Source organism: Pseudomonas sp. NFIX28 (assembly GCF_900107395.1).
Lineage (GTDB): Bacteria > Pseudomonadota > Gammaproteobacteria > Pseudomonadales > Pseudomonadaceae > Aquipseudomonas.
This window is the reverse complement of sequence record NZ_FNPW01000003.1, coordinates 217,282-272,446: the sequence shown is the minus strand read 5'-3', so window position 1 is coordinate 272,446 and position 55,165 is coordinate 217,282. Positions and strand designations below refer to the sequence as shown.

Genomic DNA, 55,165 nt, shown 5'->3' with positions numbered 1-55,165 from the left:
TACTCGATTGCCAGCCCGAACTGGGAAGAGCATCTCGAGTTCTTCAGCATCAAGGTGCCTGATGGCCCGTTGACTTCCCAGCTCCAGCATCTGAAGGAAGGCGACGAGATCATCATCAGCAAGAAGCCTACCGGTACCCTGGTACTGGACGACCTGAAGCCTGGCAAGCATCTGTATCTGCTCAGCACCGGCACCGGCCTGGCGCCGTTCATGAGCGTCATCCAGGATCCGGAAACCTACGAGCGTTTCGAGAAAGTGATCCTGTGCCACGGCGTGCGCTACGTCAACGAAGTTGCCTACCGTGAGTTCATCACCGAGCACCTGCCACAGAACGAGTTCTTCGGCGAGGCGCTGCGTGAAAAACTGATTTATTACCCAACCGTGACTCGCGAGCCGTTCGAGAACGAAGGCCGCCTGACCGACCTGATGCGCAGCGGCAAGCTGTTCAGCGATATCGGCCTGCCGCCGATCAACCCGCAGGACGACCGCGCCATGCTGTGCGGCAGCCCAAGCATGCTCGACGAGACCAGCGAAGTGCTCAACAGCTTCGGCCTGACCGTTTCGCCACGCATGCGCGAGCCGGGCGACTACCTGATCGAGCGCGCTTTCGTCGAGAAGTAAGCGACGTAGGGGCGAGCAAGCTCGCTGCTGAAGGCCCAAGAAAGCCCGCGTTGCCTGAGAAGGCAGCGCGGGCTTTTTCGTTTCCGGTTGCCGGTCAGCGCGCCGGAACCACTTCCAGCACGAGGATCTGGCCCGGCTGCGGGTAGTGCCAGCGCACATCCAGGTCCCAGAACTGCGCGCCGTATTCGCGCTCCGGCGTGGGCGTCTGGTAGGCCGGGCGCGGGTCCTGGGCCAGGCATTGTTCGATCAGCTCCACCAGCGGCTCTTGCAGGCGCTGAGCCTGTGTATGGGCCTGTTGCAGGGCGTTATCGTTCCAGCGCACCGGGATCAGCTCCGGCGCTGCGCTGGCGATGCTGTTGCTGGCGCTGTCGATGATGTCGGCGTAGGGCACGTAGGGCTTGATATCGAGAACCGGGGTGCCGTCCAGCAGGTCGATGCCGGAAATCCACAGGCGATTGGCCTCTACCTTGTCCAGCTTGACCACCGACTGGCCGATGCCGTTGGGCCTGTGGGTGGCGCGGGTCGCGAATACGCCCATGGACTTGTTGCCGCCCAGGCGCGGCGGGCGGACCTTGAGCCGTGGCTTGTCTTCCAGCGCCTGGTGAAACAGGAACAGCAGCCAGACGTGACTCACCTGTTCCAGGCCCTGCACCGCGTCGCCCTGATCGAAGGGCGCCACCAACTCCAGCACGCCACGGGCCGCCGGGGCCAGCTGCGGCTGGCGCGGGATGGCGAACTTTTCCTTGAAGCAGGAGCGCACGAAGCCGATGGGGGAAACGCTGTAGGTCATGGTCTGGAGTCGAGACGGGGTAGGGGCCGCCATGATAACCCGGGCGGACCTGCAGCCGCTGCCGCAGGCTGCGGGTTCAGAGGCTGAACCCGCCGTCCAGCGCAATGATGTTCCCGGTCATATAGGCGCCGGCGGTGCTTGCCAGGCTGATGGCCAGGGCGGCCATTTCCTCCTCGCGGCCCCAGCGTTTCATTGGGATCAGCGCCGTGTCCTCGGCCAGGGCCTGTTCATCGTTACCGATATGCTGGGTCATCTTGCTTGGAAAGCGCCCAGGGGCGATCACGTTGACGTTGATGTGCTGGCTGACCAGTTCGCGGGCGAGGATTCGCGACAGTTGGTGCAGCGCGGCCTTGCTCGGGCCGTAGGCATAGGCCTGTTCGCCGAAGGAAGAAATCCCGGCCACCGAGCCGATATTGATGATGCGCGCCGGGTTGGCCGCGGAGCCAGCCTTGCGCAGCAGCGGCAGCATTTGCTGGATGCAGCTGAACACCGAGGTCACGTTCAATTGCAGGACTTTTTCCCAGCCTTTCACCGGGTAGCTTTCCAGCGGCGCGCCCCAGGTGGTACCGGCGTTGTTCACCAGGATGTCCAATTGGCCGATCCGGGCTTGAAGGTGCGCGGCGAGCTGCTGGATGCCGTCTTCGCTTGCCAGGTTGGCGGCCAGGGCATGGCAGTGCCCGAGTGCCCCGAGCTCCGTGGCGGTTTGTTGGCAGGCCTCGGCATCGCGAGCGCAGATATAGACCGTGGCGCCGGCCTCGACAAAAGCCTTGGCGATCATCTTGCCGATGCCACGGGTGCCACCGGTCACCAGGGCAGTGCGGCCTTGCAGGGAAAAGTAGGGATGCATGGCGAATCCTGAGGGCTGAGGGTCAGTGCATACCCTAGTCGTCAGTCGCCGGGAGCGGAGCCATTATTGCGCGGGGGAATGAGTGGTCATGCATGGCGGTGGCCGAGAGTGGCCACCGCGGATCGGCCGGGTATCAGCCGCGAATGCGCAGGGTCAGGCCCTTGAGGAAGTTGCGCAGCAACTGGTCGCCGCACGGGCGATAGTTGGTGTGGCCGAACTTGCGGAACAGCGCGCTCAGCTCGGGCTTGGACACCGGGAAGTCGGCGGCCTTGAGGATGGCGTGCATGTCGTCTTCCTTGAGCTCAAAGGCAACCCGCAGCTTCTTCAGGATGATGTTGTTGGTCACCGGCAATTCGATCGGCAGCGGCGGACGGCTTTCGTCCTTGCCACGCTTGTAGATCACCAGGCCATCGAGGAAGTGCGCCATGACCTCGTCCGGGCAATGCACGAAACCTTCTTCCTCGTCCTTTTTCAGGTAGCTGACGACGTCGCTCAGGCTCACGTCGAAGCCGGTCAGTTTGATGATCTCGACGACTTTCTTGTCGCTGATGTCGAGCATGTAGCGCACGCTGCGCAGTACATCGTTATGAATCATGTCTACAGTCCTGGTCTGTTCATGTTGAGCGCCGCGGGCAAGCGCGGCGTCTGAATGGGTGTCGGCCTAGAATTTCTCTTTGGCGGACAGGTAGCGCCATTGCCCGACCGGCACCTTGCCGATGGAAACTCCACCGATACGGATGCGGCGAATGGCCACGACCTTCAGGCCTACTGCTTCGCAGAGCTGGGCGATCACGCCCGGTTGCGGGTTCTTCATGGCGAAGCGCAGGCGGTTTTCGTTTTGCCAGCTGGCCTTGACCGGCGGCAGTTCCCGCCCCTTGTAAGTCAGGCCGTGGTTCAGGCGGTTGAGGCCGTGGGCGACCATCTCGCCTTCCACCTCGACGACGTATTCCTGCTCGATCTTGGCCGCGTCGGCGGTCAGCTTGCGCAGGATCTTCCAATCCTGGGTGAACACCAGCAGGCCGCTGGCGTTGGCTTGCAGGTCGGCGCTGGCGGTCAGGCGCAGGAAGTGGCCCTTGAGTGGCCGTTTGCCGAAGCGGTGTTCCTCGGACAGGCTGGCGGCGCTCAGCGACTGCATGGCGCTGTCGACGTCCTGGCCGGCCGGCACGTTCAGCAGCAGGGTCACCGGCTCGGGCGCGGTGGCCTTGGCCTGCGGGTCGAGCTCGACTTTCTGGGTGTCGACCTTGAACTGCGGCTCGTCGATGACCTCGCCGTCCACGGTGACCCAGCCGCCCTCGATGAACAGCTCAGCCTCCCGGCGGGAGCAGCCGACGAGTTCGATGAGGCGTTTGGAGAGACGAATCGGGTCAGTCATGACAGGGGCCGTAACAAAAGGGGGCAGGCATTGTACCTGCCCGGCGCCGGTTAATCGCGGGTCCATTTGCCCGCTGTGGCTTTTAGCCGCGCAGCGCCTGCTGCCGGGGCTGTTTCAGGCGCATGTGCAGCAGCGGATAAGGCTGGCCCATGCCGTCGTGCTCGGAACGGCCGATGATCTCGAAGCCCTGCTTGAAGTAGAAACCCAGGGCTTGCGGGTTCTGCTCGTTGACGTCGAGTTCGTCGGCGTGCAGGTGTTCGATGGCGTACCTGAGCAATTGCTTGCCCAGGCCCTGGCCGCGATGGGCGGGATCGATGAACAGCATTTCGATCTTGCCGGCGGCAATCCCGGCAAAGCCGGTGATGTTCTGGCGCTGGTCCCGGGTGCAGATCAGCATCACCGCATCCAGGTAGCGGTTGAGCACCAGGTTCTTCAGCAGTTCGATGTAGCTGTCCGGCAGGAAGTCGTGGGTCGCGCGTACCGAGGCTTCCCAGACCCGGGTCAGCTCCGGGTAGTCGCTGTGTTTCGGGGTATGAATGACCGAATGATGGCGCATGCCAACTGCTCCTTTGCTGTGACGCATCGGGTCCTGAGCAAACGATAGACGTAAAAAAGCCCCGCATCTCGCGAAGAGAGCGGGGCTGTGCGGTTTTTTACGCCTTACAGGGTTTCAGCCCACAGGTCGTATTCGTCGGCGTCGGTCACCCGGCACCAGACCTTGTCGCCTGGCTTCAGGTCGCCGGCACCGTCGATGAACACGTTGCCGTCGATTTCCGGGGCGTCGAAGAAGCAGCGGCCCACGGCGCCCTGTTCGTCGACTTCATCGATCAGCACTTCGATTTCCTTGCCGATGCGCTGTTGCAGGCGCGCCGAACTGATTGCCTGCTGGTGCGCCATGAAGCGCTCCCAACGGTCCTGCTTGACCTCGTCCGGCACCACTTCCAGGTCCAGGTCGTTGGCTGGCGCACCTTCTACCGGCGAGTACTGGAAGCAACCGACGCGGTCGAGCTGGGCTTCGGTCAGCCAGTCGAGCAGGTACTGGAAGTCTTCTTCGGTTTCGCCGGGGAAGCCGACGATAAAGGTCGAGCGGATGATCAGCTCGGGGCAGATCTGGCGCCAGTTCTTGATCCGGGCCAGGGTCTTGTCTTCGAAGGCCGGGCGTTTCATGGCCTTGAGCACTTTCGGGCTGGCGTGCTGGAACGGGATGTCCAGGTACGGCAGGATCTTGCCGGCGGCCATCAGCGGGATCAGCTCGTCGACGTGCGGGTACGGGTAGACGTAGTGCAGGCGGACCCAGACGCCCAGGGTGCTGAGGGCTTCGCACAGCTCGGTCATGCGGGTTTTCACCGGCGCGCCGTTCCAGAAGCCGGTGCGGTACTTGACGTCGACGCCGTAGGCGCTGGTGTCCTGGGAGATCACCAGTAGTTCCTTGACCCCGGACTTGACCAGGCGCTGGGCCTCGTCCAGCACGTCGCCGACCGGGCGGCTGACCAGCTTGCCGCGCATCGACGGGATGATGCAGAAGCTGCAGCTGTGGTTGCAGCCTTCGGAAATCTTCAGGTACGCGTAGTGCCGAGGCGTCAGCTTGATGCCTTGTGGCGGCACCAGGTCGATCAGCGGGTTGTGGTCCTGTTTCGGCGGAACCACTTCGTGCACCGCGCTGACCACTTGCTCGTACTGCTGCGGGCCGGTCACGGCCAGCACGCTCGGGTGCACGTCGCGGATGTTGCCTTCTTCCACGCCCATGCAGCCGGTGACGATGACCTTGCCGTTTTCCTTGATGGCTTCGCCGATCACTTCCAGGGATTCGGCCTTGGCCGAGTCGATGAAGCCGCAGGTGTTGACCACCACGACGTCGGCGTCCTGGTAGGTGGACACCACGTCATAACCTTCCATACGCAATTGCGTGAGGATGCGCTCGGAATCGACCAGCGCTTTCGGGCAGCCCAGGGAAACGAAGCCGACCTTGGGGTTGGCTGGCGCGGTAGGGGTGGACATGTCTAACCTCGGCATAGGTGTCGGGTCGCTCGGCGGTCTGGGTAAAACCGCTGGCGACGGACGGGCGCTTGGCGCGCCTCTGATCAAAAAGTGCGCAATTCTAGCGATGGGCGACGCACTTGACCAGCTTTATGCAGGGAAATACGACGAGTGCTGCGCTATGCTTCGCGCCGTTGCGCCCATGCGAATTCTTATAGTCAAGAGAACGTCTGTAACTGTAAGTAAAAGGGCGCATGCTGCATTGGCATTCACGAGAGTCTTGCAAGCTTGGCGTTGTCTTGAATGTCATGCCTTTTATAAGAAGCCCCGGTCTGGGTAGTAGGAGTGGTGGATGGATCAGGCAAGTAGTCAGGCGGTGGGCGTCGAGCATTCCGGGGCCAGGCCCCTGGGGATGCTGGTGGCGGCGGTCGGGGTGGTTTATGGCGATATCGGCACCAGCCCGCTGTATACCTTGAAGGAGGTATTCGCGGGGCATTACGGGGTTCCGGTCAACCACGACGGTGTATTCGGCATTCTTGCATTGATCTTCTGGTCGCTGATCTGGGTGGTCTCGATCAAATACGTGTTGTTTATCCTGCGGGCCGACAACCAGGGCGAGGGCGGCATCATGGCCTTGACCGCCCTGGCCCGGCGGGCGTCGACGCCCTATCCGAAGCTGCGGACGGTGCTGGTCATCCTGGGCCTGATCGGCGCGGCCTTGTTCTATGGCGACAGCATGATCACCCCGGCGATTTCCGTGTTGTCGGCGGTAGAAGGCCTGGAGATCGCCTTCGACGGGCTCGAGCATTGGGTCGTGCCGCTGGCGCTGATCGTGCTGGTGGCGCTGTTCCTGATCCAGAAACACGGCACCGATCGCATCGGCAAGTTGTTCGGGCCGGTGATGGTCTTGTGGTTCGTCACCCTGGGCGGCCTGGGGATCTACGGCATCGCCCAGCACCCGGAAGTGCTGCAGGCGCTGAACCCGGTCTGGGGCGTGCGCTTTTTCATCGTGCACCCGGGCATGGGCGTGGCCATTCTCGGCGCCGTGGTCCTGGCGTTGACCGGCGCCGAAGCGCTGTACGCCGACATGGGCCACTTCGGGCGCAAGCCGATCGCCCGCGCCTGGTTCGCCCTGGTGCTGCCAGCGCTGGTGCTCAACTATTTCGGCCAGGGCGCCTTGCTCCTGGAGAACCCGGAAGCGGCGCGCAACCCGTTCTATCTGCTGGCGCCGAGCTGGGCGCTGATCCCGCTGGTGGTGCTGGCGACCCTGGCCACCGTGATCGCCTCGCAGGCGGTGATCTCCGGCGCGTTCTCCCTGACCCGCCAGGCGATCCAGCTGGGCTATATCCCGCGCATGCACATCCAGCACACCTCCAGCGCGGAGCAGGGGCAGATCTACATTGGCGCGGTGAACTGGGCGCTGATGGTCGGGGTGATTCTCCTGGTACTGGGCTTCGAGTCTTCCGGCGCGCTGGCTTCGGCCTACGGCGTGGCGGTGACCGGCACCATGCTGATCACCAGCATCCTGGTGTCGGCGGTCATGCTGTTGCTGTGGAAGTGGTCGCCGGTGCTGACGGTGCCGATCCTGCTGGGCTTTTTGCTGGTGGACGGCCTGTTCTTCGCCGCCAACGTGCCGAAGATCTTCCAGGGCGGCGCGTTCCCGGTATTGGCGGGGATTGCGCTGTTCGTGCTGATGACCACCTGGAAGCGCGGCAAGGAGCTGTTGGTGGAGCGCATCGACGAGGGCGCGCTGCCGCTGCCGATCTTCATCAGCAGCATCCGCCTGCAACCGCCGCATCGGGTCCAGGGCACGGCGATATTCCTCACCGCGCGCCCCGATGCCGTGCCTCACGCTTTGTTGCATAACCTGCTGCATAACCAGGTGCTGCACGAGCAAGTGGTGTTGCTCACCGTGGTCTATGAAGATATTCCACGGGTGCCGACCCAGCGCCGCTTCGAGGTGGACTCCTATGGCGAAGGCTTCTTCCGGGTGATCCTGCACTTCGGTTTCACCGACGAGCCGGACGTGCCCGAAGCGCTGAAACTCTGCCATCTGGACGAGCTGGACTTCAGCCCGATGCGCACCACCTACTTCCTCAGCCGCGAGACGGTCATCACCTCCAAACTCGTCGGCATGGCGCGTTGGCGCGAGGCGCTGTTCGCCTTCATGCTCAAGAACGCCAACGGCAACCTGCGCTTCTTCAAGCTGCCGGTGAACCGGGTGATCGAGCTGGGTACCCAGATCGAGATGTAGGCCCGATCAAAAGCGAAAAGCCCCCGTTGCCTTGTGGTAGCGGGGGCTTTTTCGTTTCAGGGCTTTTAGTGCTTTTCAGCCTGAGGGGGCAGCACCTGCACCACATCATCAATCACCGCCTTGCCCATGGCCGTCAGAAAATACGCGGCCCAGGCATGGCGGTCGGTGTCTTTGCTGTAGGCGGCGTCCTCGGCAAAGGCCTTGGCCAGGGACAACAGGTCGGAGGCTTGGGCCAAGGCCTCGCCAATCGGCACGTCGGCGCTGACCTGGAACAGCGGCTGGTCTGCGCGGTAGAGGAAAGGGGTGACGCCTACGGTTTTCAGGTTTGAAAGTTGAGGCGGGTCTGCATTGTTCATGGTCCAACTCCTGAATTTGAGGAGCTACCACGTTCGTTTCCAAGCGAATGGGTGGCAGCTGTACGCAGGTTGGAAAACCGGGAATCCAGGAAACCGGCAGACCCGAAGGTCTCCCACGCACAGCCGCCATAACTGATGGATTGCAGGCGCTAAATTCGCCTGCAATCACTATGGGGTGCTAGTTGCCCAGACTCTTCGGGTTTCCAAGCCCGGTCACTGATTGGTCAGCGACGTCTGGAGCCTATCCCGCCGAAGTGAAGGCCAACAAGGCGGCAACGCGCTCTAGCGCATCCCCTTACGCAATATTCGGAGTTTGCCTACCCCCTCAGCGGGAGTCATCCGATGTCACGACTTTTTTCGCCTACGCGAAAACAAAGGTTCCCGTTACTTCACCAGTGACGGGGGCTTTTCTGTTGGAGATTCCCCTACAAAACGGCCTGCCATAAAAAGCCCCCGGTGCCGATGGGCAGCGGGGGCCTTGTCTGGGCCGCTCAGATCACTCTTCGGCGACCTTGGCCTTGCCCTGGTGTTTCTCGATGATGTTGACCAGGCGCTGGGCCAGGGCCGGGTAGTTTTCGTCGAAGTGGTGGCCGCCCGGCAGTTTCATGGCTTCGCCCACGGCGGTCTTGTCGGTGCAACCGCTTTCGTCGACTTCTTCCTCGCCGTAGATGCACACCACCTTGGCGGCGGGCAGCTTGGCCATTTCCGGGCCGGTGGCGGCTTCCTTGCCGGCGTTGCCCAGCCAGCCTTCGACTTCGATCTCGAAGCTGCCGGTGCGGGCGAAGGCCAGCAGGATAATCGCGTCGACCCGCTGCTGCTCGGCTTCCGGCAGGCGGTTGTAGATGGCTGGCAACACGTCGGCGCCGAATGAGTAGCCGGTCAGCACGAAGCGCTTGGTGCCCCATTTCTGCCGGTAGTGCTGCATCAGTTCGCTCAGGTCGGTGGCGCTCTGTTCCGGGGTCTTGTGCTGCCAGTAGTAGCGCAGGGTGTCGATGCCGACCACCGGATAGCCGATCTTCGCCATCTCGCCGGCCACGTCGCGGTCCAGGTCGCGCCAGCCGCCGTCGCCGGAGAGGAACAGGGTCACGGTGTCCTTGGCCTGGCCGGCCGGTACTTCGACCACCGGGATGTTCAGGCCGCCATTGTCCGAACCCACCAGCAGCTTGCGCAGTTCGTTGTTCAGCACCTGCGGCAGGTGAATGTCGTAGTCGCTGATGCTGGTGGTGGCGTTGGGCGTGTCACGCACGAAACCGGCGCTCTCGTCATCCGGGTTGTCGTTCCAGGCTACCAGCCAGTGGCCATGGGCCAGGGTCTTGGGCAATGGATCGGTGCAGCCCGGGGCCGGGTTGATGGTAAAGCCCACCGACACGGCCTGGGCCTGGTCGTCGTTCTGCGTGGCGATCCAGCGCCAGGCCAGGGCGGCGCCAGGGCCGATGCCGCTGACCAGGGTCGCCGCGCCCTTGAGTTGGCCCAATGCGTTCTGCAGGACTTGCTCCTGCAGCTTGCAGTCATCCTTGGGCAGGATTACCTGGACGATCTGCGCCGCGCCGCCACGGCTCAGGGCCAGGAGTTGGCTGTCGGTCAGGGCTTCGTCGGCGAGCACGGCGACGGCCACCCGGGCCTTGGCCTGGGTGGCCGGGGTAACACGGGTCAGGGTCGAGCCGTCGGCCTGGGCCAAGTGTTCCAGGGTCGGTTGCGGCGCCGGACGGTTCCAGAACCAGTAGCCGCCTCCCGCTATCAGGGCAAACACCACCAAGGTGGCTAAAACATACCGCCAGGAGCGTTGAATCATCAGCGTTTCACCAATCCAGTCAGGCCGCCCGCAATCAGGGCGGCGGTATCGGCCAGTGCCACCAGCGGATCGAGTCCGGCGGGCACGGCCATGTAACGAGGTTCCCAGTCAGGCTGGAATTTGTCTTTGAAACGGCGCAACCCTTGGAAGTTGTACAGCTGCTCACCCCGACGGAAAACCATCGATCCAAGGCGCTGGGTAAGTGGCGCGCCGCGCCGGGGCTGCAAGCCCGACAACGGCACCATGCCCAGGCTGAAGCGGGCATACCCATGGTTTTTATAATGCTGGATCAGGCCGACCATCATGAATTCCATGGTCAGCTTGGGAGCCTCCGGGTGGGCGCGCATCAGGTCGAGGCTGGCCAGGTCGTGGCTGTAGGTCTCGAGCAGGTTGGCGAAGGCCACCGGACGTCCTTCAAAACGGATGATCGCGATGCGGAAATGCTTGAGGTAATCCTCGCTGAAGCGGCCGAGGGAGAAGCCTTTCTCACGGACATTCTTGCCGGTCAGCCAAGCGTCCGAGATGACTTTCAGCTCATCCATCGGCGCTTGCCCGGCCTCGTGGATTTCCAGCGACAGGCCATCCCGGGTGCCACGGTTCCAGGTGTAGCGCAGGTCCTTCATCTCCTTGCCCTTGGCTTCGAGGTCGAAGCGGTTCAGGTCGACGCGGGCCTCTTCGCCGAGCTTGATCGCGGTCAGGCCGATGTCCATGTAGTACGGCAGGTTTTCCGCGCGCACCTGGTAGAACACCGGGCGGGCGTGGTGGAGATCGCACAGGTCGCGGAATTGCCAGATCATCTCGGCCCGTTGCTGGGTGGGGCCGATCGGGTCGTACAGGGCCACCAGGCTGCGCCCGCGCCGGGCATACATGAGGAAGGCGTCGTCGTTGGGGTGGAACAGCAATGCCTTGTCGCCGGTCAGGGCCAGGCCGCCGTCGGGCTGGGAAGAGGCCATGAGGATCTTCGCCGCGCGGTCCAGCTCCTCGCTGTTGGGCAGGTGGATCACTGGGCGCGCGGTGCGTAGCAGCCAGGTCAGGGACACCACCACCAGCAGCACCGCGGCCCCCAGCAACGAGCGCAGGCCCCGCGGGGCGTCGGCATCGAGGGTGAACTGCCACCACAGCTGATGGCTGTAGGGCACGTCCTGATAGGCGAACAGCAGTAGCCAGATCGAGGCGCCCAGCACGCAGACGCTGGCCACCAGGTACAGCGGCGAGAACGGCAATTCGGTGAGGCGGCTCGGCCGGTAGAAGGAGCGCCGGAAGATCGCCAGCAGGCTGGCGGTCAGGGTCATCAGGCAGGCTTCTTCCCAGTCGAAACCCTTGAGCAGCGAAAGTACGGCGCCAACCAGCAGCAGGATGGTGGTGAGGATCCAGGCCGCCGAAAGACGCCGGCGCAGGCCCTGGGCCAGCAGCAGGCAGAGTACGCCGACCAGGCTGGCGCCGAAGTGCGAGGCATCCACCAGGCGGTGTGGAATCAGAAAACCGATGTGTTGCAGGCGGGTGTCGATTTCCGGGGTGACGCCGGAAAACAGCAGCACCACGCCAGAGGCGAATACCAGCACCGCGAGGATCGGTGCCGCCAGGCCCGAGGCCACCCGCAGCGATTGACGGGTCTGGAACAGGCGCTGGGCTTCATTGATCAGCAGCAGCACGCAGGCCACCAGCATCGGCAGGATCACGTAGATCAGCCGGTACAGCAGCAGGGCGGCCGCCAGTGGCGCCGCACCGAGCTTGTCGGCGAAGGCGGCCAGTAAGATGGCTTCGAACACCCCGACGCCACCCGGCACGTGGCTGAGCACACCGGCGGCCAGGGCCAGCAGGTAGACCAGCAGGAAGGCGCCGAAGGGCGGAGCTTCGGGCAGCAGCAAATAAAGCACGGTGGCTGCGGTGGCGACGTCGAGGGCGGTGATCAGCAGTTGCAGGAGCGTCAGGCGACGCCCGGGCAGGCGCAGGGTGCGGCGCCCGGCCTTGACCAGCAGGTTGTCCGGCAGTGGCTGCTCGGGCAGGCGACGACGGTAGATGCCGACAACCAGGATCGCGCAGAGCAGCAGTACGGCACCGGCAATGCCGGCCAGCAGGCCTTCGGACAGACGCAGCGCGGCGGAGGCGGCAGGCAAGTTGCTCAGGGTCGCCAAGGCCGCGAGCGGTGGCAGGGCACAGCCAAGGGACAGGCTGGCGAACAGGGTCATATGGGCGACGTCGCCGGCTCCCACGCCATGCCGGGCGTAGAGTCGGTAACGCACCGAGCCGCCGGAAAGCAGCGACAAACCGATGGCATTACCAATGGCAAAAGCGCTGAAGCCCCCCAGGGCCAAGGTGCGTGGCGGCAGGCTCACCCCAGCGTAACGACTGGCGGACCATTCATAGCCGAGCAGGATGACGAAGCCGACCACGGTCGCGGCCAGGGCGCCGAGCAGGGCCGGCCTGGGCACGTCGAGGATCGAGTCGTGCAGGGCATACAGGTCCAGCTCGCTGAGCAAATGGCGACAAGCAATCAGGGCAATGCCGAATAACAGCAGGGTGACGGCCAGGCCAATGGGTTGGCGGTATTTGCTCAACAGTTCCAGCCAGCGCAAGCGGGTGGCTGCAACCGGTTGGTTCGCTGTAACGGTATCGGTGTCTTGTGAGTCAGACGAGTTGGCGCGCATCAATCACCTCGTGGATTGTGCGCGACAGGATGGGGGTATCCAGCCAAGTTACCAATCCCTGCAAAAAAAAATAGTTACAAATATTAACGCGTCTCACCATGGCCCTGCGAGCCCGGACGGCCAGCGTTTGCAAGCGGCGGTCAGGCAATGAGCACAGTGGGTTGGAAAGAATGGGGAGGTGACTGACGCTCGTGAAAGATTGCCAGGTCATTGTTGCGAAAAGATTTTTTCGACGGATACAAAAAAGGCCACTCTTTCGAGTAGCCTTTTTTGATGTTTGGTTGCGGGAGCCGGATTTGAACCGACGACCTTCGGGTTATGAGCCCGACGAGCTACCAGACTGCTCCATCCCGCGTCTGTGTGGCGGCATTCTACAGGCGAACGCCAGAGTGTCAACCGTTAATGGTTCATTGAGTCAAATAAATGGTGAATGACGCGCAAGGCGGGTTAAGTCTCGGTGGCGCAAGGGTTTTGTTTTTGGCCCGACGTCGAGCAGGGCAGGGCGATAAAACCGACGCGCACAAAAAAGGCCACTCTTTCGAGTAGCCTTTTTTGATGTTTGGTTGCGGGAGCCGGATTTGAACCGACGACCTTCGGGTTATGAGCCCGACGAGCTACCAGACTGCTCCATCCCGCGTCTGTGTGGCGGCATTCTACAGAGGAACGCTGGGCTGTCAACTGGTTTGGCTGGAAAAACTGTTCTCCTTCAATCGCTTAGCGAGCAGGAGTGCCCTTTGGATCGGCCTTGAGGGCATGCTGCACAAGGCTCTCAGCTCTATTGGCGGGCTTTGACCGATTGAAGAAATAAATTCATTTTGCGATTTTTCCAATGGCTCGCAGGAGAAATCAAACTACTGGTGCTATATACAGTTCTCGGTGAGATACTGTCGCCCCTGTTTGGTGATCGACCTTTTGCCGCCATGAACCCTGCCTTTATATGACGCAGCGCAAAATCATTCATATCGACTGCGATTGCTTCTACGCCGCCATCGAAATGCGCGACGACCCGCAATTGGCCGGCAGGCCGATGGCGGTGGGCGGTTCGGCGGAGCGACGCGGGGTGATCGCCACCTGCAACTACGAAGCCCGCGCTTTTGGGGTGCGTTCGGCCATGTCTTCGCGGCATGCGCTGGCGCTGTGCCCCGACCTGCTGATCGTCAAGCCGCGGATGGAGGCCTATCGGGAAGCCTCGAAGGAGATCCATACGATCTTTCGCGACTACACCGACCTGATCGAGCCTTTATCCCTGGATGAGGCTTACCTGGACGTATCCGACAGCGCCAATTTTGCCGGCAGCGCTACGCGCATTGCCCAGGATATTCGGCGCCGGGTCTCCAATCAGCTGCATATCACGGTGTCGGCCGGGGTTGCACCAAACAAGTTCCTGGCCAAGATCGCCAGCGACTGGAAAAAGCCCAACGGCCTGTTCGTCATCACTCCAGACCAGGTCGAGGACTTCGTTTCGGCCTTGCCGGTCAACAAGCTGCATGGGGTGGGCAAGGTCACGGCCGACAAGCTGGGGCGCCTGGGCATCGTCAACTGCGAGGCGTTGCGCGAATGGGGCAGGCTGGCGCTGGTGCGCGAGTTCGGCAGTTTTGGCGAGCGCCTGTGGAACCTGGCCCGGGGCATCGATGAGCGGCCGGTGCAGAACGACAGCCGCCGGCAGTCCATCAGCGTGGAAAACACCTACGACGTCGACCTGCCCGACTTGCAGAGCTGCCTGGACAAACTCCCGGAGCTGATGCAGACCCTGGCCGGCCGGATCGAGCGAATCGACAGCAGTTATCGCCCGGGCAAGCCCTTCGTCAAAGTGAAGTTTCACGACTTTACCCAGACCACCCTCGAGCAGGCGGGGGCAGGGCGGGATCTGGAGAGTTATCGGCAGCTTTTGACCCAGGCGTTCAAGCGCGGGGACAGGCCGGTGCGGCTATTGGGGATTGGCGTGCGCCTGCAGGACTTGCGTGGCGGGCATGAACAGCTGGAGCTGTTCAACCGCTCCTGAAGTGCGTTGCGACACCCATATCCTGTAGCCGCCGCCTGACAAGCTCGGCAGCGGTTACAGAGAGGGCAGGCCAAATCGCGCTAAATCAATGGGCGCCAGGGTCGGCGACCAGGCGGCCGGCGTTCTTGGTCAGCGACTTGAGAAACTCGCTTTGCAGTTCCGGATCGTTGCGGGTCAGTTCGATCAGGCTCTGTTCCAGTTCGCTGGCTTCTTCTTCCAGGCCCAGTTCGGAGAGACGCTTGACCCGGTGCACCCACTGGCTCACTTCGTCATCTTCGAGGTCGTCGTAGATCAGGTTGTGTGCTTCCAGCAGCTTGCCGCGCAGGGTGTTGCTGATGGCCAGCGAGGAATCTGAATGCACGTCGTCATGGGCATCCGCGACGCTGATCTGCAGCTTGCCGATGTGGTTCAGGTCCTGTTCGGAAAACGGGCTGTCCAACAGGTTCAGGCGCAGTACGCCGTTGCGGTCGGTGCTCAGCTCGTGGGTTTCCTTGCCGGCCTTGACCTGCACCGGGCGTTCGCTCCAGGGCAGGCTCGAATACTCCACGCGCTTGTCGCGCTGGACTTCATCGATGCCCGCCAGGTTCTGCTGCGCCCGGCCGTGGGACTGCACGTTCATGAACGGGTTGAGCCCGGCCACGCCGTAGCTGAGCCAGTCCTTGGTGACGCTGTCCGGCAGGTTGCCCAGGGCGAATACATTGACCACGTTGGCGCCAACGCCGGCGACCACGGCTACCGCGCCCAGCGGGATCTCGTAGATCTCCCGCCAGGGTTGGTAGGGCGTGTAGCGATCATAGCGGCGCGTGACTTCGAATTCGGTGACTTCGAAGGTCTTCTGCTCGTGGATGCGCACCCGGCGTTGCGGCAGCTCGAGCACCTTAGGCTCACCGACATCGATCTGCAGGCTGTGATCGAGCAATTTACGCTCGACACGTTCCTCGTGCTCGCTGCGTTGCGACATCTGGTTGGCACAGCCGCTGAGCAACAGGGCGCCGCACAAGGCGGCGCCACCGAGGCTTAAGGTGTTTCGCTCGAACATGACTTCTCTATCTGGTTTCAGCGACGGATACGGGCTTGGAGGAAGGACAGCACGTCAGCCACTGGCAGCGCTTGCGCCTGGGCTTCGGTACGGCTCTTGTATTCCAGGTTGCCTTCGGCGAGGCCGCGGTCGCTGACCACGATCCGGTGCGGAATGCCGATCAGCTCCATGTCCGCGAACTTGATGCCCGGGCTGGTCTTCTTGTCGCGGTCGTCCAGCAGCACTTCGAAGCCGGCGGCGGTCAGTTCCGCGTATAGCTTGTCGGTGGCTTCGCGAACCTGCTCGGTTTCATAGCGCAGCGGTACCAGGGCGATCTGGAATGGCGCCAGGGTGTCGCTCCAGATGATGCCGTTCTCGTCGTTGTTCTGCTCGATGGCCGCAGCCACCACGCGGGACACGCCGATGCCGTAGCAACCCATTTCCAGGGTGACCGGCTTGCCGTTCTCGCCCAGCACTTCGCACTTCATCGCCTTGCTGTACTTGTTGCCCAGCTGGAAGATGTGCCCGACTTCGATGCCGCGCTTGATTTCCAGGGTGCCCTTGCCGTCCGGGCTTGGGTCGCCGGCGACGACGTTGCGCAGATCGGCCACGGTCGGGACCGGCATGTCGCGTTCCCAGTTGAAGCCGAAGTAGTGCTTGTCGTCGATGTTCGCGCCGATACCGAAGTCGCTCATCATGGCCACCGAGCGGTCGACGATGATGGGCAGCGGCAGGTTCAGCGGGCCAAGGGAGCCGGCGCCGGCGCCGATGGCGTCACGCAGTTCGCTTTCCGAGGCCATGACCAGCGGGCTGGCGACGCCAGGCTGGTTGGCGGCCTTGATTTCGTTCAGCTCGTGGTCGCCACGGACGATCAGGGCGATCAGCTTGCCGGCTTCCTCGGCGTGCACCACCAGGGTCTTGACGGTCTTTTCGATCGGCAGGTTGTAGCCTTCCACCAGCTGCGCGATGGTTTTCGCGTCGGGGGTGTCGACCAGGCGCAGCTCTTCGCTCGGCGCCGGACGCGAGGTTTCCCGTGGCACGGCTTCGGCTTTCTCGATGTTTGCCGCGTAGTCGGAACCGTTGCTGAAAACGATGTCGTCTTCGCCGGATTCGGCCAGTACGTGGAATTCGTGGGAGCCGGCGCCGCCAATCGAGCCGTTGTCCGCTTCGACCGGACGGAATTTCAGGCCCAGGCGGGTGAATACGTTGCAGTAGGCCTGGTGCATGCGGTCATAGGTGACCTGCAGCGATGCCTGGTCGGCGTGGAAGGAGTAGGCGTCCTTCATGATGAACTCGCGACCGCGCATCAGGCCGAAGCGTGGGCGGATTTCATCGCGGAATTTGGTCTGGATCTGGTACAGGTTGATCGGCAGCTGCTTGTAGCTGCTCAGCTCGTTGCGGGCCAGATCGGTGATCACTTCTTCGTGGGTCGGGCCGGCGCAGAAGTCGCGGCCGTGGCGATCCTTGAAGCGCAGCAGTTCAGGGCCGTACTCTTCCCAGCGACCGGATTCCTGCCACAGTTCAGCCGGCTGCGTGCTCGGCATCAACACTTCAAGCGAGCCGGCGGCGTTCATTTCTTCACGAACGATGGCTTCGACCTTGCGCATCACCCGCAGGCCCATCGGGAGCCAGGTGTACAGGCCCGAGGCCAGTTTACGGATCATGCCGGCGCGCAGCATCAGCTGATGGCTGATCACGACCGCGTCGGAAGGCGTTTCTTTCTGTGTGGCGAGCAAAAATTGACTGGTGCGCATGGTAGGCCGTTGTCGGTTGCTGAAGACTGGAAGTGACGGAGCATTGTACGGGCGAGATCCGTTGGCGTACAGGATTGCGGCCGGGGGAGGTCGGGGCGCCGGATGAATGCCGGCGCGCCCCGGAGTTTCCTAAGGATCTTCGCTGATGGTGGCCGGCGGCGTGGTGGGCGGAGCCGCTTCGGGCTCTGCCGGCGGTTCGGCGCGGCGGCTTTCCTGGAACCAGTGCAGGGCGATCAGGATCAGGGTCGGTACGCCGAGCAGGGCAGTAATGAGGAAAAAGTCGTGATAGCCGAACTTCTCCACCATCACCCCTGAATAACCGCCGATCAGCCGTGGCAACAGCAGCATGATCGAGCTGAGCAGGGCGTACTGGGTCGCCGAGAATTTCAGGTTGGTCAGGCTCGACAGGTAGGCGACGAAGGCCGAAGTGGCCAGCCCCGAGCTGAAGTTGTCCAGGGAGATGGTCGCCACCAGCATCTGCAGGTTGGGGCCCATGTCGGCGAGCATCAGGAACAGCAGGTTGGTCCCGGCGGAGGCGGCGCCGCCGATGAACAGGATCGGCAGGATGCCGAAACGCACGATTAGCAGGCCGCCCATGCCGGCGCCGACCAGGGTCATGATCAGGCCGAAAATCTTGCTGACGCTGGCGATCTGGTCCTTGGTGAAGCCTTGATCGATGTAGAACACGTTGGCCATCACGCCCATCACGGTGTCCGACATTCGGTAGGTGGCGATCAGGCCCAGCAGCAACAGGGCTTGCCAGCGGTAGCGCAGGATGAAGTCGTTGACCGGGGTCAGGACCGGGGCCAGGCCGCGGCGCCCCATGGCCGACAGGCACAGCGCCGTCAGGATGATGTAGAGAATGGCGCGCAGGAATGCCCGGTCTTCCAGCAGCAGGTCCAACAGGCTGACGCCCTCAAACAGCACGCTGGCGAAGTCGGTGTTGTACAGCTGGGTAAACATGGCCGGCACGGAGACCAGCAGCACGATCAGCACGAACACCGACACCAGCTGGTGCATGAAGCTGTAGCGTCCGGCGGACAGCTGGGTACGCAGCGGCACGGGCGGTTCGCGCATGAACAGGGTGGTCAGCAGGGCTGGAATCATCAGCACGCCGAACAGCACATAGGTGCCGGTCCAGGCCGAATGTTTGTAGCTGAAGCCGGTGGAGCCAAAGCCTTCGGCGAAGAACAGGGCACCGGCGGTGGCCAGTAGCGCTGCAACCCGATAACCGGACATATAGCTGGCGGCGAGGGCGGCCTGGCGGCTGTCCTCGGCGATTTCCAGGCGGTAGGCGTCCACCGCGATGTCTTGGGTGGCGGAGGCGAAGGCGACGATTACGGCAATGGCGATCAGCCATGACAAGTGCTTTTGTGGATCGCAGAAGCCCATGCCGATCAGCCCGAGCAGCACCAGCGATTGCGACAGGACCAGCCAGGAGCGGCGGCGCCCGAGTTTGCCCAAAAGGGGCAGGCGCCATTGGTCGAGCAAGGGCGACCAGACCCATTTGAAGGCGTAGGCCAGGCCGATCAGGCTGGCGTAGCCGATGGTTTCGCGGGCCACGCCGGCTTCGCGCAACCAGACTGAAAGTGTTGAAAACACCAGCATGTAGGGCAGGCCGGCGGCGAAACCAAGCAGCAACAGCACGAGCGTCGAGGGGCTGGCATAGGCGGCGAGCGCGGCGCGCCAGGTTTTACGGGGCATGGGCTGGAGTCTGCCTCAAGAATTACGGAAACAAAGCGCGCACTCTAACCGCTGTGCTCTACCGGGCGCCAGCCATGGCGCTGAATATCCACACGATTGTTCAGGATCGAGACACCTTCCATGCGCAGTCGCGCGCGCTGCTCATCGCCCGATGCGCTGCCCGCTGGCAGGCTGATGCGCCCGCCAGCGCCCAGCACCCGATGCCAGGGCAGGGTGGTGTCGGCCGGCAGTTGGCTGAGGGTGCGCCCCACCCAGCGCGCCGCGCGGCCCAGGCCAGCCATTTGCGCCAGTTCTCCATAACTGACCACCTTGCCTTCAGGGACCTGGGCCAGGGTCAGGTAGAGCGCCGTGCGTCGGATTTCGGCAGGGCTTTGCTGGGGGGCTAGCGGTTCGGTCACGTTCGGGGTTCCTGGGGTGAGGGCCTGTAAACCGTCTGTAGGACAAAGGGTTTATTAACAATTGAGAATTGAACTCACTATAAATAGTCGAGTCAGTCCTACCTGACGCCTTATCTCGGTGGATAATGCCGGTTTTTTTCGCAAACTCGAGCCCCGTATCTGTTTATGTTGTCCAGAACCCTGCTGTGCCTTGCCGTTTTCAGTACCTCCACGCCTTTGCTCGCCGATACCGTCTGGCTGAAGAACGGTGACCGCCTAAGCGGCAAGATCAAAGTCTTCGACGGTGGCAAATTATTGATCCAGACCGCGTATGCCGGGTCCATCCCGATCGACTGGGAGCAGGTCAAGACTCTGGAGAGCGATCAGGAGCTGCTGGTCAAGCAGGATGCCTATACCGGCGAGAAGGCCAAGTCCCTGCACGCGGCGGAAGATGGCAAGGTCACCCTGGCCAATGGCGAGACCCCGAAAACTGTCGAGTTGGCGAGTATCCAGCAGATCATGAAGCCTCAGCCGGTGGTCGAGGATCTGGTCTGGAAGGGCAATGTCGATATGGCGCTGGATTATCAGCGGGCGGACAAGGACACCGACGACTACGACATCGACTTCAAGACCTCGGCGCGCCACGGCAAATGGCGGCACACGGCGGAAGGCGAGTACAACCGCGAATTCCAGAACGATGTCGTCACCACCGACAACTGGCGCGGCGAATACGCACTGGACCGCTTCCTCACCGATAAATGGTTCTGGCAGGGGCGGTTGAATTACAAGCGTGACAAGGTCGAGGAGCTGGCGCGCCAGCGCGTGGTGGGTACCGGTCCGGGTTACCAGTTCTGGGATAACGAATTGGGTGCGTTCTCCCTGGGGTCGCTGCTCAACCGCACCGACTACGAGTACAAGGATGGCGGCAAAGACAACTTCTATTCCCTGGCCATGAAGTGGGACTACAACCGTTACCTGATTGGCAAGCGGGTCGAGTTGTTTACCAATGGCGAGGTGGGGCGGCCGCTGTCCAATATTGCCGATTACGCCCTGGATGCCGAGATCGGCTTGCGCTACAAGGTCACGGAGTGGGCATCGCTCAACCTCAAGGCCGAACGGGACATCATCAGCGGCACCCAGGACAGCGACGTCAACAAGACCCGTTATACCGCGGGGTTTGGCGTGGCTTGGTGATTTGCGCGGGAGTCAGGTAAGCCCGGCAGGTTGACCTGTCGGGCTATTTTGGCGCTAGCAACGATCAACGAGGCGTCACGCCCGGTTCAACTGCATGCACCCTGGCGAGCGCCTGCCTGGTACCGGCATTCGCTTTGCAGGCTGCCGTCCTTGTTCCAGAGACGCATCCAGCCGTGCTCTTTGCCATCCTGGTAATCCGTCGATGACTCCATCTGACCGTTTTCGTACCAGGTAACGACGGGCCCTTCCAGTTTCGCGTCCTTATAAATCTTGTGGTCCTTGAGCTGGCCGTTGTCGTACCACTCCTTGAAATCACCCTGCTCGCGGTGCTGTTCGTCCCATTGCCACTGAAGCGTGTGCACGCCCTGTTCGTTCCACAGGGCATAGCTGCGCTGGGTTCCGTGTTCGTCGTTGAATTGCTTCTGTTTTACCTTGCCGTTGGGGTGGTACTGCACTTGCCAGCCCTGGGGCTGGTTGTCGACGTAATCGACAGTGCTTTCCAGTGTGCCGTCAGGGTAATAGGACGGGCTGGGTCCGACTTTCTTGCCAGCCACGAACTGTCCACGGTCCTTGATCCGGCCGTCAGGGTAGTAGCTGACAATCGGGCCGTCCGGCAGGTTCGCGCGATAGGTGATGCGGCCGGCCAGCTTGCCGTCCTCGTCATATTCCAGGTATTCGCCGTCGACTCGTTGGCCTTGGTGCCAATCGTAGGATTGCGCGAGTTTGCCATTGTTGTGGTAAGTGCTTTGCCGGTCCTCGAGAAGATCGTCCAGATAGTTCGAGCGTTTAATCACGACACCGCCTTCAGAATAGGTCAGCGCCTCGCCCTGGCGTTTGCCGTTGCTGTCGTAGCGAACGCTGTGGCGAACCTGGCCGTCTGGATAGAAGGTTTTCGAGGCATGAACCGCCTTGCCCGAAACGAAATCCTTGGCGTTGACGAAGTAGTCCCGGCGCAGGGTGCCTGATTCGGCGTAGAAGATTTTCGCGTTCCAGGCTTTTTGCCCATCGTCGTAGTTCATGGGCATCGACAGGAAATACGCGGCCTGGCCTTTGCCTGTCGGAGCATAGCGTTCGTCGAGGTAGAGTTTGCCGTCGACCAGGGAGGCTGTCAGTTCGCCGCACTCCTGGGCGGTGCAGGCCCGGACTTTTTCGAAAAAGGCGCGTTTTCCGTCGCAGTCCGATAGTGTCAGCAAGAGCGGGGTCTGTTCATCGATCAGTTGCTGGAACTCTTCCAGGGCCTGGCTGAACGACTCGGTGGGGATTCCCGCGGATTCAGGCGTGAGGTAAACCTCGTTGCTTCCGCAGCGATGGGCGTTGGACAGCTCCAGTAGCACTGCGCGGCGCAATTCGGGTTGTTGTTGGGAGTCCTTGCCAATATAGCTGGCGCTAATATCCATACCGACGATGATCGTTGGGTGGTCGGCGCGAGGCGTTGCGTTGAGGGCGAGAGGGAAGGCGAGCGTAAGCACCGCTGTGCTTAATAACTTCCAGTGTTTGAGCGGCATCCTGCTGTTTCCATATGATTGTCCGAAGCGGCGGATCATATAGCGGGGGCGCCATTAAGCAAAAACATCCGCGCACAAAAAAGCCCCGCTTTGAGGGCGGGGCTTTTTACTGATCAGTACAAGTTAGATAACTTGAACTTCTTCAGCTTGCATGCCTTTCTGACCGCGGGTAGCGATGAAAGAAACCTGCTGGCCTTCTTTCAGGCTTTTGAAGCCGTCGGACTGGATAGCTTTGAAGTGTACGAACAGGTCGTCACCGGATTGTGGAGTGATGAAGCCGAAGCCTTTTTCATCGTTGAACCACTTAACGGTACCGGTTTGGCGATTAGACATGGTGTATCTCCTTGGACAAAGTTAACTGCGACTCAGGAAAAGCCCTGGCCGAGACTGAGTGCAAAGAGCAGGAAAAATTCTTGGAGATGGTTGGATCGAAATTCAACATCGTGTAGAGATTCTCAGTGACACAAGCAGCACAGTGGCGCCACCTTAACCCTTTTTCTGGAACCTGCCAATGTTCTTTGCGAAGGATTCGCGCTTTTAATGACTGGCGGTGCTGCATAGGTGCTCCAGCCCGCAAGTATTGCGGCTTGCAGCGAGAAAAGTGGCCCAGACTTTGAACCCGCAGGCGCACCCCGGTAAGATGCCGGACAGAATTTTTCCACCTCGCTATTTTCAGGACACCCGCCATGAGCATCAAATCGGACAAGTGGATTCGCCGCATGGCGCAAGAGCACGGCATGATCGAACCTTTCGTGGAGCGCCAGATGCGTGGCGAAGGCTCGGAGCGGCTGATTTCCTTCGGTGTCTCGAGCTACGGCTACGATGTGCGTTGCGCCGATGAGTTCAAGGTGTTCACCAACATCAATTCGGCCACCGTCGATCCGAAAAACTTCGACGCCGGCAGCTTCGTCGACATCAAGAGCGACGTGTGCATCATTCCTCCCAACTCCTTTGCCCTGGCCCGCACCGTCGAATACTTCCGTATTCCGCGCAACGTGCTGACCATCTGCCTGGGTAAAAGCACCTACGCCCGGTGCGGCATCATCGTCAACGTCACCCCCCTCGAGCCTGAGTGGGAAGGCCACGTGACCCTGGAATTCTCCAACACCACCACCTTGCCGGCGAAAATCTACGCCAACGAAGGCGTGGCGCAGATGTTGTTCCTGGAATCCGACGAAGAGTGCGAAGTGTCCTACAAGGACCGCGGCGGCAAATACCAGGGCCAGCGTGGCGTGACCCTGCCGCGTACCTGAGTCGTTCATCTGACAAATAGCGGGAATTCCCGGGCGGGCAGATACTCTAATTAGAGACTGCCCCCGGTTTGCGCACAGCGGACCGTGCTTAGCTCAGGAGTACCCCATGAAGATCGATCCGCTTATAAGCGCCACACTTGCCAGACTTGAACCCAATCAGGTTGGCATCCTGGCCTGGTCACTGCTGGCGCATCCCTGCGTCGCAGGCGGTATTCCCGGTCAACCCGACCCGGACACTCCACAACCCGCCGAGCCGACCGAACCTGGCGAGCCGACCTTGCCGGACGAGCCCCCTCCCGCTCCTGTCGCTTGATTGACGCGCGTTGATAAAAAAGGCCAGCCCACCGGCTTCGGTGGGCTGGCCTTCGTCTATCCAGGCCGGGCCTTATTTCAGGTTGCCGCTGAGAAATTGCTGCAGCCGCTCGCTCTTCGGGTTGCCCAGCACTTCTTCCGGCGCGCCTTCTTCTTCCACCAGGCCTTTGTGCAGGAACAGCACCTGGCTCGACACCTTGCGGGCGAAACTCATCTCATGGGTGACCATGATCATGGTCCGGCCTTCCTCGGCCAGGCCCTGGATCACCTTGAGCACTTCGCCCACCAGTTCCGGGTCGAGGGCCGAGGTGGGTTCGTCGAACAGCATCACTTCCGGCTCCATCGCCAGCGCCCGGGCAATCGCTACCCGCTGTTGCTGGCCGCCGGAGAGAAAGGCCGGGTACTGGCCGGCTACCCGATCGGGCAGGCCGACCTTGTCCAGGTAGCGCCGGGCACGCTCCTCGGCGTCCTTCTTGCTGACGCCCAGCACCCGGCGCGGCGCCATGGTGATGTTCTCCAGCACCGTCATGTGGCTCCACAGGTTGAAGTGCTGGAACACCATGGCCAGGCGCGTGCGAATCCGTTGCAGCTCGTCGGCGTCGGCCACGTGCATGCCGTGGCGATCCTTGACCATGCGGATCGGCTGGCCGTCCAGGCTCATGGCGCCGTCGTCCGGGGTTTCCAAAAAGTTGATGCAGCGCAGGAAGGTACTTTTGCCCGAGCCACTGGCACCGATCAGGCTGATGACGTCGCCGGTCTTCGCCTTGAGCGAAACGCCTTTGAGCACTTCATTGTCGCCGTAGCATTTATGCAGGCCTTCAATGGTCAGTTTGTACATGGGGCATGCATCCTCAAGGCGAAAGTAGGTAGCCGCTGCGATAGGCTTCGCGGCCGGCGACATGGGCGATCACCATGCCGGCGGTGGCCATGCGGCGCAGCGAGCGGGCGTAGAGCAGGCCGGCGCAGCTGCAGTGAATGGCGGTGACGCGGTCGTTGATCGGGTCGATGACTTGTGCCACCTGTTGCCCGGCCTCCAGGTATTGCCCCGGCAGGGCAGTAAAGACCAGCAAGCCGCCAACGGGCGTGGCCACAGGTTCCACGCCGGCCAGCGGAGTGGCCGGGTAGGGCAGCTCGGGCTGGGCCGGCGCCTCGCCGACGATGGCGCCGAAATGGGTCAGGTAATCCAGGATTGCCTGGCAGTCCCGGCTGGCCAGGTCGTGATTGACGTCGCCCTGGCCGCGCAGCTCGACGGTGACCGAGAAGCTGCCCTGGGGAATGGCGAACCGGTCGCCGAAACGCTGCTGCATTTGCCACCAGAGCAGGGTGAAGCATTCGTCGAACGACTGGCCGCCCGAATCGGTGGCCAGCAGGTTGGCTTGCGAACCGATATAGCGAGCCAGCGGCTCGACCTGCGGCCAGGCCTCGGGCGTGGTGTAGAGGTGGGCCACGGCTTCGAAATCGCAGTGCAGGTCCAGCACCATGTCCGCGTCGCAGGCCAGGCGTTGCAGGGTCAGGCGCAGCGACTGCAACTGGGTGCCGGCAGTCTGCCGCGCCAAGGCATTGCGCAGGCTGGCGCGGATGACTTCGCGGTTATGCCGAGGATCGTCATTGAGTTGATCTTCGATGTCGTTGCCGACCTCTTCGCCGAGGTCGAGAAACCAGCGATTGAAGTTCTGCCCGCTCTCCAGCTCGTAGCGGCCCAGCGGCACGTCCATCAAGACCTGTTCCAGGCCGACCGGGTTGGCCACCGGCACCAGGACGATTTCACTGCGCAGTCGGCCCTGGGCCTCGAGTTCCGCCAGGCGCGCCTTGAGGTGCCAGGCCACGAGCATGCCCGGCAGTTCGTCGGCGTGCAGCGACGACTGGATGTAGATCTTGCCTGCGGCCTGCTCGGGGCCGAAGTGAAAGCTATGGATCTGGCGCGTGGTCCCCGGCACCGGGGCGAGCAGATCATGAGTCTGTTGGTGCATGGATAAGTGTTTGCCTTGTTCTAGTGGATCGGCCCGAGGAAGGCCAGCCAGCGGCGCTCGGCGAGACGGAACAGGCCGACCAGCGCGAAGGTCACGGTGAGGTAGATCAGCGCGGCGATGCCGAAGGACTCGAACGTCATGAAGGTCGCCGAGTTGGCGTCGCGGGCGACTTTCAGCACATCCGGGATGGTCGCGGTGAAGGCCACGGTGGTCGAGTGCAGCATCAGGATCACTTCGTTGCTGTAGTAGGGCAGCGAGCGGCGCAGGGCCGACGGCATGATCACATAGGCGTACAGCTTCCAGCCGCTGAGGCCGTAGGCCTTGGCCGCCTCGACCTCGCCGTGGGCCATGCTGCGGATCGCCCCGGCGAAAATCTCTGTGGTGTAGGCACAGGTGTTCAGGGCGAACGCGAGGATGGTGCAGTTCATTGCGTCGCGAAAGAACGCATCGAGCACCGGCTGGTTGCGGACCGCGGCGATGCTGTAGATCCCGGTGTAGCAGATCAGCAGCTGGATATAGAGCGGTGTGCCACGAAACAGGTAGGTGTAGAACTGCACCGGCCAGCGGATGTAGAACTTGGGCGAGACCCGCGCGATGGACAACGGGATCGACACCAAAAAGCCAATGGTGATCGAGGCGCTGAGCAGCCACATGGTCATGGCCAGGCCGGTGATGTTGTAGCCGTCGCTGTAGAGGAAGGGGCGCCAGTATTCCTGCAGGAGCTCGATCATCGCACGGCCTCCCGCGCGCCCGCGGCGTAACGGCGTTCGAGCCAGCGCAGGACGATGTTGGAGGCGCTGGTGATGACCAGGTAGATCAACGCTGCCAGCACCAGGAAGTAGAACAGCTGATAGGTGCTCTTGCCGGCATCCTGGGCCGCCTTGACCAGATCGGCCAGGCCGATGATCGACACCAGCGCGGTGGCCTTGAGCATCACCATCCAGTTATTGCCGATGCCCGGCAGGGCAAAACGCATCATCTGCGGGAATACCACCAGGCGAAACCGCTGGCCGCGCTTGAGGCCATAGGCGGTGGCGGCCTCTATCTGGCCGCGCGGCACGGCGAGAATGGCGCCACGGAAGGTTTCAGTGAAATACGCACCATAAATGAAGCCCAGGGTGATGACCCCGGCGCTGAACGGGTCGATCTCGATGTATTCCCATTCCATGAAATTGGTGAAGGTGGTCAGCCAGGTTTGCAGGCTGTAGAAAATCAGCAGCATCAACACCAGGTCAGGTACGCCGCGGATCAGCGTGGTGTAGAGCTGGGCCGGCAGGCGCAGCAGGCCCAGCGGGGAGAGTTTGGCGCTGGCGCCGATCAGGCCGAGCAGGACACTCAGAAGCAGCGACAACACCGAGAGTTTGATGGTCATCCAGGTGCCTTCCATCAGCAACGGACCGAACCCCTTGAGGCTGAAGGCGGAAAGCCCAAGGGTTTGCAAAAGTTCTTCGAACATAAATCAGAGACCTGTGGCGATAAAAAAGGCGCCCATCGAGGATGGGCGCCAGGAACTTATTTACCGCTGTAGAGATTCAGATCGCCAAAGTGCTTTTTCTGAATGGCGGCGTAGGTGCCGTCCTCGTGTAACGCTTTGATACCTTTGTTCAAAAGCTCCTTGAGCTCTTTGTTACCTTTCGCGATACCGATCGCTGTCTTGGACGGCAGCAGAGGGCTGTCCACCGGTTTGCTCACTTCATAGTTGGCGCCTTGGGGCGATTTCAGGAAGCCCAGCTCGGCTTGCAGCATGTCCTGGATCGACGCGTCCAGGCGCCCGGAAACCAGGTCGGCATAAACCTGGTCCTGGTTCTGGTAGGCCTGGGTTTTCACTCCGGCCTTGTCCAGCACGGCCTTGGCATAGGCCTCCTGAATGGTGCCCTGCTCGTAGCCGACGGTCTTGCCTTTGAGCGATGCGGTGTCTTCGGTCAGGCCGGAGCCTTTCTTGAACACGAAGGACGTCGGGCCGGAGAACAGCTCGTCGGAGAAATCGATGACTTTCTCACGGGCCGGAGTGACGGTCATGGAGGAGATCACGCCGTCGAACTTGTTGGCTTTGAGGCCCGGGATCATGCCGTCGAAATCGCTTTCGACCCATTTGCACTTCACTTTCAGTTCGGCACAGATGGCATTGCCCAGATCGATGTCGAAACCGACCAGGCTGCCGTCGGCGGCCTTGGATTCAAAAGGTGCGTAGGACGGGTCGACGCCGAAGCGCAACTCCTTGTATTCCTTGGCCAGCGCGGAACCGGCGGCCATGCAGAGAGCCAGTGCAGAAAGGGTCAGCAATGCTTTTTTCATTATTTAATCCCTGAAAGCCAATATGAGCGCTTGTGGCGCATTAGTACTGTTACTGCAAAGCGTCAGACTTAATGAAAGTAGCAATTTCCGAACCAGAGTCCCGAACAAGTGTTTTAAAAGGTGGGGCACGAACCTGCCGTACGTCGGCCGCGCCCCAAAACGGAGCGTGCGCCAGGCCCTGCATCAAGAGCGCGCAAGAAGATTTCGCCCAGCGAGGAACACACCAGCCCAGGGCCAGCGCGGAATCGGCGAGAAGGAAAGGGGAGTAGCGGGCTAAGCCCGCCTTGGAGGGGGCGGGCTGGCCGGGGTTACTTGCCGGGCACCAGGGTCAGGCGAGTCTTGCCATAGAGGCGGTCGAAGTTCTGCGGTTGCAGCGGCAAGCCCAGGTATTGGCCCTTGAGCCAGGCGTCGATGCCGTTCAGGTAGTTCGGGCTGGCCGGGTTGCCGGACTGGCCGCTGCTGTTCATGACGCTCAGCGGTTCGCTCTGGCTGAAGTCGACGACCAGGCGCAGCGCCGGGGCCTGGGTCACATTGAAGTCCTGGCCCCAGGCGTACGGCGAACTGTTCAGGGTGCTGTGGTCGCCGCCGGCCTGCAGGGGGCCGCGAACGACCTGGCCGCTGGCGTTCTTCCAGCGGTAGCTGTGCAGCTTGCCCCACTGCCAGGCCCGGCGGTCGCCACCCAACTGGCTTTCACCGGCGCTGATGGCCGCGGCCAGGCTGCGGGCGAGGATCGCCGGCTTGTCTTCTTTCTGCGGGGTGCGGCTGTCATCCCAGAACGGGCTGTCTTCCTGGCCCAGCAGGTGATCGGCCTGGGCCGAATAAGACAGCGCGCCATTGGCGACCAGGGCTTTCCAGGCCGGGCTGTCGTCCTGGCCCAGTTTGTCGAGGAAGATTTGCCGGGCGCTTTGCTGCAGGAACAGTTCATAGATCGCCGCGTCGGCCGAGACCGGGCTGAGCTTGCCGTCGAACGCCATCAGGCGGCTGTAGGCCTCGCGCGCCTTGCTGCGCTCCGCCTCGGGCAGGGCATCGATGGCTTTCTTCAGCGGCTGCGACATGCCGGGGGCTTCGAACATTTTCTTCAGCTTGGCAGCGAAGGGGGTGGTCTGGTCGTACTGCATGGCGATCATGCTGCGGCCGTCGTGCTTGCCGCTGCCGGCCAGCTCGGCGAGGCGCTCGCCACGCTCGGGGTAGTACCAGGAATTGGACAGCTGCATGCCGTAGCCTTGGGGGATGATCCGCTGGTTGGCGGTGCCCAGCCAGCCCTGGGCCGGGTCCTGGTCATACGGGTGGAGCATCGGGTCGGCGTAACCGTCCCAGTCGTAACGGCCTTCCCAGCCCGGCGACGGCAGCAGGCCTTCGCCTTCACGGCGGTTGGGGAAGCGGCCGGTGACTTGCCAGCCGATATGGCTGGCGTCGGCGAACAGCATGTTCAGGCCAATGGCGCGGATCTCGCGGCTGGCATCGGAGGCTCGCTCCACGGTCTGCGCCCGCGACAGGTCGAAGAGCGCGTCCAGGCTCTTGTCGTCCTTGAGGTCCGGCTGCTGCAGGGCCAGGCCGTAGCCGGCGCTGAGGTTGCTGGCGCTGTTGAGCAAGGCGCCGTGGCGGGTTTCATAGACCGCCTCGCGAATCGGCCGCTGGCCTTTGACGAAGTAGGTTTCGTTGCGCACCACCACCGGCAGCCATTTGCCGTTGGCTTCGTAATACAGCGCATTGCCCTGGCGTTTGAGTTTTTCCAGGAACAGGTCCTGATTGTCGCCGGCGACCGAGGTCATGCTCCACGCCACCTTGCCGTTGAACCCCTGGACGATCATCGGCAGGCCGGCGATCGACGCGCCCGCGGCCTGGTATTTGGGCGCGCGGATCTGCACCAGGTTCCACGCCGGCGAATGGCTGTCGGCGGCCATCAGGCTCCTGCCGCCGCGGCTGCGTTGTGGCGCGATGGCCCAGTTGCTGGCGCCGGCCACGCTCAGCGGGTTGAGCTCGCCGAGCTTGCTGGCGGCGCTGCTGAGTTCGCCCAGGCCCGGGATGTTGAGGTTGAGACCCTTGAGCTTGTCGCTCTCGGCCGGCGGCAGCGCTTCGCCCGGGTAGCTCGGGGTCAGCCAGGCCAGTTTGTCGGCGCCGACTTTCTGCGCCAGCACCAAGGCGTTGATTTCTTCCGGCAGGTTGGCCGACTGGCTGAAGTTCAGCAGGCAGAAGATCAGCGCCGAATCTTCCGGCTTCCAGTATTCGGGCTTGTAGCCGGTGGCGGCCAGGTCCGGCGGCAGCTTGTCGCGGTAGCGGAACAGGTAGGCGTTGACCCCGCGGGCGTAGACCTCGAAGAAGCGCTTGATTCGCGGGGACGAGGCCTTGTACAGCTCGCCGGCGTTGTTCTTCAGGTTGACCGCGCGCATGTAGCGGTCGACGTCCAGGGCCTCGGCGCCGGACATCTCGGCCAGACGGCCCTGGGCCAGCAGGCGCAGGGTCACCATCTGGTTGATCCGGTCGCTGGCGTGCACATAACCCAAGGCGAACAGCGCATCGTGGAAGGTGCTGCTTTCGATCAGCGGCATGCCCATGGCATTGCGCCGCACCGAAACGTTCTGGGCCAGGCCCTTGAGCGGCTGCACGCCGGACGTCGGCGGCAGGCTGTCCTGGGTGTTCCATGACTGGCAACCGGCCAGGCTGAGAACGCCGGCCACTGCCGCGGCAACGCCGAACCGGGGAAGAAAATGTGAGAGGGCTGGCGAGGCCATGGCAAAGCTCCTGCGGGGGGTAGCGTCGATAAAGGCGCTACGTTAGTGAGCAGGCGAGTGCCGCGCAAGCGGGGCCGAGAGTATTTCTCCATCGGCGGATAAATCGCCCCAGGCCCCTGCAGGCTGCGCCAGGGTTCGCAGGACCTTCAGCGGCCTTGAAAGCCGCGCCGGGCCATCGGCGCCTCGGGATTTCGGCGGGTTGACCTGCGCCAGCCGGGCATGGGCGCGCGCGGGCGCCGGGCGATCGAGAATGTGCTTGAAGCCGCGTATTCGGTCATGTTCTGCGGCTTGCCTGTCGACAGAGGGAATGTTGAAGTGCGCACCATTCAATGACCCGATATGAGAAATGTCAGCATGGAGCTTCAGGCAAATGCGGCGCTGATCCTGATCGACCAGCAAAAGGGCATCCTGCACCCCAGGCTCGGGCGGCGTAACAACCCCGAGGCCGAGGAGCGTATCGCCCAATTGCTGGCTTACTGGCGCCAGACGGCGCGGCCGCGGGTGCATGTGCAGCACCTGTCGCGCAGCGAGCAGTCGGTGTTCTGGCCGGGGCAATCGGGAGTGGAGTTTCAGCAGCGGTTCATGCCGCAGGACGGCGAGGCGGTGATCCACAAGCAAGTGCCGGATGCCTTTTGCGCCACGACCCTGGAGGCCGACTTGCGCAAGGCCGGGATCGGCCAGTTGGTGATCGTCGGCGTGGCGACCCACAACTCGGTGGAGTCGACGGCGCGCACCGCCGGCAACCTGGGGTTCGACACCTGGGTGGTGGAAGACGCCTGCTACACCTTCGACAAGGCCGACTTTTTTGGCCAGCCCCGCAGCGCCGAGGAGGTGCATGCCATGTCGCTGGGCAATCTGCATGGCGAGTACGCGACGGTGACCACGAGCAAACAGATTCTGCCCAAAGCCCCGTAGGAGCGAAGCTTGCTCGCGATCAGAACGTCTTGGCACCGCAAGGTCCGAGGCGCCTGCATCGCGAGCAAGCTTCGCTCCTACAGAAGATAAAGGCAGGGCTTTACGGCATCAGGCGCCGTGGCACTTCTTGAATTTCTTGCTGCTGCCGCATGGGCAAGGGTCGTTGCGGCCGACGTCTTTCAGGGCGTTGCGCACCGGCTCCTGGTGAGCGTGGTTGCAATGCGGACCGTGAACATGGCCGTGGTCGTGATCGTGGTGGTCATGATCGTGGTTGCAGTCAGGGCCATGGACATGGGGTTGCTGGGTCATTGAAGTTGCTCCGGAATAAAATCGGCGGGAATTATCTCGCCTTTGCGCGCCTGGTGCACGTCATGGCCGATGAATAATCCGGTTTCCAGCAAACCTTCCAGGCGATAGGGAATCGGTCGCTGCGGTTCCTTCAGCCATTTCATCACCTGGCGCACTTGCGGCCACAGGTTGGTGCGCACGGGAACCTTGAAATAGGCGCTGTGCTTGGGGCCGATGGTGAACCAATGCTCGTGCTCGCCCTCCGCCAGCAACTGGTCGCCCAGATGCACCCGGTATTCCAGGGCGCGGACGGTCAGGTCGGCATCGTTGGGATTGTCGATCCGAAAATGCAGGCGCAGGCGCTGCTCCAGCATATTGGCCTTGATCACCTCGACCTTGACCAGGTGCACCTGCGGGTCGAGGGTGTCGTCGGCGAACCATGAGGCGCAGCCCGAAAGCGCCAGCGCCGTAAGCAGTCCGAGGGTTCGTAGTGCGCGCAGCTGAACGACCATGGCGTTCCTCCGTTTGAACTCCAGTCTAGCAACGCTGGAGCGCAGGCGATGGAGGGCTCAGGCGCGGGGAGTCAGCTGGCGAAGTAGCTGGCGCAGCACTTCTTGAATTTCTGCCCGCTGGCGCAGGGGCAAGCGTCGTTGCGGCCGGCCTTGAGCTGCACGGTCGGGTCGATGAAATACCAGTGCCCGTTGTTTTGCACAAAGGACGAGCGTTCGCGATGGCTGTGCTCGCCGTTGCTGTCATGCCAGCGCGCGGTAAAGGTGACGAAGGCGTGCTCCGGCTGGCCGCCGAAGACTTCCGAGCTTTCGACTTCCAGGCCCAGCCAGGTGCTTTGCGCGCTCCAGTCGCTGATGGACTGACGGTCCAGCCCGGCCTGTTGCGCTGGCAGCGTGGTGGCCACCAGATAATCCACCAGGCCCAGCACGTAGGCGCTGTAGCGCGAGCGCATCAGCGCCTCGGCGCAAGGCGCGGGGTGGCCGGCGTGGTAGTGGCCGCAGCAGGCGTCCAGCAGGTTGCCGCTGCCGCAGGGACAAATAGAAGTACTCATTGCATTACCACCAATACTTTCCGAAGTTTTCCGGATTCGCCCAGAACCTGGAGTTGAGCCAGTCGGGCACTTGTTTGTATTCAAGCAGATCGTAGGTGAACAGGGTCAGGACCTGTTCGTCACGCTGGAAGCGTTCGCTGGCTTGCAGGGCCAGGGAGAAAAAGTCGGTCTCCTTCCAGTCGCAGGCATCCAGGTCGGCCAGCACCGCGATGCGGCTGGCGTTGAGGTTGCGGATCCCGCCGAGCAGGTTCAGGCCGTCGCGCTTGGGCAGATGCTCCAGGCAGTCGACCGCCAGCGCCAGGTCGAAACGGCGCGCCGCCAGCTCCGTCGGCAATGGGCCGGGCGCGGCCTGGGCAATGACGGTCTCGGGGTGTGCCTGGCGAAACGCTTCCAGGGCCGGAAACCCGCTGGCACCGATCAGCAGCAGTTGTTGCGGGGCGTAGCGGTCGAGCAAGGCGGCCAGGGCCTGCTGGGGCGTGCGCGAAGAAATGGCTACGGTCATCGAAGTTCCTCACTCTTGAAGTGGCCAAGACTAGCCTGCCCGGACCCGCGGGCCTAGAGCCGTTTTGTCTGAAATGACAGGCGCTCCCGGGCCCATCCGCCAGCGCCGCGTGCCGGCGCCGGGCTGGCGGAGATTTAAAGCCGGGTCTTTACTCCCCCAATCGGTTCTAAGCCGATTCCCTCAGGAGAAAACTAGATGAGCATAGTTCGGACAGCATTACCTTTGGTTCTGCTAACCAGTGTGTTGACTGGTTGCGCAGGTTTGCAGAAAACCGATTGGCCGACCTGCGCGGCTTTCGGGGGTGTCGGTGGGGCTGCATTGGGCGCGATTGAAAGCTCATCCTGGGCGGGATACGGCGCCTTGCTGGGAGCGGGTGTCGCGGCCGGTTATTGCTGGGTGCACGGCGATGGCGACGAGGACGGCGACGGCGTGCCGGACAGTCGCGACAAGTGCCCGGGCACGCCTAAAGGCGTGCAGGTGGACGCCAACGGTTGCCCACCGGAGCCGGTGGCCGTGGTCGAGGAGGTAATGGTGGTCAAGGAGGAAACCATCGTCATCCGCGATGTGCATTTCGAATTCGACTCGGCCAGGCTGACCGCCGCCGACAAGGCCAAGCTCGACACCATCGCCACCCGCCTGAAGCAGGAAGCGCCGAGCGCGCAACTGCAGGTGACCGGGCACACCGACAGCGTGGGCAGCGATGCCTACAACCAGCGGCTCTCGGAAAAACGCGCGCAATCGGTGACCGAATACCTGATCAGCGCAGGCGTACCGCGCAGCAGTTTCGTCTCGGTGGTCGGTGCCGGCGAGAGCCAACCGGTCGCCGATAACAAGACGGCCGACGGCCGCGCGATGAACCGGCGCACGGAAATCAAAATCAACCGCTGATTGCCCGGCGTGATTGCCTGGTATGGGCGGCTTGTGCAGCCGCCCATGCGGGTCTTTACTCCTGTGTGACCGGTATGGGCCGGTGACACAGGAGCATTCATGATGAGTCTTCTCTCGCGAGCCGCCTTGCCGGTTCTACTGCTCGGCAGCCTGCTCACAGGCTGCGCTACCCACAGCGACGGCACCGCCCCCCTCAACCAGCGTACGTGGCCAATCTGCAGCCTGCTCGGCGGCCTGGTGGGCGGTGGCCTGGGCGCCATTGAAAGCAGTGGCTGGGCTGCGGGTGGCGCGGCACTCGGCCTGGTGACCGGTGGTTTGATCTGCTACGCCCAGGATGGCGACGAGGACGATGACGGCGTATTCGACCGCCGTGACCGCTGCGCGGATACTCCGGCCAATACCCCGGTCGACAACCGTGGCTGCCCTTTGCCGCAATACCCCGCCGCGCCCGCGGTCGAGCCCATGCCGCAATCGGAGGTCATCACCCTCAGCGACCAGGGCGATGTGATGTTTGCCTTCGACTCGGCGGAGCTGACCCCGCAAGCGCAAAGCCAGTTGCAGGGGTTGCTGGCCAAGTTGCAGGGCGCCGATGTGATGAGCATCAAGGTCATCGGCCACACCGACAGCCAAGGCACCGATGAATACAACCAGCGGCTGTCCGAACGCCGCGCCAGCAGCGTTGCCGCCTTTCTCCTGAGCCAGGGCCTGGCGCCGGACAAGCTGACCAGCCAGGGCAAGGGCGAGAGCGAGCCGGTCGCCGATAACGCCACCGAAGAAGGGCGGGCGCAGAACCGTCGGGTGGAGCTGCACATTCAGCGCTGATGCACCGACGCCGGATCGCCGAGGCGACGGCATGGCAGGGGCGGCGGGAGAATTTTCGCCGCCCTCTGGCTTATCCCTCGCCGAAGTCGTTACTGTGCGCGCAAAGAAAAACTCGCAAAGGGGGGCATATGAAGGTGTTTTGGGGGCTGGGCAAGTTGTTGACGCTGTTGTTCTGGGTGTTGGTGCTGATCAATCTGGTCAGCCCGCTGATCAATCCGATCCATCTGTTGATCAACCTGGCAGGCAGCCTGTTGCTGCTGACCCACCTGATGGAGCTGCTGTTGTTCAACGGCAGTCTCAAGGGCCGCGCCCACCCTTGGCGAGACCGCCTGCAAATTCTCCTGACCGGCATTTTCCACTTGCAAACCTTCAAGGCGGCGAAGCCTGTGGAGGCCGCTCATGCGTAAGCTCTGCCTGCTCGCGGCATTGTGCAGCCCACTGGCCCAGGCCCAGGTGGTGACGGTCGAGACCAACTCCCTGATGCGCCTGCCCAACACCACCAGCAACCTGCAACTGGAACGCCTGGAGGTGGCCGACTACGGCACCTTGCTGATTCCGTCGAATGTCACCGAGGTCAAGGTCGGCGAGTTGCGCCTGGGGCGCGAGGCGCGGATCACGATCGTGCCGGGTGAACAAGGCCTGCAATTGAACGTCGATCGTGCCGACCTGGATGCCGGCAGCCAGATCACCTCCCGCGGGGCTCCCGGGACTTACCAGAAGGCGGCCCGGCCGGGGCGCAACCTCAACCTGCGCATCGCCTCGCTGCAGGCCGCGGAGCTTTCGGTGGATGCGCGCGGCGGCAGCGGTGCGCCGGGTTATGTCGGCCTCGATGGCGCCAACGGCGAGGAGCCGGGCTGCACCTGGGGCCAGGCCGGGCGTGGCGCCGACGGTGACAACGGTGGTGACGGCCAGCCGGGGGCGGCGGGCGCCCAGGTGCGGGTCGAGTTGCCGCGCGATTACCCGGCAGAGCAGATCAAGGTCTGGGTCGATGGCGGGGCCGGCGGTCTGGCCGGCGCCGGTGGAAAACCCGGGGCAGGGGGCAAATCCAAGGGTTGCCTGGTTTACCGTGCCGACGGCGGCAAGAGCGGCCGACCTGGCGCCGAAGGCCATCCAGGGCCGGCAGGCCCCGCGGGTTCGGTAACCGTGCAACGCCTGTAGGCGGTCTTCGAACAGGCGGTGCTGATTCTGACGCTATCGCGGGCAAGCCTCGCTCCTACGGACAGCACAACCTTGTAGGAGCGAGGCTTGCCCGCGAAGCCCTTTCCGCTATTCGCCTCAGAACATCGGCCTGGCCGCCGCCACGGCCACCAGCAACAGGCCGATGATCAGATTGATCCCAACCAGTTTCCGAATATTGCCCAGGGTCGCGGCCCCTGTCGGCCAGTCTTCGGCTGCCACCGCCTGGCGCAGCGCTGGCAGTTGCAACGACTGGATCCGGATAAACAGCGCGGTCATCACCACATACAGGCCCATCATCACCTGCACATAGCGCGGCGCGGTCTCGAAGCCGCTGAAGCGCAGGTGGATCAGGCCGACGCCGCTGATCGGCAACAGCACCACCGCGACCCAGACCCAGACGAAAAACCGTGGGAAGACTTCTGCCCACAGCTTCAAGCGTGCCGGCCCCTCCAGGGCTGCCACCGCCGCCGGGCGCAGCACCATCCAGGCGAAAAACATGCCGCCGACCCAGACCAGGGCGGCCAGGACATGCAGGGTGTAGGCAAGGGCAAAGGCTGTCATTCGGGTACTCCGTTCTGCGCGGGATGAATTAGCGGGGTATGATAGCGGCCGATCCGAACCACTGAAAATTTATCCAGCGTTTCTCGCGCCCGAAGAACCATGATCAGCAACGAACTCAAAACCACGATCCAGGGCGCTTACTCGCGTTTTCTCGAAGCCAAGAGCCTGAAGCCGCGTTACGGCCAGCGCCTGATGATCGCCGAAGTCGCCAAGGTACTGGGTGATATCGATACCGACGACGAAGGCCGGCGTTCCGGCGACCCGGCCGTGGTGGCCGTGGAAGCCGGCACCGGTACCGGCAAGACAGTGGCCTACAGCCTGGCCGCGATTCCGACCGCCAAGGCCGCCGGCAAGCGCCTGGTGATCGCCACCGCCACCGTCGCCCTGCAGGAACAGATCGTCTACAAGGACCTGCCCGACCTGATGCGCAACAGCGGGCTGAACTTCACCTTCTCCCTGGCCAAGGGCCGGGGCCGCTACATGTGCCTGTCCAAGCTCGACATGCTGCTGCAGGAAGGCCATGCGCAAACCGCCACCGCCCAGCTGTTCGAAGAAGAAGGCTTCAAGATCGAGGTCGATGAGGCCAGCCAGAAGCTGTTCACCAGCATGATCGAGAAGCTCGCCGGCAATAAATGGGACGGCGATCGCGACAGCTGGCCCACCGCCCTGGAAGACGCCGACTGGGCGCGCCTGACCACCGACCACAGCCAGTGCACCAACCGTCATTGCCCGAACTTCGGCCAGTGCGCCTTCTACAAGGCCCGCGAAGGCATGGGCAAGGTCGACGTGATTGTCACCAACCATGACATGGTCCTGGCCGACCTGGCCCTGGGCGGTGGCGCGGTGCTGCCTGACCCGCGCGACACCCTCTATGTGTTCGACGAAGGCCACCACCTGCCGGACAAGGCCATCGGCCACTTCGCCCATTACACTCGCCTGCGCTCCACCGCCGACTGGCTGGAGCAGACCGCCAAGAACCTCACCAAACTGCTGGCTCAGCACCCGCTGCCGGGCGACCTGGGCAAGCTGATCGAGCAAGTGCCGGAGCTGGCGCGCGAGATCAAGACCCAGCAACAGTTCATGTTCACCGCCTGCGAGCAACTGGCCGACTTCAAGACCGGCGAAGACATGGAGGGCCGCGAGCGGCCGCGCCATCGTTTCGTCGGCGGGGTGATCCCCGACCATATGCGGGAGATGGGCATCGAGCTGAAAAAAGGCTTCTCGCGCCTGACCGACCTGTTCACCCGCCTGACCGACCTGCTCAAGGAAGGCATGGACGGCGAGGTCAACATCGGCATCGCCAGCAACCAGGCCGAAGAGTGGTACCCGCTGTTCGGCAGCCTGTTGTCCCGCGCGTCGGGCAACTGGGAACTGTGGACCGCCTTCACCACCGAAGACCCGGAGGACAACCCGCCGATGGCGCGTTGGCTGACCCTGGCGGAAAGCGGTTCGCTGTTCGACATCGAGGTCAACGCCAGCCCGATCCTCGCTGCCGAAATGCTGCGTCGCAACCTGTGGAACGTGGCCTATGGCGCGCTCGTGACCTCCGCCACCCTGACCGCCCTGGGCACTTTCGACCGTTTCCGCATGCGTGCCGGGCTGCCGAAAAAGGCCGTGACGGCGGTGGTGCCCAGCCCCTTCCATCACGCCGATGCCGGGGTGCTGCGGGTTCCCGACTTGCGCGCCGACCCGCGGGACGCGCCGGCCCATACCGCGGCGATCATCCGCGACCTGCCGGAACTGGTGGAAGGTTCGCGCGGCACCCTGGTGCTGTTCTCGTCGCGCAAACAGATGCAGGACGTGTTCGACGGCCTCGATCGCGACTGGCGCAAGCAGGTGTTCATTCAAGGCAACCTGTCGAAACAGGAAACCCTGAACAAGCACAAGGCGCGGGTCGATGGCGGCGACTCCAGCGTGCTGTTCGGCCTGGCCAGCTTCGCCGAGGGCGTGGACCTGCCCGGCGCCTACTGCGAGCACGTGGTGATCGCCAAGATCCCGTTCTCGGTGCCGGACGATCCGGTGGAAGCTGCGCTGGCTGAGTGGATCGAAGCCAGGGGCGGCAACCCGTTCATGGAAATCTCGGTGCCGGACGCCTCGCTCAAGCTGGTCCAGGCCTGCGGTCGCCTGCTGCGTACCGAACAGGACCGCGGCACCATCACCCTGCTGGACCGGCGCCTGGTCACCCAGCGTTATGGCAAGGCTATCCTCAACGCCTTGCCGCCATTTCGTCGGGAAATTTCCTGAATGCGACCGGCCAGTGGGCCGGTCGCGTTGTCTATTTTTCATGTCCCTGACTGCACACAGGCCGCTCATCGGTCGTTAAGGAGCACCCGGTCCCTATGATTCGCCGTTCGTTACCCGCTGTCTTCGCCCTGTTGTTCGCCACGCCGTTGTTCGCCGCGCCGGCAGGGCAGCAGACGCTGTTCAACTTTGTCCGGCCTGCCGATGTGGTGCAGGTGACGACAGTGGATGCCAGCCTGCCGCAATCCAACGCAGAGCAGACAGCCGAAGGCGAAGTACTGCGCCGGGTGACCTTCAATCCAGCGCTTCACCCCAGCTTGCGCCTGACCCCGCAGAGCGGTGCCTGGGACTGGTCGCAGTCCGGCGTCATGAGCCTGCGTATCCAGAGTGCGATGAACTGGGCCCTGACCCTGTACGTGAAGATCCAGAGCAATAACGGCAAGACCCTGGTCAGCCGTATCGATCTGCCGGCCGGCCCGGCACAGACCCTGCTGGTGCCGCTGGTCGCCAGTTCGCCGCTGAGCCAGGGCATGAAGGCCGGCCCGCCGATGCCCATAACCTTCGAAGGCCAGCGCGTGCTGCTGGCCAGCAGCGAAGGCGAGCTGGACCGCAGCCAGGTGGTCTCGGTGACGTTGTCCATGGACCAGCCGAAAGCCGCCCAGAGCATCCTGCTCGAGCGTTTTGGCGTGCAGGACGGCGAAATGGCGCTCAAGGCGGCCTACGGTGGCCTGGTGGATGCCTACGGCCAGTCGACCCGAGCCAACTGGCCGGAGAAAGTCACCAACGACGAACAGCTCAAGGCCGCCGCGGCCAAGGAACAGCAACAACTGAAAAACTGGCTGGCCGAGCGCGAGCGTGCCTCCCTGGATACCTACGGAGGCTGGAGCAAGGGGCCAACCTTCAAGGCCAGCGGTTTCTTTCGCACCGAGAAACGCCACGGTCGCTGGTACCTGGTGACGCCGCAAGGGCATCCGTTTTATTCCCTGGGGGTCAATGCGGTCGCGGCGGATAGCAGCCAGACCTATGTCGCCGGCCGTGAGTGGATGTTTTCCGCATTGCCCAGCGCCGACGAGCCGCTGGCGGGCTATTACGGCGAGGGCGACAACCGTGGCGGCAATGGCGCTGACCGGGGCCGCGCCTACAACGCCGGTCGCTGGTATGACTTCTATGGCGCCAACCTGCAGCGCACCTATGGCGTGCCCTGCCTGCCGGGCAGCGAAACCCGGGCTGGCGTGGCGGACGCCGCCAAGGCTGATGCCGCCCAGGCCCAGGCCCAGGCCGCGCAGGACGCCGAGCCGTCAGCCGCGGCAACGTGCCCGGCCGTAGCCCTGGACCAGCAACGCTGGGCCACCCATACCCTGGATCGCCTGCAAGCCTGGGGCTTCAACACCCTAGGCAACTGGAGCGCGCCGGCACTGGGCCTGAACGACCGCGTGCCCTACACCTTGCCGCTGTCGATCGTCGGCGACTACGCGAGCATCAGTACCGGCACCGACTGGTGGGGCGGCATGCCCGACCCGTTCGATCCGCGTTTCGCCATGGCCACCGAGCGCGCCGTGGCCATTGCCGCCCGCGATCATCGCGACGACCCATGGCTGATCGGCTACTTCGCCGACAACGAACTGGCCTGGGCTGGCCCCGGCGAGGACCCCAAGGCGCGTTACGCCCTGGCCTACGGCACGTTGCGCATGACCACCGACGTGCCGGCCAAGCGCGCATTCCTCAAGCAGCTGCGCGACAAGTACCGAAACCAGGCGGGCCTGTCGAAGGCCTGGGGCATCGACCTGACGGCCTGGGAACTGATGGAAGACCCGGGCTTCGAGCCGCCGTTGCCCAGCCCGGAACATCCGGAGATCGAAGCCGACTTCAAGTACTTCCAGAAGGTATTTGCCGACACTTACTTCAAGACCATTTCCGATTCGCTGAAATGGCACGCGCCGAACCACCTGCTGCTGGGCGGGCGCTTCGCCATCAGCACCCCCGAGGCCGTGGCTTCCTGTGCACAGTATTGCGATGTGTTGAGTTTCAACCTGTACACCCTCAAGCCGCAGGACGGTTATGACTTCGCCGGCCTGAGCGCGCTGGACAAACCGGTGCTGATTACCGAGTTCAACTTCGGCTCGCGCGATCGCGGCCCGTTCTGGGGCGGTGTGACCGAGCTGGCGCGGGAGGAAGATCGCGGCCCGGCCTATGGCCAGTTCCTCAAGCAGGCGCTGAACGAGCCGTCGATTGTCGGCGTGCACTGGTTCCAGTACCTCGATCAACCGGTCACCGGGCGTCTGCTGGACGGCGAGAACGGCCATTTCGGCCTGGTGGGCATCACCGACGTGCCGTTCCAGGGTTTTGTCGACAGCGTGCGCAAGAGCAACTTGCAGGCCCTCGACCGGTTGGCCAAGGAAGCCGACAAGGCCCAGGCAGAGGCCGACAAGGCCGCCGACGCTGGCAAGTCGGGCCATGACGACGAAGGCGCGGGGCAGGGCAACGGCGCTGCGGGCGACCATTCGGGAAATGGCCACTGATCGCAGGATCAGGCCTTTAGGCGGCTAGTCGCGCCCCGGTCTCCGCTCTCACGCATCGGGGGCGGCCTGCCCGCGCCGTAAGCAACTCCGGCGATTTCTGAACAATTCTTCCGGTGCTGTATCGCCGGACGTGCTTCTGTTCCCAAAACCCTCAAGGGCTGGAACAATGCGCACCACTTTGTAGAGCATGGTCCGGGGGAGTTACGGGTGCAGATTCAGGGTCATTACGAACTTAAATTCGAGGCGGTGCGCGAAGCTTTCGCAGCACTCTTCGACGATCCCCAAGAGCGTGGCGCGGCGTTGTGCATCCAGGTCGGCGGCGAAACCGTGCTCGATCTCTGGGGCGGCACCGCCGACAAGGACGGCAGCGAGGCCTGGCACAGCGATACCATTGCCAACCTGTTTTCCTGCACCAAGACCTTCACCGCGGTCACCGCCCTGCAATTGGTGGCCGAAGGCAAACTGCAATTGGACGCGCCGGTGGCCCGGTATTGGCCTGAGTTTGCCGCGGCCGGCAAGGAAGCGATCACCCTGCGTCAGTTGCTCTGCCATCAGGCCGGGCTGCCGGCGTTGCGTGAGCTGCTGGCGCCGGAAGCGCTCTACGACTGGCAAACCATGGTCGATGCCCTGGCGGCAGAGGCTCCTTGGTGGACGCCGGGCGAGGGGCACGGTTATGCCGCTATTACCTACGGCTGGCTGGTGGGCGAACTGCTGCGCCGGGCCGATGGCCGCGGTCCCGGCGAGTCGATCGTGGCGCGCGTCGCCAGACCGCTGGGGCTGGACTTCCATGTCGGCCTGGCCGACGAGGAGTTTTACCGCGTGGCACATATCGCCCGGGGCAAGGGCAATGTCGGCGATGCGGCCGCGCAGCGCCTGTTGCAAGTGACCATGCGCGAGCCCACCGCCATGACCACCCGCGCATTCACCAACCCGCCATCGATCATGACCAGCACCAACAAGCCGGAATGGCGGCGCATGCAACAGCCTGCGGCCAACGGCCATGGCAATGCCCGCAGCCTGGCCGGGTTCTACAGCGGCCTGCTCGATGGCAGCTTGCTGGAAGCGGACATGCTCGAAGAGTTGACTCGCGAGCACAGCGTCGGCATGGACAAGACGTTGTTGACCCAGACCCGTTTCGGCCTGGGATGCATGCTTGACCAGCCGCAGGTGGCCAACGCCACGTTCGGCCTCGGTCCACGGGCGTTCGGCCATCCGGGAGCCGGCGGCTCCGTCGGTTTTGCCGACCCCGAATACGATGTGGCTTTCGGTTTTGTCACTAATACCTTGGGCCCTTACGTACTTATGGATCCAAGAGCGCAGAAGTTGGTGAGAGTTTTGTCGGATTGTCTGTAAAAAAGTTGCTGGCAGGGTTTTTTTTGCTTAAACATGAGTAAAAGCAGCAGCAAGGAACCCTGGGGCTTTTATACTTTCAAAGCGTGTGTTTGTACGGTTCGTAGAGACCGTAATATTTGATCTCATTTTGTGGATATCCCATGTCGTCAAACAAGTCTTTAGCCTTGGCTCTTTGCCTCACTGTTACCGGTTGTGCACAAACTCCACAAAATGACGCAGAAGGTGGGCACTGGTGGTCTTTCGGTTCCGATAAGGCCGCCAGCAAGGAAGCGGTGCAACCGGCAGCAAACGCAGCTGCCAACGAAGTTTCCGCGGCCAAGTCCGCCGCCACATCCACCGCAACATCCACTGCCAAATCGGCAACCGCACCTGCTGCGGCTAAGGTCGAAGCCGCCACTGCTTCCGCCTCCGCCGCGACCGCCTCTGCCGCTCCGGCCGCCAAGGCGGAAACCACCAACTGGTGGTGGCCATTCCCTTCCAAGGACGCGGGCAAAGACGCCGCCAAGGATGCCGCCAAGGAACCGGTAGCCGACGCCAAGGCCAAGGCGGATGCCGCGACCGCTGCTCCTAAGGTTGCCAAGGCCGAGACCGGCAACTGGTGGTGGCCTTTCAACCAACAGCCCAAGTCGCCGACCAAGGCCGATGTGAAAGACATCCCGATGCCGGATCCAAAAGTCACCCAGGCCTGGCTGGACGACTACGAGCCGCGCCTGCGCGAAGCGATCAAGGACAGCCGCCTGCAACTGGAACGCCGCGAGAACACCCTGGTGGTCATCGCTCCGGTCGACGGTTCGTTCAACCCTGACCGCCCGGCCATGCTGCTGCCGGTCACCCTGAGCCCGTTCACTCGCGTGGCCAAGGCCGTGGGCACCGATGCCAAGACTTCCGTACTGGTGCTGGGCCATGCCGACACCACCGGCGCCGCGGCTGCCAACCAGAAGCTGAGCCGCGACCGTGCGCAGTCCGTCGCCGCGATCTTCAGCCTTACCGGCCTCAAGCGTGATCGCCTGATGCTGCGCGGCATGGGTTCGGTCATGCCACGTGCTGCCAACGACAGCGTCGAAGGTCGCGCGCTGAATCGTCGCGTGGAAATCATCGTCACCCAGCGCAGCACCATGCTGGCCCTGCTGAGCAAGTACAACCAGCCGACTCCATCCGAGGCGGAACTGGTTGCCGTACAGGACGTGAAGCCGGTTGTTCCTGCTGCCTCCTCGAAGAAGGCCACCGCCGCGAAGAAAGCCGCTCCGGCGAAAAAGACCCCGGCCAAGAAGCCTGTGGCGAAGAAACCCGTCGCCAAGAAAACCACCACTGCCAAGGCTCCGGCCAAGGCCGTGGCCGAACAGGCGAAGAACTGATTCACCAGGCATTGGGCAAAAGGAACCTGCAATGACCCAGGGATTGGCGGACATGCGCCGCGACTACACCCGTGACGGGCTGACCGAAGCCCAGGCTCCGGTCGAGCCCTTCGAGTTGTTTCACCGCTGGTTCGCGGAGGCGGTGAAAACCGAGCAGCCACCGGTCGAGGCCAATGCCATGACCCTGGCGACTGTTGACGAAGAAGGGCGTCCGCACTGCCGCATCCTGCTGCTCAAGGGGCTGGATGCGCAGGGTTTCACCTTCTTCACCAACTACGACAGCGCCAAGGGGCAACAGCTGGCCGCACGGCCTTTTGCCGCCATGACTTTCTTCTGGCCGGCCCTGGAGCGTCAGGTGCGTATCGAGGGGCGGGTGGTCAAGGTCACCGCCGAGGAATCCGATGCCTACTTCCAGGTGCGCCCGCTGGGCAGCCGCCTGGGCGCCTGGGCATCGCCGCAGAGCCAGGTAATCGCCGATCGCGAGGAACTGGAAGCCTTGCTCAAGAACACCGAGCAGCGCTTCAGCGATACCCAGCCCCACTGCCCCGAGCATTGGGGAGGCTATCGCCTGTTACCGGAGCGCATCGAGTTCTGGCAAGGACGCGCGAGCCGTCTGCACGATCGCTTGAACTACCGCCTGCAAGGCGCCAGCTGGGTGCGCGAGCGCCTGGCCCCCTGAGCCTGCAACCAACTCATTCGCCGGGATAACCGGCCGCGGCGGCTTCAAGCCACTGTGGCAGGTCCCGGCGTTTTACTTTCTGCCGATGGGCATTTTCCAGTTGTTGCAGCATGAAGGATTTCTTCTTCTCGTCCCCGCCGGCCAGCGACAGCGCCAGGTCCCGGTCCATCCAGCGTTTGATGCGTACATACAGCCACCAATGGAAATACAGGCCGGCAACGGTGGTCACGACGATGATGAAGTAATCCATGGCAAATCCTTTGGCCGGTGGCGCAACTTGGGAAATAAGCGCTACCGTGTGAAGAGTTTTTTATACATATGCAGTCTGTACGGCTGCTGAATGGAACACATTTTATCCGGGCGATGCCGTGACAGGCGTCAAGCTGCGGAGTTTAATGATTATCTGTCCTTTGGAGTTGATCCTATGCGTAAGTCTGTTTTGCTGGTTGCTTCCTTTTCCACGATGGCCATGTTGCTCACCGGTTGCCAATCCAACCTGACCGGTGACTCTTACTCCCGTGACGAGGCGCGTCGCGTACAGACCGTTCGCATGGGCACCATCGAATCCCTGCGTCCGGTGAAAATCGAAGGCACCAAGACCCCGATCGGCGGCCTCGCCGGTGCTGCGGTCGGCGGCGTTGGCGGCAGCGCCATCGGCGGCGGCAAAGGCAGCATCGTGGCAGCGGTCATCGGTGCAGTGGCTGGCGGCCTGATCGGTTCCGCCACCGAGGAAGGCCTGACCCGTGCCCAGGGCGTGGAAATCACCGTGCGTGAAGACGACGGCAGCATGCGTGCCTATGTGCAAGAGGTTCAGGAAAATGAAGTGTTCCGCGTTGGCGAGCGCGTGCGCATCATGAGCGTCAACGGCACCAGCCGTGTTGCCCACTAAGCGTTAGCCGCTACAAAACAAAACCCCGGCCAGGTAACTGGTCGGGGTTTTGTGTTTTCAGCCTGGGCAATGCCGGCGGTTATGCCGGCAGTTGTGGGTTCTTGCGGCTGGCGGCGGCGGTTACGGCGTAGCCGATCAGGGCGGCGAAGAGCGAGCCGGTGAGGATGCCCATGCGGTCCATGCCGGCGTATTCGCTGCTGCCGGGTATAAAGGCCAGGGAACCGACAAAGAGGCTCATGGTGAAGCCGATCCCGCAGAGGATCGCCACGCCGAGTATCTGGCCCCAGTTAGCGCCGGAAGGCAGGGCGGCCATGCCCATCTTCACTGCCAGCCAGGTCAGGCCGAATACGCCGACGGTCTTGCCCAGCAACAAGCCAGTGGCGATGCCCATGGGCACGTGGTGGGTGAAGCTTTCCACGGTGATGCCTTGCAGCGACAGGCCGGCGTTGGCAAAGGCGAACAGCGGCAGGATGCCGTAGGCGACCCACGGATGCAGCGCATGCTCCAGGCTCAGCAGCGGTGAAGGCTCGGCATTGCGGGTGCGCAGCGGGATGCAGAACGCCAGGGTCACGCCGGCCAGGGTCGCGTGGACCCCGCTCTTGAGCACGCAGACCCAGAGGATCAGGCCGATGATCATGTACGGCCCAAGCTTGACCACCCCCAGCCGGTTCATCGCCACCAGCGCCACCAGGCACGCCGCGGCAAGCATCAGCGACAGGGTCGAGAGGGCGCCGGAGTAGAAAATCGCAATGACGATGATGGCCCCCAGGTCATCGATGATCGCCAGGGTCATCAGGAACAGCTTCAGCGACACCGGAATCCGCTTGCCCAGCAGGGCCAGCACGCCGAGGGCGAAAGCGATGTCGGTGGCCATGGGGATCGCCCAGCCGTTGAGCGCGGGTGGATTGTCCTTGTTGAGGAACCAGTAGATCAACGCGGGCACCACCATGCCGCCGATGGCGGCGGCGCCTGGCAGGACGATCTGCGAAGGCTTGGACAGGTGGCCTTCGAGGAGCTCGCGCTTGACCTCCAGGCCGATCAGCAGGAAGAACATGGCCATCAGGCCGTCGTTGATCCACAGCAGCAGGGGCTTGGCGATTTTCAGGGCGCCGATCTGGGCGACCACGGGAGTGTCCAGCAGGCCGTTGTACAGCCAGGACAGCGGTGAGTTGTTGATGATCAAGGCAAGCACGGCAGCGGCAATCAATAACAGACCGCTGGCAGCTTCCAACTGAAAGAAACGCGTGAAAGTGCTACGCAGAGGCAAGGTCGCTCTCCATCAAAAAACGAAAAAGGTGGCACACCCTAACCGGTAGTCTTGGTTGTTAAAACAAAAGTTATATTCTTTTTTGTTATATGCAGAAGAACAGCGGCCTGCTGAAAAACTCAGCCTAGCAGTTGTGTTTCCAATTGATTCACAACTGTACCTTTGAGGGGCTGGAGTTGTTTCCTAACATGTCTGGCCCCAGCCCCACGGGCCGGGGAGTTTTGCCTGTTGCAGCGTCTGATTTTCCTTGTGCCTGGATCGCCTATGCTGGGTGCACTTCATCTTCTCCGCGTCCTGTGTGGCGTCGAGCCAACGAGAAAACACCATGAGCGACAACCGTCAGTGGGCCCGCGAGGCCATCCGGATCATCGAAGCCGACTTCCAGCGCAGCGCCGACACCCACTTGATCCCTTTGCCCCTGCCGGGCCTGCCAGGCATCGAGTTGTACTTCAAGGATGAGTCCAGCCACCCCACCGGCAGCCTCAAGCATCGCCTGGCGCGTTCGCTGTTCCTCTACGCGCTGTGCAACGGCTGGCTCAAGCCCGAGGCGCCGGTGATCGAGGCGTCCAGTGGTTCGACGGCGATTTCCGAAGCCTATTTCGCACGCTTGCTGGGCTTGCCCTTCATTGCGGTGATGCCGGCCAGCACCTCCCAGGAAAAGATCGCGCAGATCGCCTTCTATGGCGGCAAGAGCCATCTGGTGCAGGACCCGACGCAGATCTACGCCGAGTCGGAGCGCCTGGCCCGCGAGAGCGGCGGGCATTTCATGGACCAGTTCACCTACGCCGAACGCGCCACCGACTGGCGGGCGAACAACAACATCGCCGAGTCGATCTTCCAGCAACTGCGCTTCGAACGTTACCCGGAGCCCGCATGGCTGATCTCCAGCCCGGGCACCGGCGGCACCACCGCGACCCTGGGGCGTTATGTGCGTTATCGCCAGCATTGCACCCGCGTGCTGTGCGCCGACGCCGAGCGTTCGGTGTTCTTCGATTACTACCAGAGCGGCGACGCCAGCCTGCGCCTGGATTGCGGTTCGCGCATCGAGGGGATCGGCCGGCCACGGGTCGAAGCGTCGTTCCTGCCCAAAGTGATCGATGCGATGGTCAAGGTGCCGGACGCGTTGTCGCTGGCGGCCATGCATTACCTGGCGCAGCGCCTGGGACGGCGGGTGGGCGGTTCCAGCGGCACCAACCTGATCGGCGCGCTGATGGCGGCGCAGCAAATGAAGCAGGCCGGGGAGAGCGGTTCGATCGTGGCGATCCTGTGTGACGGCGGCGAGCGTTACGCGACCACCTATTACGATCAGGACTGGTTGAGCGCTCAGGGTTATCAGCTGACGGCCTTGATCGAGGCGGTGGCGGCGAGTGTGGAGCGTGGCGAGGCGTTGCCGGCCAGCGTATTGCGCGCCGGCATCTGAGATCGCAGGCGCGCTCACCGGAGCGCGCCTACCTGTGAAAAGGCCCCTGTAGCAGGGGCCTTTTTTTTACGCCTCGATCCCGAGGATGTTGCGCGCCACCGCTTCGGCGATGCGGATCCCGTCGACCCCGGCCGACAGGATGCCGCCGGCATAACCGGCGCCTTCGCCGGCCGGATACAGGCCCTTCACGTTCAGGCTCTGCATCGATTCGTTGCGGGTAATGCGCAGCGGCGACGAGGTGCGGGTCTCGATCCCGGTCAGTACCGCGTCGTGCAAGGAATAACCCTTGATCTGCCGCTCGAAGGCCGGCAGCGCTTCGCGGATCGCCTCGATGGCGAAGTCCGGCAGGGCCAGGGCCAGGTCACCGAGGGCGACGCCCGGCTTGTAGGACGGCTCGACGCTGCCCAGGGCGGTGGACGGCTTGCCGGCGATAAAGTCGCCGACCAGTTGCGCCGGGGCTTCGTAGTTGCTGCCGCCGAGCACGAAGGCGTGGGATTCCAGGCGTTCCTGCAGCTCGATGCCGGCCAGCGGGCCGCCCGGGTAATCCACTTCCGGGGTGATGCCGACCACGATGCCGGAGTTGGCATTGCGCTCGTTACGCGAATATTGGCTCATGCCGTTGGTGACGACGCGGTTCGGCTCGGAAGTCGCCGCCACCACGGTGCCGCCCGGGCACATGCAGAAGCTGTAGACCGAACGGCCATTCTTGGCGTGGTGCACCAGCTTGTAGTCGGCGGCGCCGAGCTTCGGATGACCGGCGTACTTGCCCAGGCGCGCGCTGTCGATCAGCGACTGCGGGTGCTCGATGCGGAAACCCACGGAGAACGGCTTGGCCTCCATGTACACGCCGCGGGCGTGAAGCATGCGGAAAGTGTCGCGGGCGCTATGGCCCAGGGCCAGGATCACATGCTTGGAATGCAGCTGTTCGCCGCTGTTGAGTTCGACGCCGACCAATTGGCCGTCTTCGATCAATACGTCGGTCACCCGCTGCTCGAAACGCACTTCACCGCCCAGGGCGATGATCTGCTGGCGCATGTTTTCGACCACGCCGGTCAGGCGGAAGGTACCGATGTGCGGCTTGCTGACGTAGAGGATCTCTTCCGGCGCGCCGGCCTTGACGAACTCGTGCAGGACCTTGCGGCCGTGGTGTTTCGGGTCCTTGATCTGGCTGTACAGCTTGCCGTCGGAGAAAGTCCCCGCGCCGCCTTCGCCGAACTGCACGTTGGATTCCGGGTTGAGCACGCTTTTGCGCCACAGGCCCCAAGTGTCCTTGGTGCGCTGGCGCACTTCCTTGCCGCGCTCGAGGATGATCGGCTTGAAGCCCATCTGCGCCAGCAGCAGGCCGGCGAAAATCCCGCAGGGGCCGAAACCCACCACGATCGGGCGCTGTTGCAGGTCGGCGGGCGCCTGGCCGACGACCTTGTAGCTGACATCCGGCGCCGGGTTGACGTTACGGTCGTCGGCGAACTTGTGCAGCAGCCTGGCCTCGTCGCGCACGTTCAGATCGAGGGTGTAGATGAAGCAGAGCTCGGACGACTTCTTGCGCGCGTCGTAGCTGCGCTTGAACAGGGTGAAGTCGAGCAGGTCCTCGCTGGCGATGCCCAGGCGCTGCAGGATGGCAGGGCGCAGGTCTTCATCGGGATGGTCGATCGGCAGCTTGAGTTCGGTGATTCGTAACATGACAGGGTCCGGTTCGCGGGACGCACCAATGCGTCAGGGCGGTTTTACAAACCGGCGATTATAAGCCGCAAAGCCCGGACTCCGTGAGGTTAAAACGGTTGTCCGTCGCCTCAGTCGCTGCGCGAGCCACCGAAATAGGCGCAACCGCGCTCGACCTGGCCATCGACCCGCAATTCCGCGCTCAGGTGCTGCACGCTGCCGGTCTGGCTATCCACGCAGCGCTGCGGCGCGACCCAGAGTTCGACCCGGCGGTTGTTGGCTTCGCTGCTGAGGTTGAAGCGGCCGTCGCCCAGTTGCTCTTCCAGGTAGGGCAGCGCCAGCGCTGGCTGGCCGGTGCGTTCGATGCGCATGCCCTTGGCGCTGACATCGACATTCCAGCCCGGGGCCTGGCCGCTGGCCCGCAGGATTAGGCGCGGGAAATCGGGATCGGCGCAGGCGTCGCTCGAACGCTCGATGCGATACAGCTGGCTGAGCGCGACTTCACTGTCGGCGCCGCCGGACTTGCTCGGGGAGAAATGCCCGCGCAGGTCGGCGAACAGCGTGCCCTGCTTGTCCGCCAGCGCGGCGGCTTCCTGGAGGATGCTGGTGCCGCCGTTGTCCTTGACCACATAACGCTGTTCGCCGACGCAGGGCTTGAACAGCAACTGGCCGTCGGCGGCGGTCAGCGTGCCCTGCATGCGGGTCTGGCCGGCCGGGGATTGCGCCCGGGGCTGGCCGTCGAACACCGACAGCATCTGGCAACCGGCAAACAGGGGGAGCAGGGCAATACAAACAAGGGAACGGGCGGCACGCATCGTCGGGTCTCCAATCAAGTGCCGCCACGTTACGCAGCCTGACCGCTCATCACAACCCTGGATCCAATCACCTCACTGGAGGAGCCAGGCTTGCCGGCGATCCAGGCGCTGCGGTATGCCGGGTGCAACGTTATCGCGAGCAAGCTTCGCTCCTACGCAGGCATGTGGGTCAGCCGACGATATAAGTCTGACCGGTCTGCAGGCCTTCCACGCTCTTGGCGTAGGCCAGCGCCACATCGGCGCCGGGAACCGGCTTGTAGCCGCGGAAATACGGGGCATAGCTGTCCATGGCTTCTTCCAGCACGGTCGGGCTCACCGAGTTCACCCGCAAGCCGCGGGGCAATTCAATGGCGGCGGCACGCACGAAGCCATCGATGGCGCCGTTGACCAGGGCCGCCGAGGCGCCGCTGCGGATCGGGTCGCGGTTGAGGATCCCGGATGTGAAGGTGAACGAGGCGCCGTCGTTGGCGAACTCGCGGCCGATCAGCAGCAGGTTGACCTGGCCCATCAGCTTGTCCTGCAGGCCGAGGGCGAAGTGCTGTTCGTTCATCTCGCCCAGCGCTGCGAAGGTGACATTGCCCGCCGCGCAGACCAACGCATCGAAGCGGCCGGTTTTCTCGAAGAGTGCGCGAATCGAGGCGCTGTCGCTGATATCCACCTGGAATTCGCCGCTGGTGCGGCCGATACGAACGATTTCGTGACGTTGCGACAGCTCTTTGTCGACGGCCGAACCTAGGGTGCCGTGGGCGCCAATCAGCAGGATTTTCATGGGACGGTTCCTCGAGTGGGGTGAATGAGGTTGCAGTCTAGTGCTGGTTTTTCCTGTTGATTAGCGCGCTAATAGGCAACCTTTGGTTTTCAAATGGAAACAATCCATGAGCGAGATGGATGACCTCGCGGCGTTCGCCGTGCTGATCGAGGCGGGCAGTTTCACCCTGGCTGCCCAGCAGTTGGGGTGCAGCAAGGGGCAGTTGTCCAAGCGCATCAGCGCGCTGGAGGAGCGGTTTGCGGTGGTGTTGTTGCAGCGCACCACGCGCCGCTTGAGCCTGACCGCCGCGGGCGCGGCCTTGCTGCCCCAGGCCCAGGCGCTGCTGGCGCAGGTCGAGCGGGCGCGCCAGGCGCTGGCGCGGCTCAAGGACGACATGGCCGGGCCGGTGCGGCTGACGGTGCCGGTGTCGTTGGGCGAGACCTTCTTCGAAGGCCTGTTGCTGGAGTTTTCCCGGCAGTACCCCGAGGTGCAGATCGAGCTGGAGCTGAACAACAACTATCGCGACCTGTCCCGGGACGGTTTCGATTTGGGGATCCGCTCGGAAGTGGCCAATGACCAGCGACTGGTGGCCAGGCCGCTGCTGGCCTGGCACGAGATGACCTGCGCCAGCCCGGCCTACCTGGAGCAATATGGCGAACCTCGGACGCCCAGGGAGCTGGCCGAGCATCGCTGCCTGCTCAACAGCCATTACAGCGGCCGTGAGGAATGGCTCTATCACCAGCAGCACGAGTTGTTGCGGGTACGGGTGTCCGGGCCTTTCGCCAGCAATCATTACAACCTGCTGAAAAAGGCCGCGCTGGTGGGCGCGGGAATCGCCCGGCTGCCGTCCTACCTGCTGCAGGCGGAACTGGCCGACGGGCGTTTGCGCGGGCTGCTGCGTGATTACCAGACCCGCAGCATGCCGATGTACCTGGTGCATCCGTATCAGGGCGGGTTGCTCAGGCGCACCCAGGTCCTGGCCGATTACCTGGTCGGCTGGTTCAAGCGCAGTGGCGAAGCGCTGGATCGCCTGTAACCGCCAGCTTGCCGCCCCCCAGGTCCGTAGGAGCGAAGCTTGCTCGCGAAAAGATCAACGCGATTTTCCAGGCAATCCGCGGCGGCCATCGCGCGCCAGCTGCGCTCCTACGGGGCGCGCTGGCAGCGGCGGGCGATCAGGTGGTCGATGGACAGCCTGCCCGGGCCGCGGGCCATCAGGTACAGCAGCACCGCTGCCCAGGTGCCGTGGGTCGGGTAGGCGTCGGGGTAGACGAAGAGCTGGATGGTCAGGGTCATGCCCAGCAGCGCCAGGGCCGAGAAGCGCGTGGCGAAACCGACCAGCAGCAGCAACGGGAACAGGTGCTCGGCGAATGCCGCCAGATACGCGGCCAGTTCCGGAGAAAGCAGCGGTACCTGGTACTCGCTCTGGAACAGAGGAATGGTCGAGTCGGCCAGGCGCGGCATGCCGAGTTCGAACGTGCCGTCGAACAAATCGATGGCCAGGCCTTCGACCTTGGTCTGGCCGGACTTCCAGAACACCGCGGCGATGGAAAAGCGTCCGACGAAGGCGATCAGGCTGTGGGGAATCTTCTCCAGCAGTTGGATGAGCGGGTTCATCAGGCGGTTGAGCGGGCAGTGGGTATCCATGTTCAGGTCTCGGAAGGGTGGGACAGGCGAGTAATGGCGCCGCGACTGATCAACAGCGCCAGGCCCTGGCTCGGGTCGAAACCAGGGTCGACAGCGAAGGCACTGGCCACGGCGACTGGCAGCGGCTGTGAGTGATGCAGGCATTGGATGAAGCTGGCGACGCCGGCGTCGATAGCGAACACCTCGACCTCCAGCTCGTGGCGCAGTACCAGGGCGTTTTGCCCTTGCTGCAGGTCGATATGCGCCAGATCGATGCTGATCGGGTCGCTGCTTTGTAGCGGATTGTCCGGCCGCTCATCGCCCTGGTGCGCCGCCCACAGCGCGACCACCGGGTGGGGCGATGCCAGGAGACCGAGCGAAGGGTGCAGTTCCAGGCGCAGTTGCTCGAGGATCGCAGGCTCGGCCATGAGCGCGGCGATTTGCCGGGGGGCTACCGGGCAGGCGTCGGCGGCGTGATAAGCCATGACCCGCAGGCGTTCCAGGCGTGCGACATCCGCCAGGTACGGCACGCTGGCGGCAGGAGCGAAGCCGTCGATGAAATCGCCGAAGTCATGGCCATAGTCGCTGAGCACGGCGCTGGCGGGCGGGCAGCGCCTGACATAGAGCGCGGCCATGGCTCGGAAGAATTCGTCGCCCACCAGTTGCGCCACGACCGGATAGGCATCGGCCAGGGCATTGATCAACGAACTCTGCACATTGTTGCGGTACACCGCGAAGCGGCTGGCCGGGTCCGCGCCGTTGCCGCTATAGAGGCCGGCAGGGCAGGGTTGCCCGGAGTCGAGCAGGGCACTGGCGAAGATGGCTTGCGTGCTCATGACAGCCTCCTGGTGCATTGCAGCAACGCGTCCGCCTGGCGCACCTCGGCCTGCAGCACGGAAAACGCCGGCACCTGGTTGTCGCGCTCGATCAGGGTCGCGGTCGGCCCGATCCGCTCCAGCAGCCGCAGGTACAGCGCCCACACGGCGTAGTCGATCGGCGCGCCGTGATCGTCGATCAGCAGGCGGTCGCCCAGGCTGTCGGTGTCTTCGGCAAAACCGGCCAGGTGAATCTCGCCCACCGCGTGCAACGGCAGGGCATCGATGTAGGCCAGCGGGTCGCGCTGGTGGTTGATGCACGACACATAGACGTTGTTCACGTCCAGCAACAGGCCGCAGCCGGTGCGGCTTATCACCTCACGGATGAACTCGGCCTCATCCATGCTCGATTGGCGAAACTCCAGGTAGGTCGCCGGGTTTTCCAGCAGCATCGGGCGACGCAGGGTGTTCTGCACCTGGTCGATGTGCTCGCAGACGCGGTTCAGCGTCGGCTGGTCATAGGCCAGGGGCAGCAGGTCATTGAGAAACACCGGGCCATGGCTGGACCAGGCCAGGTGTTCGGAAAAGGATTGGGGTTGATAACGCTCGATCAGCTGGGACAGGCGTTTCAGGTGCTGCGAATCCAGCGGACCTTCGGCGCCGATCGACAGGCCGACGCCATGCAGCGACAGCGGGTACTGCTCGCGGATCAACCCCAGGTAGTGATGGAACGGCCCGCCGGCGACCATGTAGTTTTCCGCATGGACTTCAAAGAAACCGATATCGGGCTGTTC

The 55,165-nt window shown here is 63.1% G+C and carries 53 protein-coding genes and 2 tRNA genes (2 of these 55 running past the window's edge); 19 read left to right on the top strand and 36 right to left on the bottom strand.

Annotated features, from left to right (window positions below; genetic code table 11):
* On the top strand, positions 1 to 621 hold the 3' portion of the coding sequence (fpr, locus tag BLV20_RS07605; protein WP_007923929.1) for a ferredoxin-NADP reductase. 159 nt of this gene lie to the left of the window's left edge; the window shows 621 of its 780 coding nt (coding positions 160–780); its start codon lies off the left edge, out of view; it ends in the stop codon at positions 619 to 621.
* 94 nt (positions 622 to 715) lie between these two features.
* On the opposite strand, the gene tsaA is transcribed toward fpr, so the two are convergent.
* From tsaA to rimO, 6 genes are all read right to left on the bottom strand, one after another.
* Positions 716 to 1,411, bottom strand: coding sequence for a tRNA (N6-threonylcarbamoyladenosine(37)-N6)-methyltransferase TrmO (tsaA, locus tag BLV20_RS07600; protein ID WP_092299218.1), 696 nt, complete (start codon positions 1,409 to 1,411; stop codon positions 716 to 718).
* A 76-nt stretch (positions 1,412 to 1,487) separates the two neighbouring features.
* Complete coding sequence (locus BLV20_RS07595) at positions 1,488 to 2,258, bottom strand: SDR family oxidoreductase (RefSeq protein ID WP_092299215.1); 771 nt, start codon at positions 2,256 to 2,258, stop codon at positions 1,488 to 1,490.
* Positions 2,259 to 2,391: 133 nt separating this feature from the next.
* Entirely contained in the window at positions 2,392 to 2,853 is a 462-nt protein-coding gene (locus BLV20_RS07590) for a YehS family protein (RefSeq protein WP_092299212.1), read from the bottom strand.
* 66 nt (positions 2,854 to 2,919) lie between these two features.
* On the bottom strand, positions 2,920 to 3,630 hold the full coding sequence (locus tag BLV20_RS07585) for an rRNA pseudouridine synthase (RefSeq protein WP_025806691.1): 711 nt from the start codon (positions 3,628 to 3,630) through the stop codon (positions 2,920 to 2,922).
* Between the two features lie 82 nt (positions 3,631 to 3,712).
* Positions 3,713 to 4,186, bottom strand: a complete 474-nt coding sequence (locus BLV20_RS07580; protein ID WP_092299209.1) for a GNAT family N-acetyltransferase — start codon at positions 4,184 to 4,186, stop codon at positions 3,713 to 3,715.
* A 104-nt stretch (positions 4,187 to 4,290) separates the two neighbouring features.
* Positions 4,291 to 5,628, bottom strand: coding sequence for a 30S ribosomal protein S12 methylthiotransferase RimO (rimO, locus tag BLV20_RS07575; RefSeq protein WP_092299206.1), 1,338 nt, complete (start codon positions 5,626 to 5,628; stop codon positions 4,291 to 4,293).
* A 391-nt stretch (positions 5,629 to 6,019) separates the two neighbouring features.
* On the opposite strand from rimO, the gene BLV20_RS07565 reads away from it, so the two are divergent.
* Positions 6,020 to 7,861, top strand: a complete 1,842-nt coding sequence (locus tag BLV20_RS07565) for a potassium transporter Kup (protein WP_371914301.1) — start codon at positions 6,020 to 6,022, stop codon at positions 7,859 to 7,861.
* Between the two features lie 65 nt (positions 7,862 to 7,926).
* Here the strand turns inward: BLV20_RS07565 and BLV20_RS07560 are convergent, their stop codons facing one another.
* The 5 genes from BLV20_RS07560 to BLV20_RS07540 form a co-directional block, all read right to left on the bottom strand.
* Positions 7,927 to 8,217, bottom strand: a complete 291-nt coding sequence (locus BLV20_RS07560) for a DUF3077 domain-containing protein (protein WP_092299200.1) — start codon at positions 8,215 to 8,217, stop codon at positions 7,927 to 7,929.
* A gap of 496 nt (positions 8,218 to 8,713) precedes the next feature.
* Positions 8,714 to 10,009 carry a virulence factor family protein gene (locus BLV20_RS07555; RefSeq protein ID WP_092299197.1) on the bottom strand — a complete coding sequence of 432 codons (1,296 nt, stop codon included), beginning with the start codon at positions 10,007 to 10,009 and terminating at the stop codon, positions 8,714 to 8,716.
* The gene (mprF, locus tag BLV20_RS07550) at positions 10,009 to 12,657 is read right to left on the bottom strand and encodes a bifunctional lysylphosphatidylglycerol flippase/synthetase MprF (RefSeq protein ID WP_092299194.1); all 2,649 of its coding nucleotides are present in this window, start codon (positions 12,655 to 12,657) and stop codon (positions 10,009 to 10,011) included. The genes BLV20_RS07555 and mprF overlap by 1 nt, the downstream gene beginning before the upstream one ends.
* A gap of 278 nt (positions 12,658 to 12,935) precedes the next feature.
* Positions 12,936 to 13,012 (bottom strand) — tRNA-Met (locus BLV20_RS07545).
* A gap of 205 nt (positions 13,013 to 13,217) precedes the next feature.
* Positions 13,218 to 13,294, bottom strand: a tRNA-Met gene (locus tag BLV20_RS07540).
* A 300-nt stretch (positions 13,295 to 13,594) separates the two neighbouring features.
* Here BLV20_RS07540 and dinB point away from each other — a divergent pair.
* Entirely contained in the window at positions 13,595 to 14,659 is a 1,065-nt protein-coding gene (gene dinB, locus BLV20_RS07535; protein ID WP_092299191.1) for a DNA polymerase IV, read from the top strand.
* 85 nt (positions 14,660 to 14,744) lie between these two features.
* Here dinB and BLV20_RS07530 read toward each other — a convergent pair whose 3' ends face one another.
* The 4 genes from BLV20_RS07530 to BLV20_RS07515 form a co-directional block, all read right to left on the bottom strand.
* Complete coding sequence (locus tag BLV20_RS07530; RefSeq protein WP_092299188.1) at positions 14,745 to 15,698, bottom strand: hypothetical protein; 954 nt, start codon at positions 15,696 to 15,698, stop codon at positions 14,745 to 14,747.
* Between the two features lie 17 nt (positions 15,699 to 15,715).
* Positions 15,716 to 17,431 (bottom strand): proline--tRNA ligase, encoded by a 1,716-nt coding sequence (locus tag BLV20_RS07525; RefSeq protein WP_092299185.1) that lies wholly within the window; start codon positions 17,429 to 17,431, stop codon positions 15,716 to 15,718.
* 129 nt (positions 17,432 to 17,560) lie between these two features.
* Complete coding sequence (locus BLV20_RS07520; RefSeq protein ID WP_092299181.1) at positions 17,561 to 19,135, bottom strand: AmpG family muropeptide MFS transporter; 1,575 nt, start codon at positions 19,133 to 19,135, stop codon at positions 17,561 to 17,563.
* Between the two features lie 44 nt (positions 19,136 to 19,179).
* Entirely contained in the window at positions 19,180 to 19,533 is a 354-nt protein-coding gene (locus BLV20_RS07515; RefSeq protein WP_092299178.1) for an MGMT family protein, read from the bottom strand.
* Between the two features lie 165 nt (positions 19,534 to 19,698).
* On the opposite strand from BLV20_RS07515, the gene BLV20_RS07510 reads away from it, so the two are divergent.
* Complete coding sequence (locus BLV20_RS07510; protein WP_092299175.1) at positions 19,699 to 20,706, top strand: DUF481 domain-containing protein; 1,008 nt, start codon at positions 19,699 to 19,701, stop codon at positions 20,704 to 20,706.
* 86 nt (positions 20,707 to 20,792) lie between these two features.
* Here BLV20_RS07510 and BLV20_RS07505 read toward each other — a convergent pair whose 3' ends face one another.
* The gene (locus tag BLV20_RS07505) at positions 20,793 to 22,211 is read right to left on the bottom strand and encodes a toxin-antitoxin system YwqK family antitoxin (protein ID WP_092299172.1); all 1,419 of its coding nucleotides are present in this window, start codon (positions 22,209 to 22,211) and stop codon (positions 20,793 to 20,795) included.
* A 123-nt stretch (positions 22,212 to 22,334) separates the two neighbouring features.
* Positions 22,335 to 22,544 carry a cold-shock protein gene (locus BLV20_RS07500; RefSeq protein WP_002554837.1) on the bottom strand — a complete coding sequence of 70 codons (210 nt, stop codon included), beginning with the start codon at positions 22,542 to 22,544 and terminating at the stop codon, positions 22,335 to 22,337.
* Between the two features lie 353 nt (positions 22,545 to 22,897).
* Here BLV20_RS07500 and dcd point away from each other — a divergent pair, with 353 nt between their 5' ends.
* Together dcd and BLV20_RS07490 are read left to right on the top strand one after the other, a co-directional pair.
* A complete protein-coding gene (gene dcd / locus BLV20_RS07495; protein ID WP_062823490.1) occupies positions 22,898 to 23,464 on the top strand; it encodes a dCTP deaminase in 567 nt (188 codons plus the stop codon).
* A gap of 106 nt (positions 23,465 to 23,570) precedes the next feature.
* Complete coding sequence (locus tag BLV20_RS07490; protein ID WP_092299169.1) at positions 23,571 to 23,777, top strand: hypothetical protein; 207 nt, start codon at positions 23,571 to 23,573, stop codon at positions 23,775 to 23,777.
* Between the two features lie 72 nt (positions 23,778 to 23,849).
* Here BLV20_RS07490 and BLV20_RS07485 read toward each other — a convergent pair whose 3' ends face one another.
* From BLV20_RS07485 to BLV20_RS07460, 6 genes are all read right to left on the bottom strand, one after another.
* Positions 23,850 to 24,614 (bottom strand): ABC transporter ATP-binding protein, encoded by a 765-nt coding sequence (locus tag BLV20_RS07485; protein ID WP_092299166.1) that lies wholly within the window; start codon positions 24,612 to 24,614, stop codon positions 23,850 to 23,852.
* A 13-nt stretch (positions 24,615 to 24,627) separates the two neighbouring features.
* The gene (locus BLV20_RS07480) at positions 24,628 to 25,746 is read right to left on the bottom strand and encodes a succinylglutamate desuccinylase/aspartoacylase family protein (RefSeq protein ID WP_092299164.1); all 1,119 of its coding nucleotides are present in this window, start codon (positions 25,744 to 25,746) and stop codon (positions 24,628 to 24,630) included.
* Between the two features lie 20 nt (positions 25,747 to 25,766).
* The gene (locus BLV20_RS07475; protein ID WP_092299161.1) at positions 25,767 to 26,477 is read right to left on the bottom strand and encodes an ABC transporter permease; all 711 of its coding nucleotides are present in this window, start codon (positions 26,475 to 26,477) and stop codon (positions 25,767 to 25,769) included.
* Positions 26,474 to 27,202, bottom strand: a complete 729-nt coding sequence (locus BLV20_RS07470; protein WP_092299158.1) for an ABC transporter permease — start codon at positions 27,200 to 27,202, stop codon at positions 26,474 to 26,476. Before BLV20_RS07470 ends, BLV20_RS07475 begins: the two co-directional genes overlap by 4 nt.
* Positions 27,203 to 27,258: 56 nt before the next feature.
* Positions 27,259 to 28,041 (bottom strand): transporter substrate-binding domain-containing protein, encoded by a 783-nt coding sequence (locus BLV20_RS07465; RefSeq protein WP_092299155.1) that lies wholly within the window; start codon positions 28,039 to 28,041, stop codon positions 27,259 to 27,261.
* Positions 28,042 to 28,349: 308 nt separating this feature from the next.
* The gene (locus BLV20_RS07460) at positions 28,350 to 30,773 is read right to left on the bottom strand and encodes a penicillin acylase family protein (RefSeq protein ID WP_092299152.1); all 2,424 of its coding nucleotides are present in this window, start codon (positions 30,771 to 30,773) and stop codon (positions 28,350 to 28,352) included.
* Positions 30,774 to 31,127: 354 nt separating this feature from the next.
* Here BLV20_RS07460 and BLV20_RS07455 point away from each other — a divergent pair, with 354 nt between their 5' ends.
* Positions 31,128 to 31,688, top strand: coding sequence for a cysteine hydrolase family protein (locus tag BLV20_RS07455; protein ID WP_092299150.1), 561 nt, complete (start codon positions 31,128 to 31,130; stop codon positions 31,686 to 31,688).
* 108 nt (positions 31,689 to 31,796) lie between these two features.
* On the opposite strand, the gene BLV20_RS07450 is transcribed toward BLV20_RS07455, so the two are convergent.
* From BLV20_RS07450 to BLV20_RS07435, 4 genes are all read right to left on the bottom strand, one after another.
* Positions 31,797 to 31,997: an SEC-C metal-binding domain-containing protein gene (locus BLV20_RS07450; RefSeq protein ID WP_007923047.1), complete on the bottom strand. Its 201-nt coding sequence runs from the start codon at positions 31,995 to 31,997 to the stop codon at positions 31,797 to 31,799.
* On the bottom strand, positions 31,994 to 32,488 hold the full coding sequence (locus tag BLV20_RS07445; RefSeq protein WP_092299147.1) for an LEA/WHy family protein: 495 nt from the start codon (positions 32,486 to 32,488) through the stop codon (positions 31,994 to 31,996). The genes BLV20_RS07450 and BLV20_RS07445 overlap by 4 nt, the downstream gene beginning before the upstream one ends.
* Positions 32,489 to 32,559: 71 nt before the next feature.
* Positions 32,560 to 33,036, bottom strand: a complete 477-nt coding sequence (locus BLV20_RS07440; RefSeq protein ID WP_092299145.1) for a YchJ family protein — start codon at positions 33,034 to 33,036, stop codon at positions 32,560 to 32,562.
* A gap of 4 nt (positions 33,037 to 33,040) precedes the next feature.
* Positions 33,041 to 33,538: a DUF6231 family protein gene (locus tag BLV20_RS07435; RefSeq protein WP_092299142.1), complete on the bottom strand. Its 498-nt coding sequence runs from the start codon at positions 33,536 to 33,538 to the stop codon at positions 33,041 to 33,043.
* 195 nt (positions 33,539 to 33,733) lie between these two features.
* On the opposite strand from BLV20_RS07435, the gene BLV20_RS07430 reads away from it, so the two are divergent.
* The 4 genes from BLV20_RS07430 to BLV20_RS07415 all read left to right on the top strand — a co-directional run bounded on the left by BLV20_RS07430 (position 33,734) and on the right by BLV20_RS07415 (position 36,406).
* Positions 33,734 to 34,426 (top strand): PA1041 family peptidoglycan-binding anchor lipoprotein, encoded by a 693-nt coding sequence (locus BLV20_RS07430; protein ID WP_092299139.1) that lies wholly within the window; start codon positions 33,734 to 33,736, stop codon positions 34,424 to 34,426.
* 102 nt (positions 34,427 to 34,528) lie between these two features.
* Positions 34,529 to 35,248, top strand: coding sequence for a PA1041 family peptidoglycan-binding anchor lipoprotein (locus BLV20_RS07425; protein ID WP_092299136.1), 720 nt, complete (start codon positions 34,529 to 34,531; stop codon positions 35,246 to 35,248).
* 128 nt (positions 35,249 to 35,376) lie between these two features.
* Entirely contained in the window at positions 35,377 to 35,655 is a 279-nt protein-coding gene (locus tag BLV20_RS07420) for a DUF1145 domain-containing protein (RefSeq protein ID WP_092299133.1), read from the top strand.
* Positions 35,648 to 36,406 carry a hypothetical protein gene (locus BLV20_RS07415; RefSeq protein WP_092299130.1) on the top strand — a complete coding sequence of 253 codons (759 nt, stop codon included), beginning with the start codon at positions 35,648 to 35,650 and terminating at the stop codon, positions 36,404 to 36,406. The genes BLV20_RS07420 and BLV20_RS07415 overlap by 8 nt, the downstream gene beginning before the upstream one ends.
* Before the next feature lie 117 nt (positions 36,407 to 36,523).
* On the opposite strand, the gene BLV20_RS07410 is transcribed toward BLV20_RS07415, so the two are convergent.
* On the bottom strand, positions 36,524 to 36,988 hold the full coding sequence (locus BLV20_RS07410; RefSeq protein ID WP_092299127.1) for a CopD family protein: 465 nt from the start codon (positions 36,986 to 36,988) through the stop codon (positions 36,524 to 36,526).
* Between the two features lie 99 nt (positions 36,989 to 37,087).
* On the opposite strand from BLV20_RS07410, the gene dinG reads away from it, so the two are divergent.
* The 5 genes from dinG to pdxH all read left to right on the top strand — a co-directional run bounded on the left by dinG (position 37,088) and on the right by pdxH (position 45,135).
* Positions 37,088 to 39,232 carry an ATP-dependent DNA helicase DinG gene (dinG, locus tag BLV20_RS07405; RefSeq protein WP_092299124.1) on the top strand — a complete coding sequence of 715 codons (2,145 nt, stop codon included), beginning with the start codon at positions 37,088 to 37,090 and terminating at the stop codon, positions 39,230 to 39,232.
* A gap of 95 nt (positions 39,233 to 39,327) precedes the next feature.
* A complete protein-coding gene (locus tag BLV20_RS07400) occupies positions 39,328 to 41,748 on the top strand; it encodes a beta-galactosidase (RefSeq protein ID WP_092299121.1) in 2,421 nt (806 codons plus the stop codon).
* A 207-nt stretch (positions 41,749 to 41,955) separates the two neighbouring features.
* The gene (locus BLV20_RS07395; RefSeq protein ID WP_092299118.1) at positions 41,956 to 43,101 is read left to right on the top strand and encodes a serine hydrolase domain-containing protein; all 1,146 of its coding nucleotides are present in this window, start codon (positions 41,956 to 41,958) and stop codon (positions 43,099 to 43,101) included.
* A gap of 140 nt (positions 43,102 to 43,241) precedes the next feature.
* Positions 43,242 to 44,456: an OmpA family protein gene (locus tag BLV20_RS07390; RefSeq protein WP_092299115.1), complete on the top strand. Its 1,215-nt coding sequence runs from the start codon at positions 43,242 to 43,244 to the stop codon at positions 44,454 to 44,456.
* A gap of 31 nt (positions 44,457 to 44,487) precedes the next feature.
* Entirely contained in the window at positions 44,488 to 45,135 is a 648-nt protein-coding gene (gene pdxH / locus BLV20_RS07385; protein WP_092299112.1) for a pyridoxamine 5'-phosphate oxidase, read from the top strand.
* 13 nt (positions 45,136 to 45,148) lie between these two features.
* On the opposite strand, the gene BLV20_RS07380 is transcribed toward pdxH, so the two are convergent.
* Positions 45,149 to 45,385 (bottom strand): hypothetical protein, encoded by a 237-nt coding sequence (locus BLV20_RS07380; RefSeq protein ID WP_092299109.1) that lies wholly within the window; start codon positions 45,383 to 45,385, stop codon positions 45,149 to 45,151.
* Between the two features lie 174 nt (positions 45,386 to 45,559).
* On the opposite strand from BLV20_RS07380, the gene BLV20_RS07375 reads away from it, so the two are divergent.
* Positions 45,560 to 46,024, top strand: coding sequence for an outer membrane lipoprotein (locus tag BLV20_RS07375; RefSeq protein ID WP_092299106.1), 465 nt, complete (start codon positions 45,560 to 45,562; stop codon positions 46,022 to 46,024).
* 79 nt (positions 46,025 to 46,103) lie between these two features.
* On the opposite strand, the gene nhaA is transcribed toward BLV20_RS07375, so the two are convergent.
* A complete protein-coding gene (gene nhaA, locus BLV20_RS07370; protein ID WP_092299103.1) occupies positions 46,104 to 47,291 on the bottom strand; it encodes a Na+/H+ antiporter NhaA in 1,188 nt (395 codons plus the stop codon).
* A gap of 325 nt (positions 47,292 to 47,616) precedes the next feature.
* On the opposite strand from nhaA, the gene BLV20_RS07365 reads away from it, so the two are divergent.
* Positions 47,617 to 48,711, top strand: coding sequence for a PLP-dependent cysteine synthase family protein (locus BLV20_RS07365; RefSeq protein ID WP_092299100.1), 1,095 nt, complete (start codon positions 47,617 to 47,619; stop codon positions 48,709 to 48,711).
* A 66-nt stretch (positions 48,712 to 48,777) separates the two neighbouring features.
* Here the strand turns inward: BLV20_RS07365 and BLV20_RS07360 are convergent, their stop codons facing one another.
* The 3 genes from BLV20_RS07360 to BLV20_RS07350 all read right to left on the bottom strand — a co-directional run bounded on the left by BLV20_RS07360 (position 48,778) and on the right by BLV20_RS07350 (position 51,954).
* The gene (locus tag BLV20_RS07360; protein ID WP_092299098.1) at positions 48,778 to 50,391 is read right to left on the bottom strand and encodes an NAD(P)/FAD-dependent oxidoreductase; all 1,614 of its coding nucleotides are present in this window, start codon (positions 50,389 to 50,391) and stop codon (positions 48,778 to 48,780) included.
* 110 nt (positions 50,392 to 50,501) lie between these two features.
* Positions 50,502 to 51,185, bottom strand: coding sequence for a COG3650 family protein (locus BLV20_RS07355; RefSeq protein WP_092299095.1), 684 nt, complete (start codon positions 51,183 to 51,185; stop codon positions 50,502 to 50,504).
* Positions 51,186 to 51,354: 169 nt separating this feature from the next.
* A complete protein-coding gene (locus tag BLV20_RS07350; protein WP_092299092.1) occupies positions 51,355 to 51,954 on the bottom strand; it encodes a short chain dehydrogenase in 600 nt (199 codons plus the stop codon).
* A gap of 106 nt (positions 51,955 to 52,060) precedes the next feature.
* On the opposite strand from BLV20_RS07350, the gene BLV20_RS07345 reads away from it, so the two are divergent.
* Positions 52,061 to 52,969, top strand: a complete 909-nt coding sequence (locus BLV20_RS07345) for a LysR family transcriptional regulator (protein WP_092299089.1) — start codon at positions 52,061 to 52,063, stop codon at positions 52,967 to 52,969.
* Between the two features lie 107 nt (positions 52,970 to 53,076).
* Here BLV20_RS07345 and BLV20_RS07340 read toward each other — a convergent pair whose 3' ends face one another.
* The 3 genes in view from BLV20_RS07340 to BLV20_RS07330 are tightly spaced (at most 2 nt apart) and all read right to left on the bottom strand, a layout consistent with a single transcriptional unit that may run on beyond the window.
* Positions 53,077 to 53,577 (bottom strand): DoxX family protein, encoded by a 501-nt coding sequence (locus tag BLV20_RS07340; protein WP_092299086.1) that lies wholly within the window; start codon positions 53,575 to 53,577, stop codon positions 53,077 to 53,079.
* 2 nt (positions 53,578 to 53,579) lie between these two features.
* Positions 53,580 to 54,392, bottom strand: a complete 813-nt coding sequence (locus BLV20_RS07335) for an HvfC/BufC N-terminal domain-containing protein (RefSeq protein ID WP_092299083.1) — start codon at positions 54,390 to 54,392, stop codon at positions 53,580 to 53,582.
* On the bottom strand, positions 54,389 to 55,165 hold the 3' portion of the coding sequence (locus tag BLV20_RS07330; RefSeq protein ID WP_175540152.1) for an MNIO family bufferin maturase. 108 nt of this gene lie beyond the right edge of the window; the window shows 777 of its 885 coding nt (coding positions 109–885); its start codon lies beyond the right edge, outside the window — the gene reads right to left on this strand; it ends in the stop codon at positions 54,389 to 54,391. The genes BLV20_RS07335 and BLV20_RS07330 overlap by 4 nt, the downstream gene beginning before the upstream one ends.

Bases quoted from the DNA above. Each gene is read 5' to 3' on its own strand.
- BLV20_RS07555 (WP_092299197.1), bottom strand. From the start codon at position 10,009: ATGATTCAACGCTCCTGGCGGTATGTTTTAGCCACCTTGGTGGTGTTT.
- BLV20_RS07415 (WP_092299130.1), top strand. From the start codon at position 35,648: ATGCGTAAGCTCTGCCTGCTCGCGGCATTGTGCAGCCCACTGGCCCAG.
- BLV20_RS07360 (WP_092299098.1), bottom strand. From the start codon at position 50,391: ATGTTACGAATCACCGAACTCAAGCTGCCGATCGACCATCCCGATGAA.
- BLV20_RS07355 (WP_092299095.1), bottom strand. From the start codon at position 51,185: ATGCGTGCCGCCCGTTCCCTTGTTTGTATTGCCCTGCTCCCCCTGTTT.
- BLV20_RS07410 (WP_092299127.1), bottom strand. From the start codon at position 36,988: ATGACAGCCTTTGCCCTTGCCTACACCCTGCATGTCCTGGCCGCCCTG.
- BLV20_RS07340 (WP_092299086.1), bottom strand. From the start codon at position 53,577: ATGGATACCCACTGCCCGCTCAACCGCCTGATGAACCCGCTCATCCAA.
- BLV20_RS07510 (WP_092299175.1), top strand. From the start codon at position 19,699: ATGTTGTCCAGAACCCTGCTGTGCCTTGCCGTTTTCAGTACCTCCACG.
- BLV20_RS07520 (WP_092299181.1), bottom strand. From the start codon at position 19,135: ATGCCCCGTAAAACCTGGCGCGCCGCGCTCGCCGCCTATGCCAGCCCC.
- dinG (WP_092299124.1), top strand. From the start codon at position 37,088: ATGATCAGCAACGAACTCAAAACCACGATCCAGGGCGCTTACTCGCGT.
- BLV20_RS07335 (WP_092299083.1), bottom strand. From the start codon at position 54,392: ATGAGCACGCAAGCCATCTTCGCCAGTGCCCTGCTCGACTCCGGGCAA.
- BLV20_RS07375 (WP_092299106.1), top strand. From the start codon at position 45,560: ATGCGTAAGTCTGTTTTGCTGGTTGCTTCCTTTTCCACGATGGCCATG.
- BLV20_RS07425 (WP_092299136.1), top strand. From the start codon at position 34,529: ATGAGTCTTCTCTCGCGAGCCGCCTTGCCGGTTCTACTGCTCGGCAGC.
- BLV20_RS07480 (WP_092299164.1), bottom strand. From the start codon at position 25,746: ATGCACCAACAGACTCATGATCTGCTCGCCCCGGTGCCGGGGACCACG.
- pdxH (WP_092299112.1), top strand. From the start codon at position 44,488: ATGACCCAGGGATTGGCGGACATGCGCCGCGACTACACCCGTGACGGG.
- dinB (WP_092299191.1), top strand. From the start codon at position 13,595: ATGACGCAGCGCAAAATCATTCATATCGACTGCGATTGCTTCTACGCC.
- BLV20_RS07530 (WP_092299188.1), bottom strand. From the start codon at position 15,698: ATGTTCGAGCGAAACACCTTAAGCCTCGGTGGCGCCGCCTTGTGCGGC.
- BLV20_RS07365 (WP_092299100.1), top strand. From the start codon at position 47,617: ATGAGCGACAACCGTCAGTGGGCCCGCGAGGCCATCCGGATCATCGAA.
- BLV20_RS07560 (WP_092299200.1), bottom strand. From the start codon at position 8,217: ATGAACAATGCAGACCCGCCTCAACTTTCAAACCTGAAAACCGTAGGC.
- BLV20_RS07450 (WP_007923047.1), bottom strand. From the start codon at position 31,997: ATGACCCAGCAACCCCATGTCCATGGCCCTGACTGCAACCACGATCAT.
- BLV20_RS07470 (WP_092299158.1), bottom strand. From the start codon at position 27,202: ATGTTCGAAGAACTTTTGCAAACCCTTGGGCTTTCCGCCTTCAGCCTC.
- dcd (WP_062823490.1), top strand. From the start codon at position 22,898: ATGAGCATCAAATCGGACAAGTGGATTCGCCGCATGGCGCAAGAGCAC.
- BLV20_RS07380 (WP_092299109.1), bottom strand. From the start codon at position 45,385: ATGGATTACTTCATCATCGTCGTGACCACCGTTGCCGGCCTGTATTTC.
- rimO (WP_092299206.1), bottom strand. From the start codon at position 5,628: ATGTCCACCCCTACCGCGCCAGCCAACCCCAAGGTCGGCTTCGTTTCC.
- BLV20_RS07390 (WP_092299115.1), top strand. From the start codon at position 43,242: ATGTCGTCAAACAAGTCTTTAGCCTTGGCTCTTTGCCTCACTGTTACC.
- BLV20_RS07455 (WP_092299150.1), top strand. From the start codon at position 31,128: ATGGAGCTTCAGGCAAATGCGGCGCTGATCCTGATCGACCAGCAAAAG.
- BLV20_RS07465 (WP_092299155.1), bottom strand. From the start codon at position 28,041: ATGAAAAAAGCATTGCTGACCCTTTCTGCACTGGCTCTCTGCATGGCC.
- BLV20_RS07490 (WP_092299169.1), top strand. From the start codon at position 23,571: ATGAAGATCGATCCGCTTATAAGCGCCACACTTGCCAGACTTGAACCC.
- BLV20_RS07435 (WP_092299142.1), bottom strand. From the start codon at position 33,538: ATGACCGTAGCCATTTCTTCGCGCACGCCCCAGCAGGCCCTGGCCGCC.
- BLV20_RS07420 (WP_092299133.1), top strand. From the start codon at position 35,377: ATGAAGGTGTTTTGGGGGCTGGGCAAGTTGTTGACGCTGTTGTTCTGG.
- BLV20_RS07460 (WP_092299152.1), bottom strand. From the start codon at position 30,773: ATGGCCTCGCCAGCCCTCTCACATTTTCTTCCCCGGTTCGGCGTTGCC.
- BLV20_RS07580 (WP_092299209.1), bottom strand. From the start codon at position 4,186: ATGCGCCATCATTCGGTCATTCATACCCCGAAACACAGCGACTACCCG.
- BLV20_RS07430 (WP_092299139.1), top strand. From the start codon at position 33,734: ATGAGCATAGTTCGGACAGCATTACCTTTGGTTCTGCTAACCAGTGTG.
- BLV20_RS07350 (WP_092299092.1), bottom strand. From the start codon at position 51,954: ATGAAAATCCTGCTGATTGGCGCCCACGGCACCCTAGGTTCGGCCGTC.
- BLV20_RS07525 (WP_092299185.1), bottom strand. From the start codon at position 17,431: ATGCGCACCAGTCAATTTTTGCTCGCCACACAGAAAGAAACGCCTTCC.
- BLV20_RS07565 (WP_371914301.1), top strand. From the start codon at position 6,020: ATGCTGGTGGCGGCGGTCGGGGTGGTTTATGGCGATATCGGCACCAGC.
- BLV20_RS07505 (WP_092299172.1), bottom strand. From the start codon at position 22,211: ATGCCGCTCAAACACTGGAAGTTATTAAGCACAGCGGTGCTTACGCTC.
- BLV20_RS07590 (WP_092299212.1), bottom strand. From the start codon at position 2,853: ATGATTCATAACGATGTACTGCGCAGCGTGCGCTACATGCTCGACATC.
- BLV20_RS07400 (WP_092299121.1), top strand. From the start codon at position 39,328: ATGATTCGCCGTTCGTTACCCGCTGTCTTCGCCCTGTTGTTCGCCACG.
- BLV20_RS07500 (WP_002554837.1), bottom strand. From the start codon at position 22,544: ATGTCTAATCGCCAAACCGGTACCGTTAAGTGGTTCAACGATGAAAAA.
- BLV20_RS07585 (WP_025806691.1), bottom strand. From the start codon at position 3,630: ATGACTGACCCGATTCGTCTCTCCAAACGCCTCATCGAACTCGTCGGC.
- BLV20_RS07595 (WP_092299215.1), bottom strand. From the start codon at position 2,258: ATGCATCCCTACTTTTCCCTGCAAGGCCGCACTGCCCTGGTGACCGGT.
- BLV20_RS07475 (WP_092299161.1), bottom strand. From the start codon at position 26,477: ATGATCGAGCTCCTGCAGGAATACTGGCGCCCCTTCCTCTACAGCGAC.
- BLV20_RS07440 (WP_092299145.1), bottom strand. From the start codon at position 33,036: ATGAGTACTTCTATTTGTCCCTGCGGCAGCGGCAACCTGCTGGACGCC.
- tsaA (WP_092299218.1), bottom strand. From the start codon at position 1,411: ATGACCTACAGCGTTTCCCCCATCGGCTTCGTGCGCTCCTGCTTCAAG.
- BLV20_RS07485 (WP_092299166.1), bottom strand. From the start codon at position 24,614: ATGTACAAACTGACCATTGAAGGCCTGCATAAATGCTACGGCGACAAT.
- mprF (WP_092299194.1), bottom strand. From the start codon at position 12,657: ATGCGCGCCAACTCGTCTGACTCACAAGACACCGATACCGTTACAGCG.
- BLV20_RS07445 (WP_092299147.1), bottom strand. From the start codon at position 32,488: ATGGTCGTTCAGCTGCGCGCACTACGAACCCTCGGACTGCTTACGGCG.
- BLV20_RS07345 (WP_092299089.1), top strand. From the start codon at position 52,061: ATGAGCGAGATGGATGACCTCGCGGCGTTCGCCGTGCTGATCGAGGCG.